General features: G+C 35.6%; 54 protein-coding genes (2 of these 54 running past the window's edge). 1 reads left to right on the top strand and 53 read right to left on the bottom strand.

Features of this window, described 5'->3' with window-relative positions; all coding sequences use genetic code 11:
* The 25 genes from VAHSUH02_RS05000 to VAHSUH02_RS04880 all read right to left on the bottom strand — a co-directional run.
* A protein-coding gene (locus tag VAHSUH02_RS05000) for a CvfB family protein (RefSeq protein ID WP_005383770.1) crosses the window boundary here: on the bottom strand, positions 1-197 show its 5' portion. Its footprint begins 697 nt before the window's first position; the window shows 197 of its 894 coding nt (coding positions 1-197); it begins with the start codon at positions 195-197; the stop codon falls past the left edge of the window.
* A 3-nt stretch (positions 198-200) separates the two neighbouring features.
* Positions 201-563: a ribosome silencing factor gene (rsfS, locus tag VAHSUH02_RS04995; RefSeq protein ID WP_005378863.1), complete on the bottom strand. Its 363-nt coding sequence runs from the start codon at positions 561-563 to the stop codon at positions 201-203.
* Between the two features lie 8 nt (positions 564-571).
* Complete coding sequence (locus VAHSUH02_RS04990; RefSeq protein WP_005383772.1) at positions 572-1699, bottom strand: LCP family protein; 1128 nt, start codon at positions 1697-1699, stop codon at positions 572-574.
* A gap of 1 nt (position 1700) precedes the next feature.
* Positions 1701-2273 carry a bis(5'-nucleosyl)-tetraphosphatase (symmetrical) YqeK gene (gene yqeK, locus VAHSUH02_RS04985; protein WP_005383775.1) on the bottom strand — a complete coding sequence of 191 codons (573 nt, stop codon included), beginning with the start codon at positions 2271-2273 and terminating at the stop codon, positions 1701-1703.
* A 6-nt stretch (positions 2274-2279) separates the two neighbouring features.
* Complete coding sequence (gene nadD, locus VAHSUH02_RS04980; protein ID WP_005383777.1) at positions 2280-2894, bottom strand: nicotinate-nucleotide adenylyltransferase; 615 nt, start codon at positions 2892-2894, stop codon at positions 2280-2282.
* A gap of 139 nt (positions 2895-3033) precedes the next feature.
* Positions 3034-4287: a glutamate-5-semialdehyde dehydrogenase gene (locus tag VAHSUH02_RS04975; protein WP_038148898.1), complete on the bottom strand. Its 1254-nt coding sequence runs from the start codon at positions 4285-4287 to the stop codon at positions 3034-3036.
* 11 nt (positions 4288-4298) lie between these two features.
* Positions 4299-5420: a glutamate 5-kinase gene (gene proB, locus VAHSUH02_RS04970; protein ID WP_005378824.1), complete on the bottom strand. Its 1122-nt coding sequence runs from the start codon at positions 5418-5420 to the stop codon at positions 4299-4301.
* Positions 5421-5456: 36 nt separating this feature from the next.
* On the bottom strand, positions 5457-5741 hold the full coding sequence (yhbY, locus tag VAHSUH02_RS04965; protein ID WP_005381303.1) for a ribosome assembly RNA-binding protein YhbY: 285 nt from the start codon (positions 5739-5741) through the stop codon (positions 5457-5459).
* Between the two features lie 8 nt (positions 5742-5749).
* On the bottom strand, positions 5750-7021 hold the full coding sequence (obgE, locus tag VAHSUH02_RS04960; protein ID WP_005383783.1) for a GTPase ObgE: 1272 nt from the start codon (positions 7019-7021) through the stop codon (positions 5750-5752).
* 22 nt (positions 7022-7043) lie between these two features.
* Positions 7044-8180 (bottom strand): S41 family peptidase, encoded by a 1137-nt coding sequence (locus VAHSUH02_RS04955; protein ID WP_005383789.1) that lies wholly within the window; start codon positions 8178-8180, stop codon positions 7044-7046.
* Position 8181: 1 nt separating this feature from the next.
* The gene (locus VAHSUH02_RS04950) at positions 8182-9381 is read right to left on the bottom strand and encodes a murein hydrolase activator EnvC family protein (protein ID WP_005383791.1); all 1200 of its coding nucleotides are present in this window, start codon (positions 9379-9381) and stop codon (positions 8182-8184) included.
* A 10-nt stretch (positions 9382-9391) separates the two neighbouring features.
* Entirely contained in the window at positions 9392-10279 is an 888-nt protein-coding gene (gene ftsX, locus VAHSUH02_RS04945; RefSeq protein ID WP_005383793.1) for a permease-like cell division protein FtsX, read from the bottom strand.
* Positions 10269-10955, bottom strand: coding sequence for a cell division ATP-binding protein FtsE (ftsE, locus tag VAHSUH02_RS04940; protein ID WP_005383795.1), 687 nt, complete (start codon positions 10953-10955; stop codon positions 10269-10271). Before ftsE ends, ftsX begins: the two co-directional genes overlap by 11 nt.
* Before the next feature lie 11 nt (positions 10956-10966).
* Positions 10967-11899 (bottom strand): transketolase family protein, encoded by a 933-nt coding sequence (locus VAHSUH02_RS04935; protein ID WP_005383796.1) that lies wholly within the window; start codon positions 11897-11899, stop codon positions 10967-10969.
* The gene (locus VAHSUH02_RS04930) at positions 11899-12735 is read right to left on the bottom strand and encodes a transketolase (protein ID WP_005383798.1); all 837 of its coding nucleotides are present in this window, start codon (positions 12733-12735) and stop codon (positions 11899-11901) included. Before VAHSUH02_RS04930 ends, VAHSUH02_RS04935 begins: the two co-directional genes overlap by 1 nt.
* Positions 12736-12771: 36 nt before the next feature.
* The gene (csaB, locus tag VAHSUH02_RS04925) at positions 12772-13866 is read right to left on the bottom strand and encodes a polysaccharide pyruvyl transferase CsaB (protein ID WP_005383800.1); all 1095 of its coding nucleotides are present in this window, start codon (positions 13864-13866) and stop codon (positions 12772-12774) included.
* Positions 13859-15895 (bottom strand): DUF5693 family protein, encoded by a 2037-nt coding sequence (locus tag VAHSUH02_RS04920; RefSeq protein WP_038148900.1) that lies wholly within the window; start codon positions 15893-15895, stop codon positions 13859-13861. The genes csaB and VAHSUH02_RS04920 overlap by 8 nt, the downstream gene beginning before the upstream one ends.
* A 12-nt stretch (positions 15896-15907) precedes the next feature.
* The gene (locus VAHSUH02_RS04915) at positions 15908-16600 is read right to left on the bottom strand and encodes an LmeA family phospholipid-binding protein (protein ID WP_005383804.1); all 693 of its coding nucleotides are present in this window, start codon (positions 16598-16600) and stop codon (positions 15908-15910) included.
* An 8-nt stretch (positions 16601-16608) separates the two neighbouring features.
* A protein-coding gene (prfB, locus tag VAHSUH02_RS04910; RefSeq protein WP_248841637.1) for a peptide chain release factor 2 occupies positions 16609-17716 on the bottom strand; the annotation gives its coding sequence in 2 pieces (ribosomal slippage) (positions 16609-17658 and positions 17660-17716; 1107 coding nt in all).
* Positions 17717-17841: 125 nt separating this feature from the next.
* Positions 17842-20277: a preprotein translocase subunit SecA gene (gene secA, locus VAHSUH02_RS04905; protein ID WP_038148902.1), complete on the bottom strand. Its 2436-nt coding sequence runs from the start codon at positions 20275-20277 to the stop codon at positions 17842-17844.
* A 201-nt stretch (positions 20278-20478) separates the two neighbouring features.
* Complete coding sequence (gene hpf / locus VAHSUH02_RS04900; RefSeq protein ID WP_005378989.1) at positions 20479-21012, bottom strand: ribosome hibernation-promoting factor, HPF/YfiA family; 534 nt, start codon at positions 21010-21012, stop codon at positions 20479-20481.
* A 235-nt stretch (positions 21013-21247) separates the two neighbouring features.
* Complete coding sequence (locus VAHSUH02_RS04895) at positions 21248-21445, bottom strand: cold shock domain-containing protein (protein ID WP_005379075.1); 198 nt, start codon at positions 21443-21445, stop codon at positions 21248-21250.
* Positions 21446-21911: 466 nt separating this feature from the next.
* Positions 21912-22631 (bottom strand): amino acid ABC transporter ATP-binding protein, encoded by a 720-nt coding sequence (locus VAHSUH02_RS04890; protein WP_005383807.1) that lies wholly within the window; start codon positions 22629-22631, stop codon positions 21912-21914.
* Positions 22628-23278: an amino acid ABC transporter permease gene (locus VAHSUH02_RS04885; RefSeq protein ID WP_005378986.1), complete on the bottom strand. Its 651-nt coding sequence runs from the start codon at positions 23276-23278 to the stop codon at positions 22628-22630. Before VAHSUH02_RS04885 ends, VAHSUH02_RS04890 begins: the two co-directional genes overlap by 4 nt.
* A 14-nt stretch (positions 23279-23292) precedes the next feature.
* A complete protein-coding gene (locus VAHSUH02_RS04880) occupies positions 23293-24102 on the bottom strand; it encodes a basic amino acid ABC transporter substrate-binding protein (RefSeq protein WP_005378814.1) in 810 nt (269 codons plus the stop codon).
* An 861-nt stretch (positions 24103-24963) separates the two neighbouring features.
* Between VAHSUH02_RS04880 and VAHSUH02_RS04875 the strand changes: the two genes are divergently transcribed.
* On the top strand, positions 24964-25566 hold the full coding sequence (locus VAHSUH02_RS04875) for an HD-GYP domain-containing protein (RefSeq protein ID WP_005378919.1): 603 nt from the start codon (positions 24964-24966) through the stop codon (positions 25564-25566).
* A 52-nt stretch (positions 25567-25618) separates the two neighbouring features.
* Here VAHSUH02_RS04875 and VAHSUH02_RS04870 read toward each other — a convergent pair whose 3' ends face one another.
* From VAHSUH02_RS04870 to VAHSUH02_RS04735, 28 genes are all read right to left on the bottom strand, one after another.
* A complete protein-coding gene (locus VAHSUH02_RS04870) occupies positions 25619-26344 on the bottom strand; it encodes a ComF family protein (protein ID WP_005383811.1) in 726 nt (241 codons plus the stop codon).
* On the bottom strand, positions 26344-28497 hold the full coding sequence (gene recD2 / locus VAHSUH02_RS04865) for an SF1B family DNA helicase RecD2 (RefSeq protein WP_005383812.1): 2154 nt from the start codon (positions 28495-28497) through the stop codon (positions 26344-26346). The genes VAHSUH02_RS04870 and recD2 overlap by 1 nt, the downstream gene beginning before the upstream one ends.
* A complete protein-coding gene (locus VAHSUH02_RS04860) occupies positions 28497-29261 on the bottom strand; it encodes a shikimate kinase (protein ID WP_005383814.1) in 765 nt (254 codons plus the stop codon). The genes recD2 and VAHSUH02_RS04860 overlap by 1 nt, the downstream gene beginning before the upstream one ends.
* A 9-nt stretch (positions 29262-29270) precedes the next feature.
* Positions 29271-30200 (bottom strand): bifunctional riboflavin kinase/FAD synthetase, encoded by a 930-nt coding sequence (locus VAHSUH02_RS04855; protein WP_005383816.1) that lies wholly within the window; start codon positions 30198-30200, stop codon positions 29271-29273.
* 2 nt (positions 30201-30202) lie between these two features.
* Positions 30203-31138, bottom strand: coding sequence for a tRNA pseudouridine(55) synthase TruB (truB, locus tag VAHSUH02_RS04850; protein WP_005383817.1), 936 nt, complete (start codon positions 31136-31138; stop codon positions 30203-30205).
* The gene (locus VAHSUH02_RS04845) at positions 31138-32082 is read right to left on the bottom strand and encodes a DHH family phosphoesterase (protein ID WP_005383819.1); all 945 of its coding nucleotides are present in this window, start codon (positions 32080-32082) and stop codon (positions 31138-31140) included. Before VAHSUH02_RS04845 ends, truB begins: the two co-directional genes overlap by 1 nt.
* A 17-nt stretch (positions 32083-32099) precedes the next feature.
* Entirely contained in the window at positions 32100-32456 is a 357-nt protein-coding gene (rbfA, locus tag VAHSUH02_RS04840) for a 30S ribosome-binding factor RbfA (RefSeq protein ID WP_005383821.1), read from the bottom strand.
* A gap of 9 nt (positions 32457-32465) precedes the next feature.
* Positions 32466-34928 (bottom strand): translation initiation factor IF-2, encoded by a 2463-nt coding sequence (infB, locus tag VAHSUH02_RS04835; protein WP_005383823.1) that lies wholly within the window; start codon positions 34926-34928, stop codon positions 32466-32468.
* A gap of 15 nt (positions 34929-34943) precedes the next feature.
* On the bottom strand, positions 34944-35249 hold the full coding sequence (locus tag VAHSUH02_RS04830; protein ID WP_005383824.1) for a L7Ae/L30e/S12e/Gadd45 family ribosomal protein: 306 nt from the start codon (positions 35247-35249) through the stop codon (positions 34944-34946).
* Between the two features lie 9 nt (positions 35250-35258).
* Positions 35259-35528: an RNase P modulator RnpM gene (gene rnpM, locus VAHSUH02_RS04825; protein ID WP_005378858.1), complete on the bottom strand. Its 270-nt coding sequence runs from the start codon at positions 35526-35528 to the stop codon at positions 35259-35261.
* Positions 35528-36613, bottom strand: coding sequence for a transcription termination factor NusA (gene nusA, locus VAHSUH02_RS04820; RefSeq protein WP_005379049.1), 1086 nt, complete (start codon positions 36611-36613; stop codon positions 35528-35530). The genes rnpM and nusA overlap by 1 nt, the downstream gene beginning before the upstream one ends.
* Positions 36614-36630: 17 nt before the next feature.
* Positions 36631-37089, bottom strand: coding sequence for a ribosome maturation factor RimP (locus tag VAHSUH02_RS04815; protein ID WP_005378889.1), 459 nt, complete (start codon positions 37087-37089; stop codon positions 36631-36633).
* 198 nt (positions 37090-37287) lie between these two features.
* Positions 37288-37980 carry a hypothetical protein gene (locus VAHSUH02_RS04810; RefSeq protein WP_005383831.1) on the bottom strand — a complete coding sequence of 231 codons (693 nt, stop codon included), beginning with the start codon at positions 37978-37980 and terminating at the stop codon, positions 37288-37290.
* Positions 37964-38518, bottom strand: a complete 555-nt coding sequence (locus tag VAHSUH02_RS04805) for a lytic transglycosylase domain-containing protein (protein ID WP_005383833.1) — start codon at positions 38516-38518, stop codon at positions 37964-37966. Before VAHSUH02_RS04805 ends, VAHSUH02_RS04810 begins: the two co-directional genes overlap by 17 nt.
* A gap of 69 nt (positions 38519-38587) precedes the next feature.
* On the bottom strand, positions 38588-39196 hold the full coding sequence (gene coaE / locus VAHSUH02_RS04800; RefSeq protein ID WP_005383835.1) for a dephospho-CoA kinase: 609 nt from the start codon (positions 39194-39196) through the stop codon (positions 38588-38590).
* 47 nt (positions 39197-39243) lie between these two features.
* On the bottom strand, positions 39244-41868 hold the full coding sequence (gene polA / locus VAHSUH02_RS04795) for a DNA polymerase I (protein WP_038148922.1): 2625 nt from the start codon (positions 41866-41868) through the stop codon (positions 39244-39246).
* Between the two features lie 379 nt (positions 41869-42247).
* Entirely contained in the window at positions 42248-42508 is a 261-nt protein-coding gene (gene rpsT, locus VAHSUH02_RS04790) for a 30S ribosomal protein S20 (protein WP_005378787.1), read from the bottom strand.
* Positions 42509-42598: 90 nt separating this feature from the next.
* On the bottom strand, positions 42599-43771 hold the full coding sequence (locus VAHSUH02_RS04785; RefSeq protein WP_005383843.1) for a phosphopentomutase: 1173 nt from the start codon (positions 43769-43771) through the stop codon (positions 42599-42601).
* 229 nt (positions 43772-44000) lie between these two features.
* On the bottom strand, positions 44001-44534 hold the full coding sequence (locus VAHSUH02_RS04780) for an NUDIX hydrolase (protein ID WP_005383845.1): 534 nt from the start codon (positions 44532-44534) through the stop codon (positions 44001-44003).
* A gap of 143 nt (positions 44535-44677) precedes the next feature.
* Positions 44678-46294, bottom strand: coding sequence for a DUF2828 family protein (locus tag VAHSUH02_RS04775; RefSeq protein WP_005383846.1), 1617 nt, complete (start codon positions 46292-46294; stop codon positions 44678-44680).
* A 483-nt stretch (positions 46295-46777) separates the two neighbouring features.
* On the bottom strand, positions 46778-47263 hold the full coding sequence (locus VAHSUH02_RS04770) for a lecithin retinol acyltransferase family protein (protein ID WP_005383848.1): 486 nt from the start codon (positions 47261-47263) through the stop codon (positions 46778-46780).
* A 22-nt stretch (positions 47264-47285) separates the two neighbouring features.
* Positions 47286-47630, bottom strand: a complete 345-nt coding sequence (locus tag VAHSUH02_RS04765; RefSeq protein WP_038148908.1) for a hypothetical protein — start codon at positions 47628-47630, stop codon at positions 47286-47288.
* Between the two features lie 98 nt (positions 47631-47728).
* On the bottom strand, positions 47729-49447 hold the full coding sequence (locus tag VAHSUH02_RS04760; protein ID WP_005383853.1) for a nuclease-related domain-containing DEAD/DEAH box helicase: 1719 nt from the start codon (positions 49445-49447) through the stop codon (positions 47729-47731).
* A 25-nt stretch (positions 49448-49472) separates the two neighbouring features.
* Positions 49473-50159 carry a hypothetical protein gene (locus VAHSUH02_RS04755; protein WP_005383855.1) on the bottom strand — a complete coding sequence of 229 codons (687 nt, stop codon included), beginning with the start codon at positions 50157-50159 and terminating at the stop codon, positions 49473-49475.
* A 49-nt stretch (positions 50160-50208) separates the two neighbouring features.
* Positions 50209-52725: an SEL1-like repeat protein gene (locus tag VAHSUH02_RS04750; RefSeq protein WP_005383856.1), complete on the bottom strand. Its 2517-nt coding sequence runs from the start codon at positions 52723-52725 to the stop codon at positions 50209-50211.
* Entirely contained in the window at positions 52718-54004 is a 1287-nt protein-coding gene (locus tag VAHSUH02_RS04745) for a dynamin family protein (protein ID WP_005383858.1), read from the bottom strand. The genes VAHSUH02_RS04750 and VAHSUH02_RS04745 overlap by 8 nt, the downstream gene beginning before the upstream one ends.
* 1 nt (position 54005) lies before the next feature.
* Complete coding sequence (locus VAHSUH02_RS04740) at positions 54006-56213, bottom strand: dynamin family protein (RefSeq protein ID WP_005383860.1); 2208 nt, start codon at positions 56211-56213, stop codon at positions 54006-54008.
* A gap of 1 nt (position 56214) precedes the next feature.
* A protein-coding gene (locus VAHSUH02_RS04735; protein ID WP_005383861.1) for a dynamin family protein crosses the window boundary here: on the bottom strand, positions 56215-57671 show its 3' portion. It continues 235 nt past the right edge of the window; only the last 1457 of its 1692 coding nucleotides appear in the window; its start codon lies beyond the right edge, outside the window — the gene reads right to left on this strand; it ends in the stop codon at positions 56215-56217.

Here is a 57671-nt window from a genome sequence, read left to right as displayed (position 1 = left end):
GTCAAACGGCCCTTAGGGTCACGATATAGAAATACCTCTACATCATCACCGATAGCAACTGGTAAAGTTTGTTGATCCTTATGGAGCAAAATATCATCATTTGTATTTCCCGTTTGACCGTCAAGGAAAGCGCCATGATCACTAGTGCGTAGAACACGCAGTGTAGCAATGGTATTTTCCAATAATTCGCTAGCCATAGATTATTCTCCTTCAAAAGGAACACGTCCAGCATCGTTCCATAAGGCTTCTAGTCCATAAAATTCACGAATTTCATCGTTACCAAACACGTGACAAATAATATCGCCAAAGTCCAATAATACCCATTCACCTTCGCGATATCCTTCACGATGGAGGACCGTCATACCTTGTTCTGCTGCTATATCCTCAATTTCATCTGCAATACTTTGAGATTGTTTAATATTATTGGCGCTTACAATCATAAAATAATCGCCTAACATAGAAACACCTTCCAAATCAAGTATTTCAATATCATGACCTTTCTTATCATAAGCCGCTTGTGCAAGCGCTAAAACATGTTGTTTAATTTCTTCTTTTTGTTTCATTGTATCTCCTATTGTTCTTTCTTCTCTGGTTCTGAACCTGGTTCTGATGGTTTTACACGTGTGCTTTGTTCTGATTCTACCGCAACAGGTGCTTTTTTAGTTTCAGGTGTAGAAACAAATTGACTTAAATCTTCTGGTGCCAATGTCCCCATTGTAATTCCCACTAAGCGCTGAGCCTCAGTTGGATTTACATGCCAATACACGACGTCATTAATTTTTTCTTTTTCACCAGGTAAAATATAAAAATGAATATGGTCTTTATCCATTTGACCGATAGAACGCATTAATTTAATAGCATCCCATGTAGATATATTACTTTCATAATGACTCCATAAACGCCATATATGCCAAGCTTTTGTAATAAACCAAGTATCTTGTTCCCGATCAACCCATAATTTCAAAAACCGTTCTTGTCGTTGAACACGTCCAAAATTATCATTATTTTCGTCTGTGTAGCGTAAATATGCTAATGCATTATCACTATCTAAATTTTGATAGCCTCTGCGTAAATCTATATCTTTACTACCAGTTTCAGCATCAACATGTTCCATATTCTTTTCTACGTAAAACTGTTGACTACCTAAAACATCACTTGTTTTTTTGAAAGCCGCCTCATCAACGACAACATAGTAAGGTATACTGATATGGAATAAATCCTCTACAACGGCTTTCGTTAGTTCAATATTACCTTCTGCATACATTTGATTTAACATAGATGCAGATTTTTGATCTCTACTTTCAATTTTACTATTGCTAGGAATACCAATTATATCCATCGTATTAGTATTCATATTAATAGACATGAGGAATAATGAGTCAGCTTGACTCGGATTATTTTTATCTCGCCCTACAATTAATACATATACAGGCTTGTCCAATGCTTTCTGTTCTACATTAACCGTATCAGTATGCTTAGGTTCACTGGATTCTTCAATCTCACTTGCAGTATCAGTTTGTGTTACTCGATGATATACATAGCTGATTCCACTATACATACCCCAACCGATGCCACAAATAACAGTAAGTGCTAACACGAATGCGATGATTAAACGACCCCATTGGAGCTTATTTTTTTTCATCTGACGTTCTCGACGTCTTCTACGGCGACGAGCCCGCGCTTTTTCACGTTCATCCATTCTAGGCACCTCCTTTTTTCATATGCTGTATAAGATCATTACGGCTAATAATAGTAAGAGGATAAATAGTATCAGTACTATCTATTAAATGTCGAATGGTCATATCAAATCCACACAATACTCCGGCATCAAGAGACTGTTCTGCAGCTGCACGAACATCGTTTACGCCAGGAAAATTACGATTAGGCTCAATATAATCAGCTAAAAATATAACTTTATCCAATTTTGACATGCCCACTTTTCCAGTTGTATGAACACGTATTGCTTCTAATACTTGTCGATTAGTAATACCATAATGAGTATTCGCTAACACCATACCTGCTAAACCATGTAATAAAGCACCGCTATGTAACATATCAACATCACAGGCCAAATCTGCAACTAAATCTTGCATTTCCAATAATGGTAATTCTTTAGCACAGTCATGTAACATCGCTGCTAACCGAGCGTCTTCTACATTAGCCCCATATTTTTTAGCTAAATAAACAGCTGACTCTACAACACCTAAGGTGTGTATAAAACGCTTTTTACTTAATTTATTAGATAAGTCGGTTTCAATTTGTTGTATATCCACCTTTAATTATTCCTTCCGATAAATATCATATTTTTCAATATATTGAACTACACATTTAGGTAACATATATCTGACCGTCAAGCCATGACGCAGTCGGTCTCGTAAATAAGTAGCAGATAACTTCATTTCTGGTACATTCATTAAATGAATTCTATTCTTAGCTTTGGGACCTAATAACTCTAATGTTGTATCAACAACTTGAGATCCATCAGGCCTCATAGCACCAATGAAATGACAATGCTCTAATAATTCATCAATAAATTTCCAATTAGGTAAGTCTCGTATTGTATCTGTACCAGCAATAAAGTAAAAAGAAACAGAATCTCCATATATTTTTTTGAAATGATGAATAGTATCAATTGTATAGGAAGGCCCTTCACGACGCATTTCCACATCGGATATTTCAAAATACGGGTTATCTGCTACCGCCGCAGCCGTCATGGCATAACGATGCTTAGCATCAATAACATCATTATGTTTATGAGGAGGTATTCTTGCAGGAACAAATATAACCTTTTCTAAATGAAAGCTTTCCCTTGCTACCTCTGCAATCATTAGATGTCCTAAGTGGATAGGGTTAAAAGTTCCGCCTATAATACCAATCCGCCGGTTCTCTACCATATATAAGTCACACCCTTTATGACTATAATACAAATCAAGATAAATAATGCTAATGCTTTTACATACGATACCCACTCATAACGACCTTTTGGAGTCTGAATATAACGATAATAGGCTCGTATCAAATAATATAAATGCATCACGAACGAATTTGTCCTGTACCAAATACAAAATATTTATAGGATGTTAATGCTTGTAATCCCATTGGTCCACGAGCATGGAGTTTTTGTGTACTAATGCCAATTTCAGCGCCAAATCCAAATTCAAAACCATCTGTGAAACGTGTAGACGCGTTATGATATACAGTAGAACAATCGATAAGATTCATAAAATGCTGAGCGGTTTTCATATTATCTGTTACAATCGCTTCAGAATGATGTGTCGTATATTGATTAATATGTGAAATAGCCTCATCCACAGATGATACAATAGCTACATTTAAATCAAGATCATTATATTCTGTACTAAATGAGTGCTCATCAACAGCAATACCCTTAACAATCTGTAATACATCTGGTGTACCGTGAATCGTTACATGATGGGGCTCTAATTTAGAGTCTAATGCCAACAGAAATTCGTGAGCAATAGATTTATGAACCAATAGAGTCTCCATAGAATTACATACAGATGGACGTTGTACCTTTGCATTCACAGCAATATCAACAGCCATGTCAATGTTAGCTTCAGCATCAACATAGGTATGACAGACACCGCATCCCGTCTCTATAACTGGTATCATACTATCACGTACAACCCGTTGTATTAATCCTGCACCGCCACGTGGAATCACTACATCTATATAACGGCGTTGTTGTAGCAATACACTTACAGCTTCACGATCTAATACTTCTACTAACTGGATAGCTGCTCTTGGTAAATCATTGGCTTCTAATACATCTTGCATAATGGATACGATGACGCGATTTGTACGGTATGCTTCCTTACCACCGCGTAGAATAGTGGCATTAGCGGTTTTAAAGCATAAGGCGCCAGCATCAACAGTTACATTTGGACGTGCTTCAAAAATGATACCTATAACACCAAATGGTACGGCACGCTTTTCAATGTGAAGTCCGTTAGGCCTATTAATAGTTTCAAGTATGGTTCCTACCGGTGATGGTAATAGACTAACTTGACGAACACCTTCTGCCATTTGATTAATGCGCTCTTTAGATAGTAGTAATCTATCCAACATCGTATCAGGTACCACGCCTCGAGCCGAATCCATATCCATGTGATTGGCTGTTAAAATTTGTTCACTGTGTTGAACTAACGCATCGGCTATAGCACATAATACTTCATTGATGCGTTTCTCTGGTAATTGCTGTAAAACAATAGATGCTGCTCGTGCAGATTCACCCATTTCTTTAAATATACTTTCATATGAATTCATACTGTACCTCATCAATGAATAATTACTAGATTATTTCTGTGAACAACCTCATCATATGTTGTATCAATTTCTAATACACGAGCTATATCTTGCGTATTGTGACCTCTAATCTTAAGTAAATCTGTAGAACTATAATTCACTAATCCTCTGGCGATTTCTTTTCCCTTAGCAATAATTGATACTGTATCACCAGGTTCAAAAGACCCATCCACTTCAATAATACCAGCTGGTAAAATACTAGCTCCGTGATTTAATACGGCTTTCGTACATCCTTCATCTATAGTAATGCTTCCACTTAAGCGTTTCCCATAAGCTACCCAATGATGCTTTTGAGAAACACCTTGATCATTAGCGACAAATAATGTACCTATATTCTCACCTTTACATACTTTACGTAAAGAATTATCCGATTCACCACTGGCAATAATCATATGTATACCTGAATTAGTCGCCATATGGGCAGCCTTAATTTTTGTATACATACCACCAGTACCCATACTTGAACCTGCACCACCAGCGATCTCATAAGTTTCATCTGTAATTACAGAAACTTCGTGGATTAAAGTAGCTGTAGAATCCGTAGCTGGATTAGCCGTATATAAACCATCAATATCAGATAAAATAATAAGCACATCGGCTTCTACAATCCCTGCTACAGTAGCCGATAATGTATCATTATCGCCTATTTTGTATTCTTCAATAGCTACTACATCATTTTCATTAATGATTGGAATGACATGTAATTGTAATAACGCATGTAATGTATTTCGTAGGTTCAAATAGCTATGACGAGAAGTGCTATCCTCCTTCGTCAATAATATTTGAGCAACCGTTCTACCGTACTCTCGAAACATGCGTTCGTACATATGAATGAGTACACCTTGTCCTACCGCTGCTGATGCTTGACGTAACACAAGATCTCTTGGTTTTTCTTTAAATCCTAACGGCGCAAGGCCTGCACCCGTAGCCCCCGAGGAAACAAGAATAACCTCTTTCCCTTGGTTGGCAAGATCTGATAATTGACGGACTAAATGTTCTATCCGTTCTAAATTTAAATGACCATTTGGGTAACATAATGTACTGCTCCCCACTTTTACAACAATGCGTTTAGCATTCTTAATGGCATCTCTCATACAATCATCTCCTATAAGGGAAAAAGGTTATAACTATTATTTCGGTAATATAATTTTTGGTTCTTTTTTAGCTTTATAAAGAACACCATTGAATCCAATAACTTGTACTAACTCAGCACCAAGCATATCTGCTAATTCTTGAAAAATCGCTTTATCTTCTGGACTATTATTAAGCAATTTAACCTTGATTAATTCACGTGCCATCAGTGCTGCTCGTGCACTATCAATCACGCTATCCTCAAGACCATTTTTACCAATTTGCACAACAGCTGGCATAGTTGCAGCTAATGAACGTAAATACCGTTTCTGTTTTCCTGTCATTATAACTCCTAGTCTCTGAATGTGAATCGTTGTTCACCAATAACAACTTCATCGCCTTCTTGACATCCTTTTTCACGTAATTTATTATCCAATTCCATAAAACGCCAAATACGTTGGAATCGACGTAAGGATTGATCATCGTCAAGATTGGTCATTGCCACAAGTCGTTCGATACGTTTACCCGTAATATAGAAAGCAGCATCATCACCACGTGTAATAACAAACTCCGTATCTGGTTTTGCTTCATACATAACGGTATCATCAGTGGCTTCAACCTCTGGCTCATAATTTTCTACATAATAATACGCTCGTTCCATTAGCTCAGGTAAACCTTCACCACTCAATGCATTGATTAAGAAAACTTCATAACCCTTGTCTTCAAAATAAGATTTTGTATTTGGAATTGTTTCATCATCAAAGACAAGATTTATTTTATTAAGTGCCACGATTTGTTTCTTATTAGCTAATTTCTCTGAGTATTTACGCAACTCATCATTAATAGCATCAAAATCTACTTTAGGGTCACGACCTTCCATGCCAGATACATCTAGAACGTGAATCAGAATATTCGTGCGTTCTACATGGCGCAAGAAATTATGACCAAGGCCTACACCTTCACTAGCCCCTTCAATAAGACCAGGAATATCAGCCAATACAAAGCTACGATCACCAGGGAGCGTTACAACACCCAATACAGGAGTTAATGTTGTAAAATGATAAGCCGCCACTTCTGGTTGTGCTTTAGATACTTTGCGTAGAATACTTGATTTACCAACGCTTGGATAGCCAAGCAAGCCAACATCAGCCAATACCTTTAGCTCTAGTTGTAACCAGCGTTCTTCCCCTGGTTCCCCTTTTTCAGCAAAGGTAGGTGCACGATTAGAGCTAGATAAAAATCTCGCATTACCGCGTCCACCGCGACCGCCTTTAGCGATGATAAAGGTATCACCATCGTGAACTAAGTCACAGAACACCTTGCCTGATTCTTCGTCCTTAACAACGGTGCCTAATGGAACAGGAATAATTAAATCTTCTGCACCGCGACCATGTTTATTGGCACTTTCACCATTACCACCCTTTGGCGCTTTAAATTGGCGTTTATAACGAAAATCTACAAGAGTATTAATATTCTTATCTGCTTTTAAAATAACATCTGCCCCTTGGCCACCATCGCCACCGCTTGGTCCGCCATTAGGAACATATTTCTCTCGACGGAAACTAGACATACCGTCTCCGCCATCACCCGCTTTTACAAATACACGAGCGCGATCTATAAACATAATTACATCCTTTTCTGCAAAACTATTTTAATAGTTCTATTGCCTTTTGAATTTGAATATCTGACATATCACTAGATGGGGTAGTTCCCTTTGGTAATTCTAGAACTACATCTGGTTGAATACCAGTTCCATCAATAACACGATCATTAGGAGTATGGTATTTAGCTATAGTCACTTTAATACCTTCATCCTCTAGATTTGGATATACACTTTGAACAGTGCCTTTACCATAACTATTTGTGCCAACAATGGTACCTAATTTTCTATCTTGAATAGCGCCAGCAATGATTTCAGATGCACTAGCAGAACCTTTATTAATGAGAACTACCATAGGTAATGCAGGATTTTTTCCATCAGATACATAATTTTTGGTTTTTCCATCTCGTGTTGTGAAAGATACTAATGTACCTTCTGACATAATAATGCTAGCAATATCTTGCGCACTATTAAGTAATCCACCAGGATTATCGCGTAAGTCTAGAACTAATGAAGTCATTCCTTCGGATAGAAGCTGCTCATATTGTGTTTTAAAATCACCTGCTGTATGCTCAGCGAATTGACTAATGCGAATATATCCAATGTGGTCTGATAACATCTTACTTTTTACTGTAGGTAATACGATTTCTTCTCTTGTAACGTTAAACGTTAATAATTGATTATCCCGTTCAACCACAATCGTTACATCGCTACCAGCTTCACCACGTATTTTTGAAGCTGCATCTTCAATCGTCATAGAATTAGTATCTACGCCATCAATGGATACGATGTGATCACCGCTTTTGATGCCAGCTTTATAAGCCGGCATATCATCAATCACGGATACTGCTTCTAACCCCTTTGAACCATGTCCAAGAACCATGCCCACACCTGCATAGGTGCCAGAGGTATGCTCTTTCATAGATTCAAAGTCATCCTTGTCTAAATAGACACTATGAGGTTCTCCTAAGGAAGCCACTAAACCTTTCAACATACCATCAAACAATGTGCCTTTACTTACAGGTGTCATAAATTTCTGAGTCGCTATGTAATAGGTTACGACAAATCGTGGTAAACCCATAGCTGATCCAGAAATATACCAAAATACGAGCCACAACATAATGATGGAAGCAAATATATATTTAATTAAGGATAAACCAATTCTTTTAAAATTATTATTCATTCTATAAATAACCCATAGGATCTACTGGATCCCCGTTTACACGAACTTCAAAGTGAACATGAGGTCCTGTACTATTGCCAGTACTGCCGGCATAAGAAATAACTTGGCCCTTCGCAACGGATTGACCTTCATCTACAGCGAGCTCAGAGTTATGACCATATAGTGTAGAAAGTCCATTACCATGATCGATAACAACAGCATAACCATAGCCGCCCATCCATCCAGACCAAACTACGACGCCACCATCAGCAGCATGAACAGGTGTACCTTCATCAACGCCAATATCAATACCGGAGTGATAAATTGTAGTCCCCCAAATTGGATGAACACGATAGCCATAAGGGGAAGTGATTTCACCACTAACAGGCCAGCCAAGTTGTCCTGTACCTTGTACCCAATTATCTGATGCACCTTGCCCACCAGAGGATTGAGCCGCGGCCGAAGCCGCTGCAGCAGCTGCGGCGGCACGTGCAGCTTGTCGTTCTTTCAACATAGCACTTACTTGCGCTGATGAAGCATTAAGTTCTTCAATTGCTTGCATTGCAGTTGCTCTATCATTTTGTGCTTTTTGAAGAACTACATTGCGTTCTGCTTTTTTCTGTTCAATTTCAGCCTGTTTAGCAAGTGCAGCTTTTTCTAATTCAACCAACTTAGCACGATCTGCTTCGAGTTTTTGTTTATGAGCTTCAATGTCAGCACGCTCTTTTTTAATTTCGTTAATCAAGGTGATATCAGAATCGATAATTCGTTTTAAAACCTCTAATCGATTAGCGAAATCACTAAAATCTTTAGACCCAATAACTACATCAAGATAACTAAGTCGTCCATTGATATAAATATCACGAACTCGTTTATAAAATACGGATTCTCGACCTTCTAATCGTTTTTGAGCTTCCGCCAATTGACGTTCATTAAGTGTAATATCATTTTCTACAGCTACACGCTGCTCTTTAATCGTACCTAACTCAGCAGTCGCTTGACGAAGTTGTTCTTCAATTTGTCGCAACTGTTCAGAAACGCTTCCAATCACAGTTTCCGCATCTGCTTTTGCAGCATTCTGCTGGTTAACTTGTTGTTGAATCGAATCTAATTGATTTGTTAAATCTTCATCTTCAGCCATAATATAGGCTGGTGTCCCGCATAATACCACTCCCGAAAGAAGGGCTGCTACGAGACGAGTTTTAAATGTATACTGTCTCATAATCCCTCTACTATACTTTCATATATTGTTTCAATGAAATGGTACTGCCAATAATGCCTACGATAATCCCACCGCCAATTAAGCATGCCACTAATTGATAGAAGAATGGGAACATAGGAACTAATGGGAAGAATGCAAGTGAATCGGATACTTCTATGGTAATAAAATGATAGAACTCACCCACGCATAATACGGCAATAATGGACCCAATAAAGCCTAACAACATGCCTTCGATAACAAATGGCCAACGAATAAAGCTATTAGTAGCACCTACATATTTCATAATCGCAATCTCTTTGCGACGAGCAAATACAGTTAAACGAATAGTGTTAGAAATAATAAACAATGTAGCTGCTGCTAAGAAACCGATGAGTACGATACCACCAATTCGGATAATTTGTGTAATTCGGAACAATTCCTCAATGATGTCTTGACCATAATGTGTACTTTCTACGCCTTGGAATGTAGTTACTAATTTAGCTGTAGATTTAACATCTTCAGGATTTTCAAAGGTAAGAACATAAGAGTTTGGCAATGGATTTACACCACCTAAGGCATTCACCAATTGTTGTTGATCCCCCAAGCGCTCCTTAAATTCTTTCATAGCTTGTTCTTTATTAACAAATTCTAAGTGTTTTAGATTTGGAATTGCTTTCACTTGCTTACCAACAGCCATAATTTGCTCTGTAGTAAGACCATCTTTCAAATACACACTTAACTGCACTTGATTCTCTAAGCTCGATGCCATGTTATTAAGATTGATAACGCCACAGAGAAATACACCAAGCATAAATAAAGATAATGCTACAGTGGAAATAGACGCTAATGTCATAAGGCCATTGCGTTTCATGGACTTTAAGGCTTCCTTAAAGAAATATTTCATTGTTCTAGGCTTCATTAAATTCTGCACCCCTCATATTATCACTAAGAACACGACCATCTTTTAATTCGATTACTCGCTTATTTAAATAGGTAACAATATCCATATTATGGGTAACCATAATTACAGTAGTGCCAAAATTATTGATATGCTTGAACAAATCTACAATGTCTTTACTCGTATTCGGATCAAGATTGCCAGTTGGTTCATCTGCAATTAATACAGATGGACGATTGACGATAGCCCGTGCAATCGCTACACGTTGCTGTTCACCACCAGATAAATCCTCTGGTAAATCATTCGCCTTATCAGATATGCCAACTAATTCAAGAACGTGAGCTACCTTCTCTTTAATTACCTTAGGTTTCTCCTCGATAACCTCTAAAGCAAAAGCGATATTTTCAGCTACGCTTTTGTTAGGTAATAATCGGAAATCTTGAAATACTACGCCTAATTTACGTCGCAATTTTGGTATTTTACTACGTTTCAATTTTGTAACATCAAATTCATCAACTATAACAAATCCAGAATCTGGTGTAACTTCATGAGTTAATAATTTAAACAACGTAGATTTACCAGCCCCACTATGACCACAAATCAATACAAACTCACCATCATTAATGGTGATGCACACATTATCAAGTGCAGTAGATCCGTTTTCATATACTTTACTAACATTCTTAAATTCTATCATTGGTTCCCCTTTTATTTACGTGTCACCACTTTTTTAACTGCTTTTACAATATCTTCAGCTGTTAACCCATATTTCGCCATCAATTCTTTTGGTGTACCACTCTCCCCAAATGTATCTTGAACACCAACGAATTCCATAGGAACAGGTTTATATGCAACAACAACTTCAGATACAGCAGAACCTAAACCGCCTAAAATATTATGTTCTTCAGCAGTCACAATAGCACCTGTTTCTTCAGCGGCTTTAATGATGGCATTAGCATCGATAGGTTTAATGGATGCCATATTAATAACGCGAGCAGAAATTTGTTCACCTTCTAGTTGTTTAGCTGCTTCAACTGCAGGGCCTACTAAAGCACCACAAGCGATAATTGTCACATCAGAACCATCTTTTAATTGATTGGATTTACCAGGTGTGAAAGTATATCCTTCTGCTGTTACATCATCAACACCAGCACGACCGAGACGTACATAAACTGGACCATTATAATCAACAGCCCATTGAATGACAGATTCTGTTTCTTTTTCATCTGCTGGCACAATAACAGTCATGTTTGGTAAAACACGCATACATGCGATATCTTCTAAACTTTGATGAGTTGCACCATCTTCACCTACAGTAATACCTGCATGTGTAGCACATACTTTCACATTAAGTTTTGGATAGCATACAGCATTACGGATTTGTTCAAATGCACGACCAGTTGCAAACATAGCAAAGGAAGATACAAATGGAATCTTACCTGCTGCAGCTAAACCGGCACCTACAGAGATTAGATTTTGTTCAGCAATACCTACATTAAAGAAACGTTCTGGACACTCCTTCTTAAATGTATCAGTCTTAGTAGATTTTGATAAATCAGCATCAAGAACAATAATATTAGAATTTTCTTTACCAATTTTTGCTAGCGCATTACCGTACGCTTCACGTGTTGCTTTACCCATTATTGTACCCCCATGATTTCATTTACGAATGCCACACCTTGTTCTTCACTAGGTGCCTTACCATGCCAACCAGCTTGACCTTCCATTTCTGCAACACCTTTACCTTTTACAGTATGCATCACGATACATGTAGGGCCATCTGTGAAAGCTTTCGCCTCTTCAATGGCTTGATGTAATTCGTCAATATCGTGACCATTTACTTCAATAACATTCCATTTGAAAGCTTTAAATTTATCTGGAATTGGCAATGGGGACATAACTTTTTCAATATCACCATCAATTTGTAGGCCATTATAATCTACAAAGGCAGTCAAATTATTTAATTTATAGTGACCTGCAAACATAGCAGATTCCCATACTTGACCTTCTTCAAGTTCTCCATCACCGAGAATGGAATATACACGATAATCAGCATTATCGATTTTACCTGCTAAAGCCATACCACAAGCTGCAGAAATCCCTTGGCCCAAAGAACCTGTAGACATATCTACACCAGGTGTATGCTTCATGTCAGGATGACCTTGAAGGAAATGATTAATTTTACGCAAATTGATTAATTCGGATTTAGGAAAATATCCCTTTTCAGCAAGTGTCGCATACAATGCTGGCGCTGCATGACCTTTTGATAACACAAAACGGTCACGATCTTGCTTTTTAGGATTACTTGGGTCTACATTCATTTCTACAAAATATAACAGAGACATTACATCAGCAATGGATAAAGAACCACCTGGATGTCCAGATTTAGCTGCTGTAACAGACTGTACGATGCTTACGCGAATCGCTTTTGCTTTCTCTTGTACTAATTGTTTTTGATCTTGACTCAATGTAGCCATAAAGACCTCACTTTCTGGATAATCTCCAATTTATATTTAATACTCTTCTAAAAGTGAAATAGCAAATTCTGCATTGCGTTTCGATACCTTACGCAATGTTTGAATGCGATTGAATGAATGTTGATAGGATTCTGTAGATTGTAAAAGTTCTACACATCGATCATATAGAATATTAGAATCTAATTCTGTCATAGTACCAATTGGTTCTTGTTCAATCATATGTAAAAAACTTGTAATTTTAGGGTCATAGGAAATACCAATAACTGGTTTTCCCATTAAGGAACTAAATACAAGTGCATGTAGGCGTATGCCAATCATTAGATCTACATTGCCAGATAAGGATAGTTGCTCTTCTGTAGTAAAAGGTCCTTCTAATACGATTGGTTTTACCTTCATTAATGAAGCTATAATCTTTGCTTCCTTCGTATCATCAGGATGAGACATAGGTATGAATACTATTTCAGCATCTTGCTCTAAACTTAACCGGTTCAATACATCTGCTAAACTCTGTCTATACGCTGTATCATCCTTCCAACTACGCACAGCAATGCCGATGCGTTTCCTACCACTTTCAATAGGAGCACAATTATATTGGGTTAAAATATTAGCACCGATACTAGGATTGGCCTTATGCATAGCTAATACGGCATCCGCCGTAACCTCAACATCGTAAATCCCTAAAGCATTCAACTCATCTTTCGAAATGGAATCACGAACTGTAATTCCATCTACATATTTCAACATAAATTTAACAGCTCGTTTTGTAGATTTACGATATAAAGGACCAATACCTTGAGAGTACAGCATAACAGGTTTTCCAAGTAATTTTGCAAGTCCCATGATACTTAGATAATAATAGGTATTTCGAATACTTGTAGCATCCTGTAATAAACTACCTCCACCGCTAATCACTAAATCAGCATTACGTATGGCATTCAAAATACCAAAGGCAGCAAATGTTCCAACAGCCTTAATATTATGTTTTCTACTAGTCTCTTGAGGATTGCCGGAGATAACCGTAATATGTGCATCGTCTTCTACATCACGAATAGCGTCGATAATGGCGCAAAGCATAGCTTCATCACCAGCATTACCAAAGCCATAGTAACCGGAAATAACGATATTACTCATGACTGTCCTCCCGATGCATAGCCCATTGCGAGATGTAAATAAGGAAACGAACTGCAAGAATAAGAACAATACCTATAGCACAACCGAGCAACAAGCCATCATACCCACGCATAATAGACATGAAGACAGGTGTTCTAATATGACAGAAAGTTTCAACCATAGACGCTACGCCGATAACACCAGCTATAGTTAATACAAAGTGAATAACCATAGGCCATTTACGTAGAAATGCAAATGTTGCGAGCATCAACAATGGATGACCAATCATAAATTCCTTTTCTCTTGGTCTAGCATATAGTGTATTCTCTAGGAATCTACGCAATACGAGTTCAAATGTTGGAACAGGCACACCTGCCGTATGACCACTACGGCCTACAAATACCCAAGCCGCAGCACCTATAGCAGCAAACACAAAGAACACATACATTTTTACATCTGTAGTTAGAAATTCTTTAATGAATTGCTTAGCTTCTGTGCCAGAGTTAATCATGCGACCTTTCCATAATGGAAAGCGTTGTAGATATGCAATCATAACAAGGATGATTGGTAATACGAAGGTAAGTTTTACACCTCTAAAGATTTCAAATTCCATAAAGAATTTTGTATTACCTAATAATGCCGCAATATACATGCCACCAATAGCAGCAAATAATGTTGCTATTACGAGATAGAGTAATGCGAGTAGCGTAGATTTCCACGCACCTATAGGACGTGTACCATCTGATCTGCGCCATTCTTCCATAAGAATCACCAAGGCTCCAACAGGTGCCATAATAGCTGCAGATAAAGCCCAAATTTGAACTAATAATGTACCGCTAGTTACAATAAATCCAACAATGGATAGTAGTGATAGTGCAAAAAATAGAACTAATTGTTTGTGTTGTGACATAGCTATAAACATTTGTCCTACATACACAAATAACGCAATACTACCAATCATTGTTAGAACAACTAATAAAGGATTAGGTGTATAGGCAGGATAAATATCTGCTGGCCCAAATTCATAGCCCTTAGCACTCAATTTATCTGTTGCACTATGTACATAGTTAATCGTTGTTTGTAACACAGTTTCATTATTTTGCCCTACTTCATACATAGGGAATAAATTAAATCGAATGTTGCGCTCAATATCGCTAATATAGAATCGTTGAGCCGCTTCTTCCGGAGTAATCTTCTTTAACTCATCTTTAGAAATTGTGTAAACACGACCTACACTGTAATTCTTCTTAGCCGCCATATCTAAGAATCCTAACTGAGGCTCATATTGCAACTGATTAACAGCTTCAATACCAACCAATGGAATATGAAGATTATTCATAGCCTCTAAGGTTTCATCAATATGATCTGGTGCACCTAATGCCTCTTTACCAGCAAATATAATGCCTGTTACATGAGGTACCCCATCTAGACGATTAAATACATATTTAATATCATCAGATGTAACATTGCGATAATTAGTAGGTCGAACAATTACATTGAATCCGCGATTGGCCACTTCCATGGCTTGGATCTTAGAGATGCCTAAGTTCATCTTCGCATAGCTATCTGAAGTAGCACCTTGTAATTCTAGAACGGGTCCTATACTAGTATTAAGTTCTTTAACCTTTTCTTTACTAATACGATGATATAGGTCTTCGCGAATTTCTTTATAATAGCCTTCTTTACCAGGAATAAGTGCAACATAAGTAGCGCCTGGTTTAATAGAACCACCATTGATACGAACATCGGACATATCTTGTGATGAAAGTAATTTAATTTCACCAGCGTCATTTGCCTTTTCTAATGTTCTATCATAAATGGCAAATGCCGTTATTCCCGCCTCTTTCAGTGCATCAAAAGCATCTTTTTGACTACGTTTTTCAAAGGCATTAGCTCGAAGTACAGCATCATAATCTACTATATTCTCAATATGATTTTGTGCCTTTTCAATTGTATTGCGCTCCATTACTAAATAGAGTGCTGAAATAAGTCCTACTATGATACATAGTATAAGAACTAATGAGTGCTTAGTTTTCTTAACAGTATGCACGATATTTCCTTTCTAATTGAGTACAGGTTTAATCTTAATATGAATTTCTCCATTTTCAACGTTAACAGACTCAGCTTTAACCGGAACTGGGAAATTATTAAAATCATAGATAGCAATAGGATGCAATTGTTGTGATGTAATACCTGCAATAGTCAATCCACTAACTGTAAATCGACTAGGAGCAAATGATAAAACATTATCTTTCAACTGCAAGGCGCCTTCCAAACTAGCTGTTCCTTTCAAAGACCCCATAATGTTAACAGTCCCAGTTAATGCTATACGGTCATTATTAATTACTACATTAGCATCCTGTAGACCTTCTGTATTCTGAATAAGGAATTTCTTTAAATCATCCTCTAACACAATACCTTCTACATAGGATGGACCAAGACTTAGGACCTCAACCTCATGAGATGCAATGAGAGAAATAGGATTAATAACAATATTATTTGCCTCATAATGAAGACTAGAAAAATTCAACTTTCCTAATTGAACATTTTCCAATGTTCCTGCCGCGTGATCTGCTTGTCCGTAAACCAGTTTAAAGGCGGGTGTAGATTCAATAACAACAGTTTGGCTGGAAGGTTTAAGTGATTGATTTAACTCATCTTCTACAATAGATTCCATATATTTTGGAACTACAAATTGAGCACCCACCACACATACAATGATAAGCAAGACGATGAATATTAAAAATTTTTTCATTATAGCACCTATACTGTTAAATTAGCTTCTTTCTTTAAATAGCCTTCTATGAATTGGTCGATATTGCCATCCATAACAGCCTGTACATTACCAGTTTCAACCGATGTACGATGATCCTTTACCATGTTATAAGGATGGAATACATAGGATCTAATTTGGCTTCCCCATTCAATAGCTTGGTATGTCCCACCAATTTGTTCTTTTAATTCAGCCTGCTTTTCAAGTTCTAATTCAAATAATTTTGCACGTAATAAACGAAGAGCTTGTTCTCTATTTTGCATTTGAGAACGCTGAGATTGACATTGAACTACAATGCCTGTTGGTTTATGCGTCATACGAACAGCAGAATCCGTTTTATTAATATGCTGCCCACCGGCACCACTTGCACGATATGTATCAACTTGGACATCTTTCATATCGATATTGATTTCCACAGTATCATCAATTTCTGGCATTACGTCAACAGCTGCAAATGAAGTATGACGACGTGCTGCAGCATCAAATGGCGATATACGAACGAGACGGTGAACGCCTTTTTCAGATTTTAAATAACCAAAGGCATTTTCACCTTTAATAAGAAATGTTGCACTTTTGATTCCCGCTTCATCGCCAAGTTGTTCATCCATAAGTTCCACGGAAAACCCTGTCTTTTCTGCCCAACGCAAATACATTCGAATCAGCATAGAACACCAATCTTGTGCTTCTGTACCACCTGCACCAGCATGGAATGTAAGAATAGCATTATTCTGATCATATTCTCCGCCGAGCAAAAGCAATACCTCTTGTTTTTCAACAGCCTCTTGAATGCCATTTACAAATTGTTTGATTTCCCCCTCCATAGAGGTATCTTCTTCTTCAATTGCCATATCCAACATGACACTAGCATCTTCGATATCAGACACTAACTGCTTATACCCCTCTACAGAGTTTTTTAATTGTGTTGCCTCTTGAGAAATCTCACGAGCCTTATCAGGATTATCCCAAAATGTAGGATCACTCATCTGTACATCAAGTGTGAAGATTCGTTCTTCTTTCTGAGCTATGTTAAAGTGAATCCCTCATTCCATAAATTCGCTCTTCTAAACCAGAGATAATTGGTTTTAAATCCTCTAACAATTTATGTTCACCACCTTTATAGAATTACTACATGTACATAGTAACGATTTACTGTATTGTTAAAATGAAAAATGGCCGTTGCCCAGAAGGTGTTTTCCCATTGAGCAACGTGCCATTCACAAATGTTAATCTATGTTTTGTGGCTCCAACACATCTTCATGATGGGGTTGTGCACCTTCTAAGTGATCAACTGGTTCTTCAATTTCTTGAATCAATTGTGCACGAATTTTGTACAATGCCATGATTGTTTCATCTTGAATAGATTCAATCATGTGCTGGAACATATCATAGGCCTCAAATTTATATTCAACCAAAGGATTTTTTTGACCATATGCACGAAGGCCAATGCCTTCACGAAGCATATCCATATTATCCAAATGTTCCATCCATTTACTATCGACAACACGTAGCATAATCGCTTTTTCAAGTTGGCTAAACATCGCTTCACCTAAAAGATCAACACGATCTTGATATTCGCTATGTGCGATTTCGTGTAAACGTTCATCCAATTCTTGACGTGTATATTCTTCCATTTCTTCTGCAGACATAAGTTCAGAAGTCAAGAAGTATTGACTCAAGTGTTTATGTAAACCTTCGTAATCCCACTCTTCAGGATACAATTTTTCATCAGCATATGTATCAACAGCTTCAGTTACAAGCTTGTCAATCATTTCATTAATGGTATCTCTTAAAGATTCATTTCGTAATATACGACGGCGTTGCTCATATAACACTTCACGTTGTTGATTCATAACATCGTCATATTCCAAGATATATTTACGAATATTGTAGTTATGATCTTCAACTTTCTTTTGAGCACGTTCGATAGATTTTGTGATTAAGGAATGTTCAATTGGTTCATCTTCTTCCATTCCTAGTTTATCCATGATGCCAGAAATATTATCAGCACCAAAGATACGCATCAAGTCGTCTTCCAAAGATAGGAAGAATTGTGAAGAACCTGGATCACCTTGACGGCCGGCACGACCGCGTAATTGATTATCAATACGACGGCTTTCATGACGTTCAGTACCTAAGATAGCTAAACCACCAAGTTCAGGCACACCTTCACCTAGTGTAATATCAGTACCACGACCGGCCATGTTTGTGGCGATTGTAACCATACCCATTTGACCAGCATTGGCAACAATTTCCGCTTCTTGTTCATGATGTTTAGCGTTCAATACCTTATGTGGTACACCAGCGCGCAATAACATATCTGAAAGTTCTTCGGATTGAGTGATAGATGTAGTACCAATCAAAATAGGTTGACCCGTTTGGTGACGTTCTACAGCATTGCGTACAACAGCACGATATTTTGCTGCTTTAGATTTAAAGATAAGGTCAGGCAAATCCACACGAATCAAAGGACGATTTGGAGGAATAGGAATTACTTCCAAGCCATAAATATCATTAAATTCCTTTTCTTCCGTCTTAGCAGTACCAGTCATACCAGACAATTTTTCATACATACGGAAATAGTTTTGGAACGTAATAGATGCTAATGTTTGGCTTTCACGTTCAACTTTAAGACCTTCTTTTGCTTCAATAGCTTGGTGCAAACCATCAGAATAACGACGGCCAAACATCAAACGACCTGTAAACTCATCGACAATAACAACTTCACCATCTTTTACTACATAGTCTGTATCGCGATGCATCATAGCATAAGCGCGTAAAGAGGCACCTAGTAAATGGTTGAGTTCAATATTATCAGCATCATATAAATTTTCGATGCCTAACATTTTTTCAACTTTTGTAATACCAGAATCTGTCGGTGCAATCGTCTTTTGTTTTTCATCGATTGTATAGTCTTCATCTTTTACAAGATGTGGTACAACTTGCGCCAATTTATAATAGTTGTCAGTAGAGCGACTACCAGGGCCAGAAATGATGAGCGGAGTTCTCGCTTCATCGATTAAAATAGAGTCAACTTCATCGACGATGGCATAGTTTAATGGACGTTGTACCATTTGAGATACATCGGACACCATGTTATCACGAAGATAATCGAAACCAAATTCATTGTTAGTACCATATGTTACATCTGCAGCATATGCTTCTTTACGTTGATTATAATCGAGATTTGCAACAATTAAACCAGTAGAAAGGCCTAGAAAATTATACAAACGACCCATCTGCTCACTATCACGTGTAGCCAAGTAATCATTGACCGTAACAACATGAACACCTTTACCGGATAAAGCATTAAGATATACAGCTAAGGTAGCAACTAAGGTCTTACCTTCACCAGTACGCATTTCTGCAATATTACCTCTATGCAAGCAAATACCACCTAGCATTTGCACATCAAAATGACGCATACCAAGTACACGTTTAGATGCTTCACGACATACGGCAAAAGCTTCTGGTAAAATATCGTCTAACGTTTCTCCCTTTTGTAAGCGACGTTTAAACTCATCAGTTTTAGCAACGAGATTAGCATCACTTAATTTTACATAATTAGGTTCTAGTTCATTAATATGATCTACAATTTTGCGCATTTTTTTAACTTCTTTTGCGCTATTATTTCCTATAAGACTTTGTAAAAAGCCGAACAAACAAATCACTCCTCTTCGGGATATCTTACATTATTATATCTAATTCATTATAACGAAAAAGCCTTGAATAGTCAAAGAATTCAAGGCTTTTCTATAGATATACAACTAGAAATATAAAATGGATACCATTTCTGGTATCCATTCTATATTTCACTCGATTAAATCAACGTAGAAAGATAATTAATTGAATAATCGATCATATTATTTTAATTCTGGTTCAATCAAACCATAGAAACCATCATGTCTACGGTATACTACATTCATCGTTTCTGTTTCCGCATTGAAGAACATGAAGAAATCATGTCCAATCAAGTTCATTTGCAAGATAGCTTCTTCTACATCCATAGGACGAACAGCAAAATGTTTACGTTTTACTACTTCAATTTTTTCTTCTTCTACAGGTGTATCAAGAGGTGCTACATCTGGATGGAAAGCTTCTTGACGTTTAAAACGTTTTGCCAAACGAGTTTTATGTTTATGAATTTGGCGAACGATTTTATCTACTACTAAATCGATTGCTGCATACATATCATCATTTGTTTCTACGCCACGAAGTACAATTTTATCAACGAAACATGTAATTTCAATGGTTGCTTTATCACGCACTACAGATAGTACTGCTTGTGCATCTAACTCATCATCAAAGTAACGGGTCAACTTACCCAATCTTTTTTCTACATACTCACGAAGAGCCGCTGTTACTTCAATGTTTTTACCTCTGATTGCTACTTTCATATGTCAACACCCTTTCTAAAAATCAACGACCAGTTGTTAGAATGTTCTTATTTCTCTATTTCTGGTGTCTTAATTAGTATTTCTACATCTACATATAAAACTCCTCTTTTTTGATAAAAATTTTTATATTTTTTGTAGAAATATGTATTGTACACTATTAAATGTGCAAAAAATCCCAACAAATAAGGTGTTGGGATTTTTTTAATTTAGTTTTTATGTAATATTTGGTATATGTTTACGCTTTTACAACATTTGCTGCTTGTGGACCACGATTGCCATCAACAATGTCAAATGTTACATTTTGACCTTCAGATAAGGATTTAAAACCTTCGTCTTGAATAGCAGAGAAATGAACGAATACATCGCTACCATCTTCTCTTTCAATAAATCCATAACCTTTTTCTGCACTAAACCATTTTACTTTACCTAACATGGATAATATCCTCCTATAAAATATATATTGTCTTACTGTCGTGCTCTATATTTGTATAATAACATAGCGTGTATAAAATATCAAATTAGAACGCTCGTATTTCATTTAAATTATTATGCAGATTCAACTCTAAGAAATATATAAATTCTATTCTTAATTCCTTTTAATTATTGGTTTTACTCTATATATTCTATAGTATAAAGACTCATATTTATTTCATTATAACTAAAATATATGAGTATTATAAATATTTTTTGCACTGTACAAATGTATAAACTGTATATTTATCACAAATATTTATATCTAATATCTATTTATACGAATTAACAGATTTAGAAAAATCACTTGATTACAGCAGTTCCTAAAGTAAATATATATAATTTATCAAAATTTCTTATAAGATAACGGGTAACAAAAAACACTCATAATTATTAACTACGTAATTATGAGTGTTGTTCCTAATAATCTATAAAATTTTAGACAAGAATAATTTTGTTCTATCACTAGAAGGTGCATCAAATACTTGTACTGGTGTGCCATCTTCTAGGATTTGACCACCATCGACAAATAACACTCTATCCGCAACCTCTTTAGCGAAGCCCATTTCATGTGTAACGATAACCATCGTCATACCTTCATCAGCCAAAGATTTCATTACATCCAATACTTCGCGTACCATTTCTGGATCAAGTGCCGATGTAGGTTCATCAAATAACATTACCTTCGGTTTCATAGCTAATGCACGTGCAATAGCAACACGTTGCTTTTGACCACCGGATAGTGAGTCCGGATACATTTGAGCTTTATCAGCTAATCCAACACGTTCCAATAGTTTCATAGCAATGTCTTGTGCTTCTTTCTTATCCGTTTTTCTTACATTTACGGGAGCCAATGTCAAATTATCCAATACCGTCATATGTGGGAATAAATTAAAGTTTTGGAATACCATGCCCACTTCTGTGCGTACAGCATTCAATTTATTTTTATCGGATAAATCCATACCATCCACAATTACATGACCACTGGTAGGTTCCTCTAGGTAATTCATCGTCCGCAAAACTGTACTTTTACCAGATCCTGAAGGACCGATGATTACGACAACTTCACCTTTATCAATTTGTAGATTGATGCCCTTTAATACTTCATTTTTACCAAATGATTTTCGCACATCTTTTAATTCTATCATTTTACGTTATATTTCCTTTCAAGGTAAGCAACCAATCGAGAAATCGGTATTGTCATACATAGATAGATAATGGCAACCGTTCCCCAAATTTCAGTAGCCGCATAGGTTTTAGCGATAATTAATTGACCACGACGCATCAATTCTTCAAAACCAATAACAGAAACTAAAGAAGAATCTTTTAGCATGGCAATAAATTCATTACCCAAAGGAGGGATTGATGCTTTAAACGCTTGCGGAATAATAATAAAGCGCATAGTTTGCCACCAAGACAAACCTAGTGAACGACCGGCTTCCATTTGCCCTTTATTTACAGATTGAATACCCGCACGGAATATTTCGGATACATAAGCACCAGAGTTGATACTACATGCTGCACAGGCTGCTATATAAGGATCGATTCGAGTGCCAATGATTTGAGGTAATGCAAAATAAATCATAAAGATTTGTACCAACATAGGGGTACCACGAATCACATCTACATAGCATTTAGCAATCAATCGAACAATTACGAAATTCGACATTCTAGCTAAGGAAACAATTAAACCGATAATGAAACCAAAGCTTACAGCAACAGCTGTAATTTTTATGGTCATTAAAGCCCCATATAATAATAATGGTAAATTACTCGTTATGACATTCCAGTCCATTTACAACTCCCTAATTATTTAAAATCCAACACAACAGGCATATCTGCAGGTGCATCTACATTAAACCATTTTTTATATAATGTATTAAATTCACCATCTGCTTTCATATCAGCAATAGCCTTATTAATTTCCTCTTGTAAAGCTTTATTATCTTTATTCAAAGCCAAACCTAAGTACTCTTTTGTATTTGGATATGGCAAGATTTGGATATGCTCATCAGGATGTTTTGTGCTGTAATATTGAGCAACTGGTAAATCAATAACAGTAGCATCAACACCACCATTTTGCAACTCTAACAACGCTTCATTACTATGATCGAATTCTTTTACAGAAGTACCTTCGATCTTATGAGCTAAATCGGAACCAGTTGTCCCCATTTGAGCAGCAATTTTTTTATTCTTCAAATCATCTAAGGAATGAATGCTATTAGAATCTTTATATACAATAGCTAATGCATTTTCATAGTATGGAGATGAGAATAATACCTTTTCACTACGCGCTTTTGTGATTGTCATACCAGAAGCTGCCACATCGATATCATGTGTATTTAATGCTGGAATCAACGCATCAAAGGCAACGTTTTTAAGTTCTACATCTTTGTTAATACGTTTGCCAATTGCACGAATCAAATCGATATCGAAACCTGCATAATCTTGAGTCTTATCGTCCTTAAATTCGAATGGTACAAATGTAGCATTTGTGCCAACAATTAACTTTTTATTAGACGTTGTTGTAGAAGAAGATCCACAACCACCAACTAAAGATGCAGCCATAACAACCATCAAACTACCGAGAACTAATTTTTTTACTTTTTTATTAAACATCTTCTTATAACCTCATATATAACTAAGTTTATTTATATAGTATATATACACGGAATAATTATGTCAATAATAATGTATATAACATTTTTAAAATTCCATATTTTAATGATTTCTCTATTAATTTTTATACACAATATGTATTAATATACGCTCTCTGTATACAAAACATAGCTTAACAAACGCAATATCTACAATTTTCATTTATACATCTGTATAAATGAAAAAAAGCACATGAGAAAAGCCTCATGTGCCCGTTATACGGCTGACCTGGTCTTTGCCCCCACACTCGCCTGCTGGAAGGTTCGCTCATAAGCCCATGGCCCCCCACTACTACTCCTCTCGGTTTCCCGGCAGGACTTACATCTAAGCCGCACCATGCTCACAGCCCTTTGGACTGCTTATGTGGATCGTTTTGCCTGCGACTGGCCTCGACTTACAACCACAGACCCGTATTTTAATATTATAGATTATAAATTATATCTATGTCTATATCTTTATTATTTGCAAGTTAATACAAACATATGTGTTTATCAATATCACTGTTGTGAGAATAAAAAATGCAAGTCTTAATTTCAATGTATAGAAAATAGGAATAGGAATATAAAATAATTCTTCATTTTTCTATTATAATTCTTAAAACACGATTTTTACATCCCATTCTTAATGCATTCCTTTTTTGTCAACACTTTCTATTATGCTAAATATGAATACCTATTCAAAAACCAAACATTATACCGATACACAAAGCATAAAAATTGTTGTATAATACGAATACTGTTAAAGAAGAACGGACTATAAGTTGTACGATGTAAAGTCCTTGGGGTTGGGACTTTACATATTTGTATAGTAGAGGGGTTTATTATGTTTATGTTATCATTGATGCAGCCGTCCGGGCTGTATGAACTGGAGAAAGATAGTTTAGAGGCCATTAGTGCTCAACTATTACAAATGATACAAATGAAAAGCTATCACTTGTATACACACTCTGTACAAGTCTCCAATTATGCAGTTAGTATTGCTGCAAAAATGGGATTGCCATTAAATGAAATTGAACAAATCCGTCATGCTGCACTATTACATGATGTAGGTCTTTTGATGATTCCTAATGCGATGATTCAAAAAGCACCATACTTGAACAAGCAAGAAATGTCAAAATATAAACAACATGCTGCTAGTGGTGCTAATATGATTGAAAACTATCCATGTTGTCAACAAATCCTATCATATATTCGTTACCATCATGAAAAATGGGACGGCTCCGGATATCCAAAACATTTACGTGGCGCCAACATTCCACTTGGGGCACGTATCATTGCTGTTGCGGATTACTATGATTCCACTGTGAATCCATCCACTGAATTTTGGGCAAAAACAAAAGCTAAAGCAAAAGAAGAATTATTTAGCGCATCTGGTTCCCTCTTTGATCCAGATGTTGTAAAAGCATTTATCGATGTACTAGGTTAAACAACATAATTAAGGCTGTAATAGAACAAAAATCTATTACAGCCTTTTATTTTTAAAAACTACCACTAGCTAATGTCAATGCTTCAATATATTGAGGATGATATGCTCTTAATATTCGTGCAGCTGACTCTAAGGTAGCTCCTGTCGTAAATATATCATCAACTAATAAAATCCGCTTATCATATAACAACGAGGAATCGCAAGTTTCCTTCCACATAAATGCCTTATCGATTGTACTATGACGTTCACTACCAGATAAGCTCCACATTTCTTTATGGGTATCCATTTTATATAAACAATCAAACCAGTTATAACAGATCTCTTTTTCAGTATTATATTCCATAACTCCATTTACACTGTCATCGCTGCTTCTACCATCAATACGATTAGAATTTGAAAATGAGAACACCCAATCATAAAAAAATAAATCCACCTGATTATATCCTCTAACTTTCTTTTTTTCTGCACTTGATGGTATAGGAATCACATAATGAGGCCTATAATCGTGCATCCTCAAGTTGTACGATGCTAAAAAAGGAGCAGCCCCTTTGGACTGCTCCTTTTTTTCGTTAAATTTAACGTCATATATCATGGATTTAATACCACCTCGATAGTCAGCTAGAATCCAAGCAGAATCTAGCGAGGACAGTAATTTAGATGGCACTTGTCTTACATGTAGAACTTCTTCAATACAAGCATCACACCAATCCCCTTGTTGTTGTACATGGGTACCACAATGAGGACAAACAGGAGGAAATAAAAAATCAAATAGATTCATTATCCATCACATCTTCCTTGTAAACGTTCTTTAAATAATGTATATCGTTCTTCACCATTAACCGTTTTAACAGCACGCTCTACAGAACTCTTTGTACCGATCATGATAACCTTTCGCTTGGCTCTTGTCACGGCAGTATAGAGTAAGTTCCGTTGTAACATACCACCGTACATAGGAACAAATGGTATAATAACAACACCATATTCACTGCCTTGACTTTTATGAACTGTTATAGCATAAGCAGGCATAATCATATGCGCTTCATCAATAGATAGGCGAACCTCTTTATGAATAAAGCGAATGCAGATATCAGATTTGGTAATGGCATAAATAACGCCGATTTCACCATTAAAAACTTCTAATTCATAATTGTTAAGAACTTGAATTACCTTATCACCAACGCGGAATGTAATTCCATTAACACGCACTTCCCCTTTATAACTATCTGGAGGATTTACGGATTGCTGCACATATTGAGATATACTTATACTGCCAGCCTTACCTCTACGCATAGGCGAAATGATTTGAATATCAAGTTCATCATCGACAAATTCTTTTTCCCGTTTATACACATCAACGATGGCTTTCATCATATCACCAAGAGAGTTAACGGAAATGAAAGTGAATTCATCACTAGTCGTATCAAGATTTGGCATTTCACCACGGTTAATAGCATACGCACTATCGACGATACTATTACCAGAACTTTGACGATAAATATGTTGTAATCGCGTATACGGAACCATATCACTATCAAGTAAATCTTTCAATACGAATCCAGCACCTATAGGAGGCAGTTGATCCACATCGCCTACGATAATAACATGGGCCTCACGAGGAATCGCTGACATTAGAGAATAAAACAATCGCACATTGAGCATGGATGCTTCATCGATGATAATAACATCTATATCAAGAGGATCATCTTCATTTTTAGTAAAATCATAGGAATCACTGCCAGCTACAGGCATGAGCAAGCGATGTATAGTTGTGGCTTCAAACTCAGTGGCCTCTGTTAAACGCTTTGCTGCGCGTCCCGTTGGGGCACAAAGAATAATACGTCCTAACCCACCTAATTGAAAACCTTTAACTAAGGCTTTAATAATCGTAGTTTTACCAGTGCCAGGTCCACCGGTAATAAGCGAAAATTTTTCAAAAAATGATAATTCTATAGCTTCCTTCTGTTCAGGGCCAAAGGTAATATGATTATCTGCTTCAAATCGCTCAATAAAATCTGGAATATCTAGAGATATAGGATCAGCTTCAATTAAGAAATCACGCGTATAGTGTACACCTTCTACTTCAGATACATACATTTCAGGTGGATATACATAGAGTATATCATCATAATAGGTACTATACATAATAGCTTGAGAAAGTAATGAGTCAATATGGTTAGCTATTAAATCTGCATCTACTTGCAATAAATCGTAGGTACGACCTATCAATTCATCGACAGGTAAGCACGTATGACCTTGATTATCTAAATTCCCTAAAATCCAGTTTACACCAGCCTCTAATCGTCGCTCGTCATCAGCATCAAGCCCTAAATTCATAGCTAATGTATCAGCCGTATTGAATAACATATCTGGGGCGATACGCAATAAATTATAAGGATTATCCTGTATGACATCTATAGAGGATGCACCATAATATGTGTACACAGTGCGAGACCATTTAGAAGAAATTTGATGAGACTCAAAGAAATGGTTTAAATCGGATAATATACCTTCACCGAGTAATGTATTGTATAATTCCTCTTTAACGCCTTTGCGTAAACCTGGCACATCTTTAATTTCTTCTGGCCGTTCTTCACGCAGTACATCTAATAACCGGAGGCCGAAATAATCACAGATTTTCTCTACAGATTTTTCGCCTAATCCCTTTATGCCTAAGTTCATCAAATACAACTTAGCAGCCCCCATATTATCGGGTTTCAGTTTTTCTATACTAGATGCATCAAACTGAATGCCATACTTTTGATGCTCTACATAACGTCCCTTAATCTCAATATCTTCCCCTTCTTTAGGGGCTTCAAAACGACCAGTACAAGTAATGTATTCCTCATTATAATCTTTTACAAGAAATACACAATACGTGTTCTGTGTATTTTGATATATAATTCGGTATACAAATCCTCGTAATGCTTCCATTATTTCTCCGTATTAGGTAATGCTTCTATAATTTCTTGAACGGCGTCAGTGATGCTACCTTCATTGCCAATCTTAATATGGGCAACGCGTTCATATAAAGGATATCGTTCTTCATATACATTGAAAATATACTCGATACTTTCTTTCACAAGTGGACGAATTTCTAGATCCAAATCATCGAGAATATGGTTAACATCGCGATTTACAAAAACAACTAAACCATTATTACGCATAAGGTTTACGATTTTTTCAGATGTTACCGTACCACCACCAGTAGCAATAACAGATGGCTTATTATGAATCAATTCTTTAATTGTTTCGTATTCATATTCGCTAAATGCATCTTTACCGTCATAAATAAAGATATTTTGTACGGTTTTTCCCACTTTATCTTGAATGGTTTGATCTAAATCATAGAAATCTCGGCCTAATTCTTTAGCTAGCATTTTACCAACCGTAGTTTTACCTGCCCCAGGCATACCAATTAGGAAAATATGCTTATGCATGTGTTCCTTCAAGAACTCATTGCTAATAGAAATGACATCCTTCATATAAGATTCAATATATGTCAACATACGTGAATCGTCACATTCAGTTTTAAGACTAGAAATAATCTCTTGATCACGTTCTTCATCAATAAGAGGTAAATGATGTTCATCCTTAAACTTACCAATTGATTTAATGATAGATAAACGTTGTTCAAATAATTCTACTAACTGTGCATCAATACTATCAATTTGTTTGCGTGCGTCTTTAATATCCATAGCTCCCCCTTATGGGTTATTACGTAAAATCCGAATTGCTGTTTCTTCATCGACTTTCATTTGATCAATCAATTCTTGTAAATTATTAAATTTAACCTCACCGCGTATATATGAAATAAACTGAACCGTTACTTCCTTACCATATACATCTTGGTCAAAATCAAATACATGTACTTCACATCGATGATATTGATTTTTGAAAGTTGGATTATCCCCTATATTTCCAACCCCATCATACCAAATGCCATCTATACAAACCCGATTAGCATACACCCCATCAGGTGGAATTGCCATCTCATTAGGTAATAAAAAGTTAATGGTTGGAAATCCTAATGTACGACCTCGTTGATCACCTTTTATGACGATACCTCTAAACTGGTATGGACGTCCAAGCCAAGCCGTAGCTTGTTCCATATGCCCTTCTTCTATAGCCTTACGTATGTTAGTGCTACAAATTGGACCTTCTTCTGTCGATAGCAATGGTTCAACGATGATATGAATCCCTTTTGCAGACAATCGTTCCCGCATTAACTGAGGATTGCCCGCTCCTTTGGCACCAAATGTAAAATTAGTACCAATTGCGATGCCTACTACATCTATATCACGACAAAGAGCATCTAAGAATTCATCAGGTGACATATTAAATATATCCAAATTCATAGGCAACCGTAAGATATAATCTACCTTTAAAGATTCCAAAATTTCATCCATAATATCGGCAGATAATACCCGTTTTGGAACATCTCCAGGTCGCAATATAGTCATAGGATGCGCACTAAATGTGACGAGAACCGTAACGGCATCATGCGCCTTAGCCTCTGCTATTGCATTTCTAATGACCCGCTGATGACCACGGTGTACACCATCAAATGTGCCTAATGCGTATACGATTTTACGATTAATTTGACGTAATTCATCAAACGAGTGTAAATGTTTCATACTTATCCTTCAATAAAAATATTTTTATCCACTTTAAGTGAATGTTTCGTTCGTTTAAGAATGCCTACAAAACCATTAGGTCCATAAGCTCTATACTTGTTAGACGGAATCGTATGAGAAAAGGCCTCTACGATTGGTAATTCCTTACCTTGTACCATCATCTTTAATTGTACACTATCTACGTCCACTTTTGAAAGATGAGATACCGCAATATCCGTAGGCAACAACAATTTTTCACCGTGAATCGTCAATTCCTCTGCTATATAGGCAGATTGAATATCAAATGGCCCCACACAAGTCCTTGCCAAGGAAGTCATAGTCCCAGGAATGCCTAATTGAATACATATATCTCGTAACAACGAACGAATATAAGTACCACCAGAACAAGTGACACGAATTGTAAAATAAGGAAAACCATAGGCTACTAGTTCAATATTAGAAATCGTAATGGTTCGCATAGGTAACTCTACAGGTATGCCTTTACGGGCATATTCATAGGCCCGAATTCCATTGATTTTAATAGCCGAGTACTTAGACGGACGTTGCTCTTGTGTGCCCACAAATCCAGATAGCACTGACGCTAACTTATCCCATGTTGGAGGTATCAAAGTTTCATTAATTTCAGAGGAATCCTCTAATACGGTAACGCCATTGACAAGTTTCATATCTTCGTCTAGTAATACGGGTTGTCCCGTACTATCCTCAGTATCTGTAAAGGTACCGAATTTGCATTCTGCTACATAGGTCTTATCAAATCCATCTGTATATTCAATGAGACGTGTTGCCTTGCCTAAAAAGATAGGCAGTACGCCATAAGCCATAGGGTCTAATGTACCACTATGACCAATTCGTTTTTCTTTTAAAATGCGACGACATATACCTACAGCATCATGACTGGTAATACCAGGAGGTTTTAAAAATGGCAATACTCCATCCATTATTTGATGACCTCCAATAGACGAGCCTTAGCCTCATCAATGGAACCATCTATAGTACAACCGGCTGCACGTATATGACCACCACCGCCAAAATGATTGGCGATAGCATTCACATCAGTGCCTTTAGACCTAAGGCTGATACGCGTGCGATTTGGGCTTTCACCTTTCAATAAAATGGCCACATCTACGGTATCAACATTACGAATGATATCGACAAATCCGTCTGTATCATCACCTAATATTTCCATAACAGATGGAGATAGCTCGATGGTAGCAACCCGATTATCCTTGTAGAATGAAATGGTTTGCATAATCTGTTTCGTTAATTCAAGACGAGCAGCACTAACGGCCTCAATCGTTTCAGAAATAACATTTGGCCTTGCACCAGCAGCAACACAACGGCTAGCCATTTTTAGGGTATTAGCCGTAGTGTTGCTAAATTTAAAGAATCCACAGTCGGTAGCAATCGCCATATAAAGGGCATTGCCCATAGACTCTGTAATAGGCCAATTCCATTGTTCGCACAAATCCGTAATAATTTCGCCAGTAGCCGCAAAATCAGGCTTCAAATATAGATGATCTGCAAATTCTGAATTAGAAATGTGGTGATCTATATTAAAAATAGGTGCACTAAATAGTGCACCTACGCGGCCAATCCGTTCATACGTGCTAGCATCTAATACCATGAGCATATCAACCGATACAGGATGATTTTCAAAATACGTTACATCCTTAATTTGGTCGATATACGATAAAAATGAATATTTTTCAGGTATTACATCATCCACCACCATGTAGACAGTTTTGCCTTGCGCTACGAGAGCCTCATAAAAGGCCACCATAGAACCAATGGCATCACCATCTGGTCGTACGTGGACAGTGAGCATTATAGAATTAGCTTCACACAGAGCCATGTGTAATTGATTAATTGTGATCTTACTCATGTTCTGTATCCTTTGTGTTAATTTGTTTCTTCATCCTTTTTGATTTCATTCAAAAGGGATTCAATATGCATGCTGTAATCCAACGATGTATCCTTATCAAAGGTAATCGTAGGGATATGGCGCAATTTCAATACCTTGCCAAGCTCGGTACGTACATGGCCAGATGCATGCTTTAATGCGATAAGAGTATCTTCTTTCTCTTTATCGGAACCAAACAAGGAAACATAAATCGTAGCTTCACGTAAATCACCAGTTACATGAACATCGGTAATCGTCGTAAAGCCGATGCGAGGGTCTTTCAACGCACGCATCAACATTTGACTTACTTCTTGTTTGATGAATTCTTGTAATTTTCTTACACGAACATCACTCATAGTAACCTCCTATATTTGAGGTGCAACTTCTTCCATCAAGTACGCTTCGATTACGTCGCCTTCCTTGATGTCGCGGTAACCTTCCAAGGAGATACCGCATTCGAAGGATGTTTTAACTTCTTTTACTTCGTCTTTAAAGCGACGTAAGGAGTCAACCTTACCTTCAAACACGACAATACCATCACGGATCAAACGAACTTCAGAGTCATTTGTAATACGACCTTCTGTTACATAAGAACCAGCAACGATAGCTTTTGGTGTAGAGATAACTTGACGCACCTCTGCACGACCAACGACAACCTCTTTGAATTCAGGTGCCAACATACCACGCATAGCAGACTCAACATCATTGATGGCATCATAGATTACGCGGTACGTACGAAGGTCAACCTTTTCTTGTTCCGCAGCACGACGAACATTAGCATCTGGACGTACATTAAAGCCCATTACGATAGCATTAGATGCAGAAGCCAACATAATATCGGATTCGTTAATGGCACCTACAGCAGCATGAACGATAACAATACGAACTTCAGGGTTCTTAATACCTTCTAAAGATTGACACAATGCTTCTACAGAACCTTGAACGTCCGCTTTGATGATGATATTAAGATCTTTTAACTCACCTTGTTGAATTTGGTTGAAGATATCATCCAATGTAACCTTGTGAGTAGCTTGCAATTCTTGTACGCGTTGTTTAGCAATACGTTTCTCAGCGATAGCACGTGCTTCATTATCATCCATACCGTTGATGATTTCACCAGCTTGTGGAACTTCGGAGAAGCCCAAGATTTCTACCGGCATAGAAGGACGAGCAACCTTTACTTTTTCACCGCGTTCATTTGTCATGGCACGAACTTTACCATACGCAGTACCAGCAAGAACGGTATCACCTACACGAAGGGAACCTTTTTGTACCAATACTGTACATACTGCACCACGACCTTTATCAAGTTGAGCCTCGATAACAACACCGTATGCTTTACGATTAGGGTTCGCCTTTAATTCCATAACCTCTGCTACGAGCAAGATATTTTCGAGCAAATCATCAATACCTTGTTTTTTCTTAGCAGATACAGGAACCATGATTACATCGCCGCCCCATTCTTCTGGCAATAAACCATGTTCAGATAATTGTTGTTTAACATGATCTGGGTTAGCACCTGGTTTATCCATTTTGTTGATGGCTACGATAATAGGCACATCTGCAGATTTAGCATGGTTGATAGCCTCGATAGTTTGTGGCATTACACCATCATCGGCAGCTACTACGAGAACTGCGATATCCGTAGACTTCGCACCGCGTAGACGCATAGCTGTGAAAGCTTCATGGCCTGGTGTATCAAGGAATGTAATCTTATTGTCATTGTAACGAACTTGGTACGCACCGATATGTTGTGTAATACCGCCTGCTTCGCCAGCTGTTACATTGGTTTGACGAATTACGTCCAACAAGGATGTTTTACCATGGTCAACGTGACCCATAATAGTTACAACAGGAGGACGTGGTTTCAATGTTTCTGGTGCATCTTCAATTTCGATAACATCTGTAGGATCTTCTTCAGGTTCTACTTCTGTTACAGTTACACCAAAATCTTCGGCTACGATAGTAGCTGTATCAACATCTACTTCTTGGTTAATACTAGCCATAACACCTAAGAGCATCAATTTTTTGATGATTTCAGATACTTCACGACCCATTTTTTCAGCCAATTCTTTAACTGTTAAAGGACCGCTTAATTCGATTTCCGTAGCGATTGCTTCTTGCGCTTTACGCTCTTCTTCCGCCTTATGTTGCAAGTATTGCTCGTTACGATGTTTTACCTTGTTTTTCTTCTTTTGCATGGATGTAGACAACAAAGATTGAGGGCGGTTATTGCCTTTTTTATTTTTCTTGTTGCGGCGATCATTGCCATTTTGTTGGTTGCCACCGTTGTTGCGGTTATCTACACGGCCATTGCGATTGCGATTATCTCCATTACCATTGTGGCGGTTGTCATTTTTTTGACCTTGTTGGCCATCATTCTTTTGTCCTTGTTGTTGACCATTAGGACGGTCTTGTTTTTGATGATTACGGCCATCTTGTTTATTGCCACCATTATTTTGTTTTTTAGTAGGCTCGTTGATTTGTACATGACGAACATTAGATTTCTTATCTTCATGTTTCTTATCATCATGTTTAGCCTCTTTTTTATGGCTCTGTTCTTTTACTGATTTATCTACTTTTGCAGGTTTTTCAGCTTTAACAGCCGTTTTTTCATGTTTGCTTGGGTTTGCAGGTGTAGCTGCCGCCTTTGTATCGGCTCCACTAGATTTACCACCTAATTGATTTTTCACCACAGTATAACCTGCATCATCTACTGTATTAACGGCTTTTGTAACATTAAAATTATGTTGTTGCAAAATAGAAATAACCTGTTTACTTTCAACGCCAAATTCCTTAGCGATTTCATGTACGCGCTTTTTGGACATCTACATACCCCCTTCTTACTGATCAATCTCTTTTAGTAATGCTTTTGCAAATCCATCATCCTCTACGGCTACCACTACACGTACTTCTTTGCCTATAGCCGTACCTAAAGATTCTTTACTGCCGACTTTACGCAATGGGATATGATGTATTTCTGCTAATTGTATGTATTTCTTTTCATTATTGGCCGCACAATCACCTGCTAATAGAACAAGCTTAGGGGTTTTCTTTTTCATCGCTTTCTCTACGATGAAATCTCCGGAACTCAATTTTCCGGCCCGTTGTGCCAAGCCTAAGAGATTTAAAACTTTATCTTCATTCATATGCTGAAATTATTCATGACCTTCCAAATCGTGCTTCAATGCTTCATATACCTCTTTTGATACAGCATGCTTTAAAGAGCGTTCTAATTTTTTACCCTTATACGCAGCCTCAAAACAGTCCATGGATGCACAGATATAAGCACCACGACCAGGGGCTTTACCAGTTCTGTCGATACTGATTGTCCCTTCTGGGCTTAGAGCAACACGCATTAACTCGCGCTTACTCTTTGGTTCACCACAGCCTACACAGGTGCGCATAGGTTGAGATTTGGTTTTCATTAGTCTTCGCTTTCCGCTGCTTCAGTACTTGTAAAACCTGTAAAAGGATTTTCTGCAGCTTGTGTTTCACTCTTAATGTCGATTTTCCAGTTTGTCAATTTAGCTGCTAAGCGAGCATTTTGACCAGCTTTACCGATAGCCAAGGATAATTGGTAATCAGGTACTACAACATAAGAAGATTTTTCTTCTTCGCTAACATCTACAGAGATTACCTTTGCAGGACTTAAAGAGTTCGCAATATAAATGGCAGGATCTTCATCCCATTTTACAATGTCGATTTTTTCATCGTGCAATTCATCTACAATGTGTTGAACGCGTTGACCTTTAGGACCTACGCAAGCACCAACTGGATCAATAGATTCATCGCGGCTATATACGGCGATTTTAGAACGCATACCAGGTTCACGAGCTACAGATTTAAGTTCTACTACGCCTTCATAGATTTCTGGCACTTCTAATTCAAACAAGCGTTTTAATAGGCCTGGATGAGTACGGGAAATCATAATTTGAGGGCCTTTCGTAGTTTTCTTAACCTCTACGATATAGCATTTAATGCGGTCCCCTTCATGATATGTTTCTGTACCGATTTGCTCAGTTGGAGGTAAAATAGCTTCTGTTTTACCTAAATTGATATATACGTTTTTACCTTCAACGCGTGTAATAACACCCGTAATGATATCGCCTTCACGGCTATAATATTCTTCGTATACAACACTGCGTTCAGCTTCTTTCAAACGTTGAATCAACATTTGTTTAGCTGTATGAGCTGCACTGCGACCAAAGTTAGCAGGTGTTACATCTGCTTCAACAATATCGCCAATTTCATATCGTTTATCGATTTTACGAGCATCTAGTAGACTGATTTCAGTTTCTGGGAATTCTACAGTTTCTACAACTTGTTTCTTCGCCATTACCTTATAGGCACCAGTTTCACGATTCAATTCCACATACGCATCTGGATTAGAATGTGGTTCCTTACGATATGCTTGTAATAATGCAGCTTCTAGGGATTCAAAAATAACCTCAGGTGCAAAACCTTTTTGTTTTGTCAGCACCATAACTGCTTGAATTAATTCTTGACTCACTCGTATGCCTCCATATATTAAAAATCAAGATGTAATCGAATTTGTGCAATGGCAGAACGTTCAAATGTTACGCTTTCACCATTGATTGAAAATTCTATCGTTGTATCTGTAAAGCCTTGTAGTACACCCGTATATTGTTTACTGCCATTAATAGGTTTAAACAATTGGATATCTACATCACGGCCATTATAGCGAATGAAATCTTTATCTTTTTTTAGAACTCGATCAAGACCAGGAGAAGACACTTCAAGCAAATAATTTTCTGCAATAGGGTCTTTCTCATCGAGAGCTGCGCTCAATTTTTCACTGACCATTTGACAGTCATCCAAATCGACACCACCTGGTTTATCAAGGTACACGCGCAAATACCAATCCCGTTCTCGAACATAGTCGACATCGACTAATTCCAGATTCGTGCCAGCTATAACGCCTTCAACTACAGAGGATACAAATTCCTCTACGGCCTCTCTTTTCATAGCCATCGCCTCCTTATAACATACTACATATCGATTATATACGCTGTTTTCATCATACAATTTGATACAATTTGATACAATTATATGACTAATTTCACCCAATCATAAACGAAAGAGTGAGCAAAAAATAGCCCACTCTTAAAAAAGTTTATATAAAAGTCATGTATAGTATAGCATAATTCCGCTAAAATGTACAATTTAACCGCGTGAATTTAGTTCACACAGTATATTTTTTAAATGTTCAGATAGTACATGTTCCAAATCATCTAATGGCTTAGCATCAAGATGATGATCAATTTCTGGATAATTTTGATACCGTAATTCTGCAAAGAATTCATCGCGAAATTCATTATAGTACAACAGTAATCCTGTACATTCATCCATCTTTCGATATTCACCTATGATATAGGAACCATTAATCATGCGCACCGCATTTTTAGGTGTTATATCTCGTACAAATCCTTCTAACTCAGCGGGCATAACAGATTCATAATCCCAATTTTGTAGCCCCTTACGCATATAGGTATAGGTAAAATTTTCTGCACTGTTGATTAGTAATTTTGAAAGCCCCTGAACACAACGTTCTTGTAGGCCCTGCCAATACGGTTCGAACTCTTGGCGCACAAAAGATATATCTACAAATGTGAACAAAGGCATCACTACGTGCACGGTATAATCCTCTACCTCTTTATCGTAAAGAGCACACCACTTCCACCCTAAATCATTTTCATAATGAAATAGAGGCAATGTTAATACAATCTTTCCAGCGGACATAGTCTCTTGAGCTTTAGCAATTTCGTCAGGTCCTGTTACAACGAGTTTAAAATTACCAATCTCCAATGGTAACCAAGAATAGTCTAAAGACTTACAGGTTTCAATGATATTCTCCATATAATGCCTCATATCTTTCTTGATACATTAATACCGTCTTCACATACATACGTGTTTCAGGAAACGGAATCGTATCAATCATGCCATTCCAATTCTTTTCCTTAATCCAGGACTCAACATGTCCACGCCCTGCATTATAGGCAGCCAGAGCTTGTACCTCATCACCATTAAATTCTTTTAATAAATACCCCAAATACCATGTGCCTAATTGGATATTCGTTTCTGGCTCTTTTAGTTGACGATCCGTGTAGTTACCATGCCCCATTTGCTGGGCCACCCAACGAGCTGTATCCGGCATGAGTTGCATCAATCCTAGAGCGCCTGTTTCGGATTCAGCAGTATTTTTATATTTACTTTCAGCCAAAATGACACTGGCCACCAATGCCGGTGATACCTCTTCCTTTTCCGCAGCCGATACAACTACATCTCTATAATCAAAGGGGTATGCTGTATAGCGTGCCACAGGATCTTGTAAATGGTTAAAATAAAACCATCCTAACACAACAACAGCCAATGCTGTTGCGGTAGTTCGTTTCATACATCCTCCCCTTAGTTCAAACCATTACATATTTATATTGTATTCATTCAATCATACATTGATTGATAATTATTTATTATACAACGGCCATAGTTTATCGTGCCACAATTTTTCCAACTGAATATATAATTCATCAGGTGTACCATCATTATTAATGATGACATCTGCAAAAGGACGTTTATCATCTAATAACATTTGACTTTGAATACGTGCTAATGCGTCCTTTTTTGAGTATCCATTGCGCTCCATTAACCGGCGAACCTGCACCTCTGGCGATACATAGACAAGCCAAACCGTATCGAGTCGCTCATACCACTTACCCTCAATGAGAAGAGGAATATCATAAATTACGATTGGAGCTTCTTCCTCTTCATACATAGAACTCAATTCATCAATACGCTGACGAATGAAACCATGTAAGCAGCTATTTAACTGTAGGCGTTTTTCTTCATTATGAAAAACGATACTACCAAGTGCGTCACGATTTAATCTACCATCATCGAGAATCACTGTATCACCAAATAATTCACGGATAGCAGCGAGTCCAGGCGTACCAAGATCAACCACTTCACGTGCTACTACATCGGCATCAATATAAGGTACATCCTTCTTTTTAAAAAAGTCTAGTACTGTACTCTTGCCAGATGCAATTCCACCTGTTAAACCTATTTTTAACATATGTGCCTCCTGCAGCTATCCTTCTACTCGAACGTTATATGTAAAATTTATTTTACAAGTGCCCAGTTTTCCGCATTATGTACATCAACGATAAGTGGAACATGTAATTCTACAATGGATTCCATAGTTTCCTTAAGCAACGTTTGAATAGCATCCAATTCTTCATTTACAACTTCTAATACAAGTTCATCATGCACCTGTAATAATAAGCGCGATTTAAACGTCTTCTCTTCTAAAATGGATTCTACCTTGTTCATAGCGAGCTTAATAATATCAGCAGCAGTACCTTGTATCGGTGTATTCATAGCCGTACGCTCTGCAAAGGAACGACGGTTAAAATTACGACTATTAATATCTGGTAACTCGCGCATGCGACCAAACATCGTACGCACCTTACCCGTTTCATGGGCTTCTTTTACCATGTTATCCATATATTCCTTAACCTTTGGATAGCGGCTAAAATAAAGCTCAATATAGTTTTTTGCTTCTTGACGCGTAATGCCTAAATCACGAGATAAACCGAAATCTGAAATACCATAGATAATGCCAAAGTTGACAGCCTTAGCATGAGACCGTTCTTCGCTGGTTACCTCATCTTGAGACTTGCCAAGCACTTCGGCAGCGGTAAATCTATGGATATCTTTACCATCGTTGAAAGCCTTAATTAACGCTTCATCACCAGACAAATGCGCCAAGATGCGGAGCTCGATTTGTGAATAATCGGCACTCACCAATGTATCAAAGCCTTCGCCAGGATAGAATAACGCTCTAATTTCACGACCCTTTTCTGTACGAACAGGAATATTTTGTAAGTTCGGATCTGAAGAGCTTAACCGTCCAGTAGCTGTTACCATTTGGTTAAATGTGGTATGAATACGATGCGTTTCAGGATTGATGAGGACCGCTAAGCCTTCACAATAGGTAGAAACTAATTTAGCTACGGAACGATAGGCTAAAATCTTCTCTACAATAGGACTTTCATGACGAAGCATATCCAATACTTCTGCATCTGTGGAGTAACCTGTTTTCGTCTTTTTAATGACAGGTAGATTCATCTTTTCAAACAAGATAATCCCCAATTGTTTTGGAGAATTAATATTAAACGTTTCCCCTGCTAATTCATAAATTTCTTGCTGAACAGCTTCGAGTTCCGCCTTGAATTTAACAGTTGTTTCTTCTAATTTTACAGGGTCAATATAAATACCATTTTTCTCCATAACTAATAATGTATGAATCAATGGCAATTCAATATTGTTGTATAAATCCCATAAGGATTCGTCTTGCAATGCCTTAACAGCAACATCGTCCATAGCAAGCAATGCTTTCACCATAGAGACGCACTCTACATCTACACTACCTGTAGCAATGGATGGCACACTAAAACGCTCTGTTAAATAGAGATATCCATAATTGGTACGCGTTGGGTCCAACAAATAGGCCATCAAGGATACATCGTGAATACGGGCCACACCATTTTCATACAAACGGATTTGAGCCGGTTCATCGTGGCAAAGAACCTCCAAAAATTCCTTGCTTTGTGTCGTTACAATCGTCTTTGCACCATTCAATGCATTCAATAATTTGTCATTATGAGAACCATCTAGCTTGATAATGCTTTCACCATTATTAATGAAAGCAGATGTAATCGTACGGAACGGCGCTTTGCCATCCGTAATAATATGAACACCAATGGTTTTATTTTTGTAAAAGTCCTCAGTAAGAGCAGATGCATCTAACAGATCTTCGATTTTAATCTCTTCGGCCATACTAAAGAGTCCACCAAAATCCTCTGCGTCGTCACCTTCTACGCCCATCACACTAGCCAAACGAGGTGTCAATTTAGTAAAGCCTAATGTTTCAAACATAGGTTTCACTTCACCAAGGTGGAAATTCTGTACAAATTGATCGAGCGAATAAGACAACTCCATGTCAGTCTTGATAGTAGCCAATTGACGAGATAAGAAGGCTAACTCTTTATTTTCAACAAGACGCTCTTTTAATTTCTTGCCAGAAATGTTATCGATATTCTCATATACAGACTCTAAATCACCATATTCATTAATCAATTTAAGAGCTGTTTTTTCACCAACCCCTGGAACGCCTGGAATATTATCGGAAGAATCGCCCATAAGCGCCTTCATTTCGATAACTTTATCTGGGCCATAACCATATAATTCAGTCATATTATCCAAGGTAACCTCAAGCATATCCGAGATACCTTTTTTCGTTAAGAATACATGACTGTAGTCAGTAACAAGCTGTAAATTATCACGGTCACCAGTAATAATTTGCACTGCTAAATCAGAAGATCCAAATTTCTTAGACAAGGAACCAAGAATATCGTCCCCCTCATAACCTTCCTCTTCAATAACACAAATGCCAAGAGCCTTCAACACATCTTGAATCAAGCTAAACTGAGGCCGTAAATCCTCTGGTGCATCAGGGCGATTACCTTTATATTCACTATACATTTCCGTACGGAACGTTTGACGACCTTTATCAAAGGCTACAGCAATATAATCAGGTTTAATCTCTTCATATAATTTAATGAGCATTGTCAAAAAACCATATACTGCATTGGTTGGCGTGCCAAGAGCAGACTTCAACGGAGGAAGCGCAAAAAAGGCACGAAATAACAGACTGCTGCCATCTATAATCATTAATTTTTTCATAAGTACACCTCGCTTAATCATATGTTTCATTATAGCATATTGAGGCGTAATAAAATTGATTTTTACTACCTTTGCTTCTATCAAAAATATATGCATTCATCTTTCTAAGTTTTGCAGAATAGGACTGAGGGCAGCCCCAAAACCTCCACCGGCCGGGTCTGTCTACGGCCTGCGGCCTTCGCAGGGCCAAAGTCAGCTTTAGGCCACCCGTGTTCCCCCATATCAAGCATTTAAAACATATATACATATATTTTTACATTCTGCTTCTACGATATATAAATCAATTTTATTACTGCTGGGTACAAGGAAAAAGGACGCCATTCTGGCGTCCTTTGGGTATAAAAAAAGCCCATCGATGATGGGCTTTGGCTCTATAAAATTATAAAGCGTTTACTTTAGCTGCAAGGTTGGATTTTTTGCGAGCTGCAGTGTTTTTATGAAGTACACCTTTGGAGGCTGCTTTATCAATTACGCTAGTAGCTTGAACAAGTGCTTGTTTTGCTTCTTCTACTGCGCCTGCTTGAACAGCTTCAACGGTTTTACGAGCTGCTGTACGGATTTGAGATTTCACAGCGGCGTTTTTCGCACGACGTTCAGCATCCGTTTTTACGCTTCTAATACTGGATTTAATGTTTGGCAATTGAGTCACCTCCTTAAAAATCGTTTCTTATACCTGAATGATTATATCATACAAGATATTGTGACGCAAGGATTATATTACACAATACGACTATTTCATAATATCTTTTAAAAATGATGTGCCTACTGCATATGGTGAAAGTCCAAAGTTCGCCAATACGGTTTGTCCTATATCACCAAAACTATGGCGTAAACCTAAATCGATGGTCCCTTTCATACTTGGACTATAGGCAAGTAATGGAACATGTTCACGCGTATGGTCTGTGCCATGCCATGTAGGATCATTACCATGGTCGGCTGTGATGATAAGCAAATCATCATCTTTCAATAATGGTAATAATCCACTCAATTGGTAATCAAAATCTTCGATGGCACGTTTATAGCCTTCTACGTTACGGCGATGACCATATAGACTATCAAACTCTACAAGGTTTACCATCATGAGGCCCCTTTCAAAGGAGGAACCTAATAAGTAAGGCACCACATTCATGCCGTGAGCATTCGATTTCGTTGGATAGCTTTCATCCCATCCGACATGAGCATAGATATCACCAATTTTGCCGACGGCCACCGTCGGAATTTGTGCAGCTTGTAATTCCTGTTGCACCATGCGGTGTTCAGGCATACGGCTATAGTCATGGCGATTGTACGTGCGCACAAAATGACCGGGTTTTCCTACAAACGGACGAGCAATGATACGTCCTACATAATAGTCACCCACGCATACTTTGTTACGCGTAATTTCGCACATACGATACAAATCCTCTAAAGGAATCACATCCTCGTGTGCTGCAATTTGGAACACAGAATCCGCAGAGGTATACACGATCGGTTGCCCCGTTTTCATGTGTTCTACGCCAAGACGCTCTATAATTTCCGTACCAGATGCGACCTCATTACCAAGATAACCATAACCAGTTTCTTTAGTGAAAGTATCCATCAATTCCTTAGGAAATCCATCGTAAAATGTAGGGAACGGAACCGTAACAGGATGGCCCATCATTTCCCAATGACCACTGGTTGTATCCTTCCCTGTGCTGACTTCCTCCATTTTCCCATAAGCACCCATAACAGGTGTTTCATCGGTCTTAATATCCGCAATATTTGCCAAGCCTAGAGAACGCAATGTGGGACAATGAATCAAACCTGCAGTTGCTTCGATATGTCCTAATGTATTAGATCCTTCATCATTAAATTTTGCCGCATCTGGGGCATGACCAATGCCAACAGAATCCATAACTAATATAATGATTCTTTTATACATAATAACTCCTATTGTAATATTCAGCTAGAATATTACATGCTATACTACCATTAAGAGCCAAGTAACGTGAGTTAGAGAATAAAAATGCCTAACGTATGAGGTATCCTACCACCTCAACACGTTAGGCATCATCATATTTCCGTATTTTAGATGAGCCTAACGCTAACAGCACGTTATTTGGCTCTCTTTATGTGTTCATTATACTATATATTATTTTTTTAATAAAGTCCTATTTAAGATATGGCATAGCAAGCATAAGTGCAGCCAGTGATTTACTATCCTTAATTTGTTCTGCCTTAATAGCCTCTAATAATTCAGGTAATGTATAGTATTCAAGTTCTACGTATTCATCTGGATCCCAATGGGTTTCGCCCATGGTAAGGTCTTTTGCTAAGTATAGATGTAATACTTCATTACAAAATCCAGGACTTGTCGCAATTGTGCCTAATGAAATCCATTCTTTAGCGCGGTAACCAGTTTCCTCAGCTAATTCACGTTTAGCACAGTTAATAGGTTCTTCGTTAGGATCTAGTTTACCAGCTGGAATTTCAAGCAAAGGTTGTTGTAAAGCATAACGGAATTGACGTTCCATCACGATTTTGTTATCCTCTGTAACGACAACGATGGCAGTTGCCCCTGGATGATGTACAACTTCACGCCACGCATCATTACCATTTACATCAGCTATATCATAGGTAACCTTAATTAGTTTACCATCAAATTTTATTTCGCTAGATTTTTGTACTTCTTTGCTAATTGCCATACTTAATTCCTCGTATATATAAAATGATTGTTATAGTATAAAACCTACAACTCATTATAGCACAAATTAATTACACCAAAAGAAGGTTCCTACTAGTCATTTTGCGACTAATAGGAACCTATTTTAATGAGATTATATAAATGTTACGCTACATTTACATAGCCTTGTAATGCTGTATCTACAATACTACATTTAGCATCTAATTCGGCTTTAAGTGCCTTTTCAGGATTGACTTCTCTAGATACCACCATATCTACGATGGATTTAGAGAATCCAGATACGAGAATGACACCGCTTGGATGCATTTGTACAGGAATTATATTATGTGCATAGACAGATACATTCCAGAAAATGAGCCGTGGCATAGTATACCCAAGGGCTTCAAATTTCTGACGACATGATTCAATAACGGACGTGTTATCCTCATGCTTTGTAGCCTGGTCAAACTGCATATCAGAAATGATAAGGCATGCTGAAGGCAACTCATCTTGACGCAGATGATGTTTTACGGCTGTGTCGAGAATTAAGTCAAAAGTTGCCTCTATATCCGTATTGCTGTAATCGTCAAAGCGATGCAATCGTCTCAACTTATCTCGCAAAGTTTCACACATCGAAATGTCTACCATCTGAGGGCGATTGCTAAAGGTAATGAATCGATTTTTAAAGGATTCATTCTTATTATGCTGTGCACAATACAATGCAATCGAATCTGCTACGCTAAGTGCGGTAACGGAACTATTACCAGATAGTTGTTGCCCCATAGATCCAGACCCGTCGCGTATAACTAAGATATCGTCATAATCCTTAGGAGATTCTTGGGCATGCCATAATTGTTCTAATGTTTCGTCATATGGATTTAGACTATTATCCCAGCAACTATCCGCCTTTACATAGGCTTGCACGATATCATACAAGAACATAGAGTTCGCATTAATCTTAACTGAGTCGTCTCCCTTTTCTAATGATGTAAGATACGCCTGGCGACGTTCTTCATCATGTTTTAAGAAAGCATTACGATATTTAAGATTCGCCTTTGATGGCACATGATTATAATTAATATCGTTCCATTGGTTAAGAGAAGCCTTGCGATCTACCACCGCTAGATGCTCGCGCAATCTAGACAACATTTTACGATACTCTCTTGCATTTAGATGTAACAAGGATTGTAAAATAAGCGCCTCAGAACGTTTTTGCTTAGACGATGTATTATTGGACGGCATCCATTTAGCTAATAAACTAATAGAATCGCCAAGCCCACACGCCATTACATCGCGTCTAAACTGATTAGCTATTAACGCCCCTAGTCCATCGTGTAAAATACCGCTTGTAGTATCAAAAAAGATGCGTAACACATCATCCCAACGGCCATAGTTCCATAACTCGGTGCCGATGATGAACTGCAATGCCATCTCTGGATACAAGTCACCAATTTTAGTGAGCATCATGCGGAATACATCACGCTCACCAAGGCCTAGCTTAATATGGCGGGCATACATAAGCCATTTCATGGTATACAGAGGGTCTTCATCGTAGGATGTAATGAATAAGCGCAATGCATCCACTGCATCCATAGTGCGATGTGCACCATAGAAATAGCGGTCATGTTTACTTTTACCATAAAAATCAACCGCAACTTGACGTAATGCAGGCACAGAGAAATTAAGGTCCACAAGAGGACTGCCACTTGTACGATACGCAGTACCATCATTAGCTGTATAGGATTTTTCATTGTTTGTTAAAGCGTTCATAAATGTATTCATAGTTCATATCTCCTTGGCATATAAAAAAACCGCTGCGGATTATCACAACGTAAATTTTGAAAGCAAAATAAACAAGACAACCGTGAGCGGTTACAATACAAAGTTCAAGACAATTACTAACCTCACTGAGGCTAAAGTTTACTAGACACGATACTCTAGACCAAAGGGTCTCCAAAATAACTTTTTCTGGTTAAATCATCAAAGATTGCTGCTAGTGTCTAACCTTATGAATCGTTTATGAACGATAACTATGAAATTATACTAGATTCTATACTCATCTTAATCAAGTTATGTATGTGACAGGATTGCTGTTAGAATCTAAGTCTTTCTGTTCTACATGTTGGTGATTTCTTTCACCTGATGATGTAATTATAATACACGTATCCGTGTGTGTCAATAATTATTTTTAAAATATTTTGCTTTTGTGAAAGTTAGAACTAGCAATACATGTTTTTCTGCATTGCTAGTTCCTTATAGTTACTACTAATACTCAGCCTCAACGCGCCAAATTTCATCAACCAACCATTTCATTGGTCCCCACGAAGGTTTAAATACTCTTGCTGCCATACCTTCTATACTAAGTTGTGTGGACTCTAGTTGACCTGTTTTACACCAAATAGCAAAGTGTTCACAGTTATGGCCAAACAAGTTATAATCGCCTTTTCCAATCATAGATTTTGCACGTTGTACAGTTTTACGGGGCCCATAAAATCTAGCAGTTACATCAGAGTCTTGAAAAATAGATAATAAACTATCGTCCTCAGCAATATATAAGGTATCTCCGTCACAAAACTCTTCAATACTAGTTTCGGCAATTCGTCCATCTAGTGGAGAATCCCCTTTTACATAATGGATAATTTTATGATAACCTGCATATACGCCATAATGTTGATATAAGTTACGGCCTAATAATCCACTACGTCGTTCACAAAAAACAATATCACCTAATTTTAACTTTTTTGAAGCCATTATTACTCTCCCATACAACAGATTATTTATGATTATTTATATACGTAATAATATCATCTAAGGAAATATTTTGATTCTTGCCTCGTAATAATCGCCATACCTTTCTAACTAATTTATAGAACAAATATAACCCAGCCAATGGCCAGAATACACCAAATGGGTTTTGTTCAAATGGATTCCGTGGATGTGGAAATGGTCCAGGCATAGGTCCTATAATATTAGGCCAATTGTGTTCATGATACACCCCTTCAGGATGAACACCAGTTTTATTTTTATTGGAAGAAATATACTCTACTACATCCTCGTATAATTTAGGATCTTCCTTTTTTATACTTTCAAGAGCTTCTTTGATAACATCTGTTTTCATACCATACACCTCTATACTACAAAACAACATTAGAATAACTAACTGATTACATGTATATTGTACAAAAGTGTATGCGTATAAAATAACGCATCAAAATATTATTTTAATAAATCGAGACCAAAAGTTTCTAATAAAGCTTCTTTACTAGATCCATTGATTTCATTTACACCTAAATGATTTAGAATGGACTTATAATCTTCATTAGGTAGATTATCATAGAATACTAATTGTAAATATGTATTTGCCCGCGATGAACCTACATAGACTAACCGTTTATGTAATTCATTAGTGAGGCGATTGACTAAAATATCAATTAGTAGAACTGCTTTAGCCTCTAAGCCTTTAAATTTACGAACTGATGTGAACAATATATTATTTTTCTTTGGCTCAATAGAGATAGATACTCCGTTTATAGCAGAAATATTTTTTAACATACTGTTAGAAACACTACTTGTAGTAAGAATAACAATGTCTTCAGGTTTAACCTTATCTTGAATCATTTTTGTAACAAACTTTGTAACAATGTTACGTAATTCATTTTCATTCTTATAGAATGATCCAAGTGGTTTTATCCCAGATAGCTCATTTATATAAGCATCTTTCTTTATATCACTTAATGTTGTACCTACAGTTTTAGCTATTTCAGCAGTATTGCGACAATTTTTATATAATACAAGACGACAGTCCCCATAAGTATCTAACCAATGCGTCGATTTATGCATCATTATATACTGATTTTTATCGTAGAACACATAATAATGACCGCCTAACATGTCTACTAATATAGAAATATGTTCTAATATACGTTCATCGATATCTTGACCTTCATCAATAACTACATTTTCATAAGACCACTCTAGATCATCATATTCATTTTGAAAGTACTCAATAAATTTAGGAATAATTTCTGCAATAGAATAATTGCTATTAGGCATCAAATTTTCAGCTAATGATCTAATATTATGAAAGACTATATTATCACACGTATAATGCTCTTTTACATATGATAATAAGAACTCGTTAAAACATAAATATAAGACTTTCTTTCCTTCCGCGGCCAACATTTTAGCCTTTTCAATAGCAAGCATCGTTTTACCCGTTCCTGCTGGACCATGAATAACAGCCGTTGGTTGCTCACGTAAAAAATGCAATATAGATGCTTGTTGTTTCGTCATCTGTATATAACTTTTCGTTGATTCAAGCGCCGTACTTGCAACAGATTCAACAATATTAAATGTAGGCATTAAAGTCTTAATCATATTCTGAAAATCATTAACTGATTGTTCTGACTCTCTAAATCCTAAATTAGATTTCCAATAGCTAAAAGCTTTATCCATAGATTCCTGTGGATTAAATAAGCAATCTACATCAAACACAATATCTCTATTTACCTCTAGTGGTAAAGAAACCTTGTTATGAATAGCTACAGATGGGAACCATACGGCTCGACCAATAACAGGTATTTGCCCATTATAATGTTTACGTAAATAATTCTGAATCCTAAATTGACTCTCCGCAGCTTGTCCCAAAGGATCTATAATTTTTTCTTCTTTTGTATTTCGATTCGTTTGAATCCAGTTTCCATCACGATAGGAAATTCCACCAGCTTTTACCTCTATGGATAAAATACCTTTTTTAGGATGTAAAATAACAAAATCTGCTTCACCTTCACTCCGCCGTTGGTTCAATTCGCCTAACCATCTATAAGAATGAAAAATTACGTATTCGTTATTTAATTTAGAGAGCGCCTCATATACGAGACGCTCTCCTTCACTACCATGGAAACTATTTATTATTGTGGGGTAGAATTTTGGCATGATATTTTTCCAAATGAATTCTATATTATAAAAGTTTCAACAAACTTTTATAGTCTGAACTGAGAACAGAAATAAAATAATTTATACTATCTAGTATAAATAAATATTCAAAGCATTCAGTGATATTCCACTTACCAGATAAATTCATATCTAACTCATCATCAATATAAACCTCCATTCGATTTAGCAATATCTCTGTAGAATTAACTAAAGCAGATTTATCTTCACAAATAGCTACTAAATTGTCATATGCTAATTTAACATATCTATACTCTTTATCAATTGCATCAATTCTATTAAATCGATAACAAGCCTGAATATATGAAGCATAATTATCTGATTCTTCAAGCAAATACTTAACTTTAGAATTTTTATTCAATTCATTAAGGGACTTCAATATTTTATCTCTTTGATTATTAATACAATTTTCTTCTAATTTAAAAAAATAAAAAATACCAATACTATCTTGAGTAAAAATTATAAAAAATTCATCTTTTTTTCGATTAGTTTTGGAAGAAATATCTATAATTATAGTGTCAGAAATATTTGATGGTAGATTAGTAACATCAATTCTTGCTTTGAATCCCTCATTTTCAACAGATAATTTAATTGCATCAATAATACTTATATCATAATTAACTTTTACAGCCTCAAATCTAATGTCAGCTAGAGAAGGTTTACTACAATATAATAAATCAGAAAACTCAGACATAATACACTCCTATAAAAACATTATTAGAATTTAAACTATAAGTTGTATCTTACAACAAATATTTTTCTTTTATATTTTCTTGAACTGAAATATTATATTTTTGACATAGCATTTTACACATACTTATATAAATATCTCGAGCCTCATCATTCTTTTTATATTCGATCATTGTTAAACTTGGGTCTATATAGACATTCCACAATTTTTCGTAAATCTCATTTGGATACTCTTCTGTATTTATATGATTAACAATTGTCGGACCCAATCTATAATATTCAGATACAGCCTCATTTCCTTCTGAATGAATGAATATATTTCTAAATTTTATAAGATTTTTAATATTGATACGTTTATCCTCTAATTTTAAAGCTTTGCAAGTCGCGGTAATAACATAACAACCACTACTTTTCTTAGGCTTTGTTGTTTTAACTATCTCTGGTCTATAACTTTTAGACTCACTATAGGCTGACGATCTATTACGTCTCTGCTCTTGTTTATATAGTATATCATCAACTTTATTATATCGTTTCCCAGCGTCTTTATACCCTATAATTTTATCATAGAGTCTTTTTGCCTGATTTAAGTCTTTAGCCACACCATTGCCATATTCAAGCATTCTTGCACAGGCATATATAGCCGCCTCATCATTAATAGAGGATAAATATTGATAAGCTCTACCATAATCTTGAATTTTATTATACATAAGACCTATACGCAATTCGTATAGTTGTTTATTATATTTTTTATATAAGTAGTTATATAACTCAATTAAGTTATTAATTCCGATTTGATTCTTTTCTTCATCAATCTTACTATATGGAATTCTAATATATTTTTCGTATAATTCATTTGCCAAGTACTCAATAGCTCCAATATGCAATTGAGATGCAGCAACTTTAAAATAGACATTAGCTTTCTTGTATTTTTTATTTTGTTTTTCTATAAGCGCTAATTTAAAGCTTGCCTCTGGAATCAAGAAACTTGCAAGTAATTCAAGATCTATATTTAATCCACACTCTTTAGTATATTGTTCTAGTAACAAATGACTATCCTTATATCCAAATTCCAAGGATTTTAAAATCATTTCTTTAGCTTTATCATATTCATTTTGACTCATTAACCATTTAGCACTATAAAAGAACTCTTCGCCCGTTTCAATATCATTTATATATTTCATTAAATCCATAACTTCTTCATTTATCAGGCCTAATGCTTTATTCATGGCTAATTTTATCTTAGCAATATAATATGCATCATCAGGATATTGTCTAATTAAATTAATTTCTTCTTTACTTAATTGTTGTCCTTGAGAAACTTTTAGTAAAGCACTACAACAATCTTTATAAGGATAATTAATTTTATTTAGTCTAACTATATCGTTATAAGCTTCACTATATAAATTACCTGTTATGTGTTTAAAAAAGAGTCTTAAAAGTACTTGTGAATATAATTCTATATTCAAATTATGTTGCGATGATTCTAATTTATCATTATTAATAATCTTCGAATCATATTCTAAGATTTTATTAGTAATTATAGAATAATTATCATTAAAATTAGATGCGATTGTATTTAAATTGTGATAATAATTTCGAAATTGATTTCTATGAACTTTTAATTGCATTAATAAATCATTATCAGAAACATTTACTAAATCATTATTAAAATGCTCTAACTTTACACTAATCTCCGATAACTTTGAGATATAGTATAATCGAACATCTAATAAAATTTCCTCTAACTTCACTGCAAATAACACATTTAATGTAACTTTATTAAATAATTCACATTGATTATAAAAATCTGCAGGTTCCGATATATTAACGTTTGAATTTCCATTAGAATAATAATTTACACTTTTATTATATTCCTCTTTACTACCAACAAAATATATTTGATCTTTAATCAAATGTCGATGTAATCGTTTCCAATTTAGTTTGTCATTATAAAGAACTACCTGGAAATTAACATTCGATTTAATTGACTCCAAGATATTATTTGTTTCATCTAAAAATGGAGGCATAATAATATACGCTTCGTTACAATGTTTACATTTATGGAATGAAATAAATAATTTAATTAACTTTCTAGCTTCTATATTTTTTCTATAAAATTCATTTCCTATAATCTTATAATCATCACTAGAAATAGGTACTAATTTATCACAATAATTTAGTGCATAAATACCTTCTGATTTTAATGAATTATTTTCAAGAGGCAAAATTAAATGTGGAATATTATTATTAAAAGTAAAGTGTTCTAAACCTTCTATAATTGGTTCTAAAATCTCTTTTGAATTATTATTTGTACCAAATATAGCAAATAGAGTTTTTCCAACCAACTCTGGAACCTTAATCAATAATTTGTTTTTTTCAAAAGTATTAGAACATCTTCTAATAATGTTAGCATTATCGATATAAGATCCATCATCAAGAATCTTTGATAACTCTGCTAAAGTTATGTTTGCAAATGTCTGATAATCTATTTCATTCGTTGATATATCCTCAATACTTTCATCCATTAACTTTTTTAATACAGAAAATATTGATTCACTACTATTACTCATATGCACTCTCCTTATAGAACTTATTTAAATCGTTCTCTAAACGCTTCATATAAGAATTAAACTTACGAATACCAATTCTATTTTTTCTAAGTTCTTCAAGAGAATCTCCATATAAATTTACGACTGACTGTATTTCTAGAATAGACTCTGAATTTGCTATTATATGACTTAAAGAATTTCTATTATCAACCCAAAACTGTTCATTATCATTTAATTCTTCAGAAATTGTCTTTTTAATTTTTTGAATCTGTATAAGAACATCTTCTCGTTTTATACCATTATTTATTGCACTTAAAATAAATTGATTTATACAATCTTTATTTGACCATTCTTTATTATCTAAAGAAGAATATGCCGCAACATCATATAATGAGATTCCAGATGCTAATACAGTTGATTTTACCAGTGACACTATTTTCTCAACATCAGCATCTGTTTTTTTGTCTATCTTATTAATTACAATTAATATAGGTGTATTTAAGTTCAAGCTTTTAATAAATTCAATATCATTTTGTTGAATAACTCCATTCTCTATGTCCATAAGCCAGATTAAAAAGTCAACTTTTCTTAACTGCTCATATGATTTACATTCATCACTTTCTCCTTTTTTCAAATTTATATCTTCAATATTATCCGCCTTGTTATAACCAGGAGTATCTAAAAAAGCAATATTAGAATAAGGCATATCTGGTTCAGTAACAACTAAACTATGAATAAAACTGGAAAATCCAATATTATACTTTCTATAAAAATGATGTGTTAAAGCTTGTAAAGCCTCTTTATCTAATACAATCTTTTCACCATTATTTGTATATGCATTAATCTCCTCCAACTTACCTTGAACAATATATGTTGGAATTGAAGTAGTAGGATTTTGATCTTCTGGTAATAACTCTTCACCAGCATGTAATATGGAATTGATAAATTTTGACTTTCCAGAACTAAACTTACCACCTAATCCAATTACAACACGCTTATTTAATATTGAATAACGTTTTTCCTCTACTAGTTTATCGCTTAATATTTCAAGTTTTTGTTGAAGGCTAGCTTTATTAGGAAATTCTATATTAGAAATAACATTTAAAAATTGCTTTTCTATCATACCTTTTAATTTATTACCTAGATAATAGTCTCGACTTACTTTATTTTTAATTGGAATGATTCTAGATATAAATTGTAAAGCAGTCTCTTCATTGGCTAAATATATATTTTCAGTTTCAGGCTCATAATTATCAACAAATAGACTCTGAGAGTCATCAAATTGTTCAAATAAATCCATCTTACAACACCATTTCTTTAATTTGATAATTATATTCTTTTATGTTTTTAGACAATTGGTCATATTGTGCTAAAGAATTTTCTTTATTTTCAAGTTGCTTTTTCAAATTATCATAATTTTCCTGTAATTTATTAATTAAAGAATCTACTAACGTATTTTCTTGAACTTTTAATTCTAATTGTGTCGAGCTAATTGATTTATCAATTTCAACTTGTAAATCTTTACATACCTCTCCTAATATACTTGTTTGCATAATCTTCAACTGATGAATTTGTTCATTTTTAGCACCAGACGGGAATTTATCAGCAACCTTCTCCATATAACTATTATGGTCTATCTCTATATAAGTTGCTTTTATACTCTTTACTAATAAACTTAAAGGAACCAATATTTCTCTCTCATCGAAAAATTCATCCCCCATATCAAAGCCTTTTAAAATAACCTCTTTTAATTGCTTCTCTAATTTATGACAATCTACAGCCTTCTCAAGAATTCCATTAGCAAGCTTTCGAGCTTCAAAAATATAACTCTGAATATTAGACATTACATCAGACACATCAGCTTCATAATTATTTGTAGTTTCAATATAATACTTTCTTTTTTTAAAAATCCAGAATCCTTCGTCATACCCTTTTCTTTTCTCATCGATATGACTTGATATAGTAATATCCTTATGATTATTTACAACAGCAACCATTTCATTTTTTAATTTAGATATAGAAGTTGCTATATCTATAGCGACTTCCTCTATTACGCTCTTAACCTCTCGTCTAACAGAATTAAGACCTTTTTCCACTATTTTCATTTTTTCTTCTAATTGACTTTTATCACTATTTTCTAAATTAATTTTATTGGCCATAATTTGATCATTAATTTTTCCCAATAGTTCCAAAAGAATATTTTTTTCATCCAAAAGTATCTGTTTATTCTTATCGTCAATTAGTTTTTCTCGTGCTTCTTTTAATGGCATCAATTTTTTTGATTGAATTTCTGGAATCCTCGATATATCAGATAATATATTAGGTTCATCAACAAAGTCATTAAACTGTTTTCTCAAACGCCCTATAATATGTTCTTGCTCAATTGTATACTTTAGATTATTCTTTTTTCTCAATGCAGCACCATATAAATATGATGAAATATAAATAGGCGGTAGATATTCTTTAATATGTTGAATTCTATCCTTATTTGGAGATGCTAACAGTAAGTTATTAATATTTTCACGTGCTTGTTCATTATATATATATACTGTTTTATTAATTGCCTCTTTTAAATTTTTACTTTTATTATAATCCAATAAACCAGAATCAAACTTACTACCAACTATTATTATTTCTCTAACACCTTCTTTAGGTAAAGTATTAGACATAAATGCAATATCTTCTTTTGTTAAAAACTGTCCAGTATAACTTAATAAAAATACTACATCACATTCACTTAGAAATCTTTTAGTAGTTTGCGAACGACTAAGTATAGGATCATTTAAACCAGGAGTATCAACAATCTCGAAATCTTTGAGAATCGGTTCATTCATTTTTAGTTCTACATGCTTAACAATAGGGGTATATGCTCCATTTGCTCCAATATACTCAGCTAAATCAGTATTAATATTATCAATGTTAATTTCCTTACTTGATCCTAATAGTGTGTGTAAGTTAATATTCGATTTTTGATACATATCAACTAATTCTTTACAACTTTTAATATCATCAGAAATGCTTTCGCTTAATACACTTATTAACTCCTCTTTTGATTTATTATTAGCCTTGAATTTATTGCGAATTTTTGTAATATTTTTTTCCTGTTCTTTTTTATATTTATTATAATTATCATCAATTTGTTTATCATATTCAGATGCTAATATAGCAATATTTTCCCAGTCCTTTTCACTGTAAAAAACAATTTTAGCACTTTGTTTTTCTCCGTAAGATATTTTTGTCAATGCTGCCGTCATTGGTGTACTTGCATGTGGTAACAAATCTTGGCCTTTAAATAATAAAGCATTTAAAAAAGATGATTTACCAGCTTTCACTTCACCCACAATTCCTATTTTTAAAGCACGACCTTCTTGTAAAGAAGCTTCTATTTTAGGTTTAAGTCCTTCAAATCGATCCTTAAAAGACATATATAATTCTTTAGAATAACAGGTTTGAAAATCTCTTAATTCATCAAGTATAGGTTGTACAATATCATCATATTTTATATTCATATTAAATCCCCTTTATTAACTCTATATCTTTTTGTATATTAAGTACTTTATTGTCATAAGAATCAATTTTTTCTTGTTTCTTTGACTTCAAAATTGCTAAAGCGTTATTTTCTGTATCTATAAGTTCTTGTATTGTCAAAACAACACCATTAATTGCAGCTTCTTCTACATCTTGTAAAGGTACATCTAATTCATTATGAAGCTTTGCTATAATTTGTGGAATAATCTCATTTAAAATTATTTTCTTTGCTTTTTCTTCTCTTGAATCAGAAACTATACTTTTAAATAAATTAACTAAATCAGGTAAGAATACTATTAATAATTCTATAATCGGTGCCAATACATTGGTACTTATAGCTATTGCTGTACTAATAGTTTTATATAATTTAGCACTCATACTATTAAACTTCTTATTACTATCCAACTCAAATATAGATCGATTGGAAATATTAAACTTCCCACTATCGATAATTCCCTTAATTTTTTCATATACAGATTTAATTATTTGCTCCAAATCTAACTCTTCATCAAAACTTTTCAATAATGAAACTTCTAATTTATTTACAAATGCATCTATAGCAACTTCTGAGTATTCCTCAACTTCTGTAATTAAAATAGGTCTAACTATTTCAATAACGCGTTGTTGAAGTGATTCAGCACTAATTAATGCACCTGTAGCTAGATAATCTGCTTGATTAGTTAATCCATTTCTGACTAAGGAAATAATCTTATTTTTCATATTTCCCCGGATTTCAGATTTGATTTTTGCTTTCTTACTATCTATGCTATTTATTAATTCAGTTTTAGCTTTTTCACGCAAATTAATTTCATTATCTAACTCACTTAAATCACAAGATTCATTATCTTGAATTATCACTAATGAGTCTTCAATTAATTCTTTAATATAAACAAGTTCAGATGTAACATTCTTATCATATAAATAATTTACATCAAAGCTTTCAACTAATTCATTCAATTTCTCCAATATATCTAAATCATGAATTGATGTTGTTATAATAGGATAATCAAAACCTGTATGTGCTAATAACATATTTTTAATATGATTCTTGACTTTTTCTACTTCTGTAGGTATTTTTTTATCACACTTATTTATAATGATTCCAATATCATTACTATAACAATTTACCTCCTTTAAAAAATTTAATGTACTTTCTGAAAGTGTACCTTTATCACTATCAATCACTAATATATAAGCAGTTCCTTGCGGAATATACTTAATAAGAGCTTTATTATGACGTTCTACTCCTGAATCAAATCCTGGAGTATCAACCATAATATAATCTGGATGAAGTTTTATGTTTTCACTATTCACATAACATATTAAATTTGAAATTTTATCTGCATCAGATTTTAATACATTAAAATCCAGGTTTTCAATTTTCGTTCCATCAATATATTCAGCAACCAATCGCTCATTTTCAGAAAATTTTAATTCAG

This window comes from Veillonella atypica KON (genome assembly GCF_002959915.1).
Taxonomy (GTDB): domain Bacteria; phylum Bacillota; class Negativicutes; order Veillonellales; family Veillonellaceae; genus Veillonella; species Veillonella atypica.
The sequence above is the reverse complement of the archived record's forward strand: the minus strand, read 5'-3'. Positions and strand labels throughout refer to the sequence as shown.

What these genes read in the sequence shown, in the direction of transcription:
- VAHSUH02_RS04860 (WP_005383814.1), bottom strand. Translation starts at nt 29,261, where the DNA reads ATGGATATTAAAGACGCACGCAAACAAATTGATAGTATTGATGCACAG.
- VAHSUH02_RS04855 (WP_005383816.1), bottom strand. Translation starts at nt 30,200, where the DNA reads ATGAAACATTTACACTCGTTTGATGAATTACGTCAAATTAATCGTAAA.
- VAHSUH02_RS04830 (WP_005383824.1), bottom strand. Translation starts at nt 35,249, where the DNA reads ATGAATGAAGATAAAGTTTTAAATCTCTTAGGCTTGGCACAACGGGCC.
- VAHSUH02_RS04890 (WP_005383807.1), bottom strand. Translation starts at nt 22,631, where the DNA reads ATGATAGAATTAAAAGATGTGCGAAAATCATTTGGTAAAAATGAAGTA.
- ftsX (WP_005383793.1), bottom strand. Translation starts at nt 10,279, where the DNA reads ATGAAGCCTAGAACAATGAAATATTTCTTTAAGGAAGCCTTAAAGTCC.
- VAHSUH02_RS04955 (WP_005383789.1), bottom strand. Translation starts at nt 8,180, where the DNA reads ATGAATAATAATTTTAAAAGAATTGGTTTATCCTTAATTAAATATATA.
- obgE (WP_005383783.1), bottom strand. Translation starts at nt 7,021, where the DNA reads ATGTTTATAGATCGCGCTCGTGTATTTGTAAAAGCGGGTGATGGCGGA.
- VAHSUH02_RS04875 (WP_005378919.1), top strand. Translation starts at nt 24,964, where the DNA reads ATGTTTATGTTATCATTGATGCAGCCGTCCGGGCTGTATGAACTGGAG.
- VAHSUH02_RS04785 (WP_005383843.1), bottom strand. Translation starts at nt 43,771, where the DNA reads ATGTATAAAAGAATCATTATATTAGTTATGGATTCTGTTGGCATTGGT.
- infB (WP_005383823.1), bottom strand. Translation starts at nt 34,928, where the DNA reads ATGTCCAAAAAGCGCGTACATGAAATCGCTAAGGAATTTGGCGTTGAA.
- hpf (WP_005378989.1), bottom strand. Translation starts at nt 21,012, where the DNA reads ATGAAAGTAGCAATCAGAGGTAAAAACATTGAAGTAACAGCGGCTCTT.
- VAHSUH02_RS04990 (WP_005383772.1), bottom strand. Translation starts at nt 1,699, where the DNA reads ATGGATGAACGTGAAAAAGCGCGGGCTCGTCGCCGTAGAAGACGTCGA.
- truB (WP_005383817.1), bottom strand. Translation starts at nt 31,138, where the DNA reads ATGGATGGAGTATTGCCATTTTTAAAACCTCCTGGTATTACCAGTCAT.
- rsfS (WP_005378863.1), bottom strand. Translation starts at nt 563, where the DNA reads ATGAAACAAAAAGAAGAAATTAAACAACATGTTTTAGCGCTTGCACAA.
- VAHSUH02_RS04975 (WP_038148898.1), bottom strand. Translation starts at nt 4,287, where the DNA reads ATGAATTCATATGAAAGTATATTTAAAGAAATGGGTGAATCTGCACGA.
- VAHSUH02_RS04760 (WP_005383853.1), bottom strand. Translation starts at nt 49,447, where the DNA reads ATGCCAAAATTCTACCCCACAATAATAAATAGTTTCCATGGTAGTGAA.
- polA (WP_038148922.1), bottom strand. Translation starts at nt 41,868, where the DNA reads ATGAAAAAATTAATGATTATAGATGGCAGCAGTCTGTTATTTCGTGCC.
- VAHSUH02_RS04810 (WP_005383831.1), bottom strand. Translation starts at nt 37,980, where the DNA reads ATGGAGAATATCATTGAAACCTGTAAGTCTTTAGACTATTCTTGGTTA.
- VAHSUH02_RS04805 (WP_005383833.1), bottom strand. Translation starts at nt 38,518, where the DNA reads ATGAAACGAACTACCGCAACAGCATTGGCTGTTGTTGTGTTAGGATGG.
- recD2 (WP_005383812.1), bottom strand. Translation starts at nt 28,497, where the DNA reads ATGGAAGCATTACGAGGATTTGTATACCGAATTATATATCAAAATACA.
- coaE (WP_005383835.1), bottom strand. Translation starts at nt 39,196, where the DNA reads ATGTTAAAAATAGGTTTAACAGGTGGAATTGCATCTGGCAAGAGTACA.
- VAHSUH02_RS04845 (WP_005383819.1), bottom strand. Translation starts at nt 32,082, where the DNA reads ATGAGTAAGATCACAATTAATCAATTACACATGGCTCTGTGTGAAGCT.
- ftsE (WP_005383795.1), bottom strand. Translation starts at nt 10,955, where the DNA reads ATGATAGAATTTAAGAATGTTAGTAAAGTATATGAAAACGGATCTACT.
- VAHSUH02_RS04750 (WP_005383856.1), bottom strand. Translation starts at nt 52,725, where the DNA reads ATGAGTAATAGTAGTGAATCAATATTTTCTGTATTAAAAAAGTTAATG.
- VAHSUH02_RS04885 (WP_005378986.1), bottom strand. Translation starts at nt 23,278, where the DNA reads ATGGACTGGAATGTCATAACGAGTAATTTACCATTATTATTATATGGG.
- csaB (WP_005383800.1), bottom strand. Translation starts at nt 13,866, where the DNA reads ATGAGTAATATCGTTATTTCCGGTTACTATGGCTTTGGTAATGCTGGT.
- VAHSUH02_RS04950 (WP_005383791.1), bottom strand. Translation starts at nt 9,381, where the DNA reads ATGAGACAGTATACATTTAAAACTCGTCTCGTAGCAGCCCTTCTTTCG.
- VAHSUH02_RS04895 (WP_005379075.1), bottom strand. Translation starts at nt 21,445, where the DNA reads ATGTTAGGTAAAGTAAAATGGTTTAGTGCAGAAAAAGGTTATGGATTT.
- nadD (WP_005383777.1), bottom strand. Translation starts at nt 2,894, where the DNA reads ATGGTAGAGAACCGGCGGATTGGTATTATAGGCGGAACTTTTAACCCT.
- VAHSUH02_RS04935 (WP_005383796.1), bottom strand. Translation starts at nt 11,899, where the DNA reads ATGGGTAAAGCAACACGTGAAGCGTACGGTAATGCGCTAGCAAAAATT.
- VAHSUH02_RS04765 (WP_038148908.1), bottom strand. Translation starts at nt 47,630, where the DNA reads ATGAAAACAGATGTTATCAAAGAAGCTCTTGAAAGTATAAAAAAGGAA.
- yhbY (WP_005381303.1), bottom strand. Translation starts at nt 5,741, where the DNA reads ATGACAGGAAAACAGAAACGGTATTTACGTTCATTAGCTGCAACTATG.
- VAHSUH02_RS04915 (WP_005383804.1), bottom strand. Translation starts at nt 16,600, where the DNA reads ATGAAAAAATTTTTAATATTCATCGTCTTGCTTATCATTGTATGTGTG.
- VAHSUH02_RS04930 (WP_005383798.1), bottom strand. Translation starts at nt 12,735, where the DNA reads ATGGCTACATTGAGTCAAGATCAAAAACAATTAGTACAAGAGAAAGCA.
- VAHSUH02_RS04755 (WP_005383855.1), bottom strand. Translation starts at nt 50,159, where the DNA reads ATGTCTGAGTTTTCTGATTTATTATATTGTAGTAAACCTTCTCTAGCT.
- VAHSUH02_RS04745 (WP_005383858.1), bottom strand. Translation starts at nt 54,004, where the DNA reads ATGGATTTATTTGAACAATTTGATGACTCTCAGAGTCTATTTGTTGAT.
- VAHSUH02_RS04740 (WP_005383860.1), bottom strand. Translation starts at nt 56,213, where the DNA reads ATGAATATAAAATATGATGATATTGTACAACCTATACTTGATGAATTA.
- VAHSUH02_RS04780 (WP_005383845.1), bottom strand. Translation starts at nt 44,534, where the DNA reads ATGGCAATTAGCAAAGAAGTACAAAAATCTAGCGAAATAAAATTTGAT.
- VAHSUH02_RS04775 (WP_005383846.1), bottom strand. Translation starts at nt 46,294, where the DNA reads ATGAATACATTTATGAACGCTTTAACAAACAATGAAAAATCCTATACA.
- VAHSUH02_RS04770 (WP_005383848.1), bottom strand. Translation starts at nt 47,263, where the DNA reads ATGGCTTCAAAAAAGTTAAAATTAGGTGATATTGTTTTTTGTGAACGA.
- VAHSUH02_RS04815 (WP_005378889.1), bottom strand. Translation starts at nt 37,089, where the DNA reads ATGAAAAGAGAGGCCGTAGAGGAATTTGTATCCTCTGTAGTTGAAGGC.
- rbfA (WP_005383821.1), bottom strand. Translation starts at nt 32,456, where the DNA reads ATGAGTGATGTTCGTGTAAGAAAATTACAAGAATTCATCAAACAAGAA.
- proB (WP_005378824.1), bottom strand. Translation starts at nt 5,420, where the DNA reads ATGAGAGATGCCATTAAGAATGCTAAACGCATTGTTGTAAAAGTGGGG.
- VAHSUH02_RS04880 (WP_005378814.1), bottom strand. Translation starts at nt 24,102, where the DNA reads ATGTTTAATAAAAAAGTAAAAAAATTAGTTCTCGGTAGTTTGATGGTT.
- rnpM (WP_005378858.1), bottom strand. Translation starts at nt 35,528, where the DNA reads ATGAAAACCAAATCTCAACCTATGCGCACCTGTGTAGGCTGTGGTGAA.
- VAHSUH02_RS04870 (WP_005383811.1), bottom strand. Translation starts at nt 26,344, where the DNA reads ATGAATCTATTTGATTTTTTATTTCCTCCTGTTTGTCCTCATTGTGGT.